Origin of the sequence: Amycolatopsis sp. 195334CR (assembly GCF_017309385.1) — a bacterium.
Lineage (GTDB): Bacteria > Actinomycetota > Actinomycetes > Mycobacteriales > Pseudonocardiaceae > Amycolatopsis.
The window spans coordinates 4,296,805-4,354,475 of sequence record NZ_JAFJMJ010000001.1; the positions used below are offsets into that span (position 1 = coordinate 4,296,805).

The following is a 57,671-nucleotide window of genomic DNA, read 5'->3' on the forward strand; positions in this document are numbered from 1 at the left end:
TCACCGACCACCGCGTCAACGGTCAGGTCCTGTTGCCGGGCACCGCGTTCGTCGAACTGGCCCTGCGTGCCGCGGACGAGGCGGGTTGCGATCGCCTCGACGAGCTGACCCTCGCCGCGCCACTGGTCCTGCCCGAGCAGGGTGCCGTGCAGTTGCAGGTCCGCGTCACCGGCCAGACCGTGACGATCCGCAGCCGCGCCGAGGACGGCTCGCCGTGGCTCGAACACGCCACCGGCGTGCTGGCCACGACCGCGGAACGGTCCACCTTCGACGCCTCCGTCTGGCCGCCCGCCGGCGCCGAACTGTTCGATGTGGACGGTTGTTACGAGCGCTTCGCCGAACTCGGCATCGACTACGGCCCGGTGTTCCAGGGCCTGCGGGCCGCGTGGCGCAGCGGAGACGACCTGTTCGCCGAAGTGTCCTTGCCCGCGGGTGTCGAGGTCGGCGAGTTCGGCCTGCACCCGGCGCTGCTGGACGCCTGCCTGCACGTGGCGGCGTTCGCCGACGGTGACACCCGGGTGCCGTTCTCCTGGCAGGGCGTTTCCCTGCACGCGACCGGCGCGACCTCGGTGCGGGTGCGCCTGACCGGCGCGGGTGAGGTGGCCGTGGCCGATCCGTCCGGCCAGCTGGTCGCCACCATCGGCGCGCTCGCCACCCGGCCGCTGGAGCGCACCACCGCGATCCGGTCCGGCGCGTTGTTCACCCTCGACTGGCAGCCGGTCACGGCCCCGGCCGAGGCCGACTTCGACGCCGTGGTGTTCCCGGTGGATACGAGCGGTGACGTGGTGACGGCCACCCACACGGCCACCGCTCGCGTGCTGGAAGAGCTGCGGACGTGGCTGGCGGACGAGCGGCCCGAACGCCTGGTCGTGGTCACCGGCGACGACCCGGCCGGTGCCGCGGTCGGCGGGCTGGTGCGTTCTGCGCAGGCCGAGCACCCCGGCCGCTTCGTCCTGGTCGAAGCGGACGACACCGAACTCCTGCCGCAAGCGCTTGCGGTCGACGAACCCCACGTCGCCATCCGCGACGGTGAGGTCCTGGTGCCGCGGCTCGTCCGCACGACCGCCGCGGAGCCGATCACCTGGACCGGCCAGGTGCTGATCACCGGTGGCACCGGCGGTCTGGGCCTGGAGATCGCGCGGCACCTGGTTGCCGAGCACGGCGTGCGCGACCTGCTGCTGGTCAGCCGCAGTGGTGTGGCCGACGTGTCGGACATCGACGCGAACGTCCAGGTCGCCGCCTGCGATGTCGCCGACCGCGACCAACTCGCCGCGCTTCTGATGCAGCACGACGTTCGGGCGGTCATCCACACCGCCGGCGTGCTCGACGACGGTCTGCTCGACTCGCTCACCCCGGACAGCCTCGACAAGGTGCTCCGCCCCAAGGTCGACGGCGCGTGGAACCTGCACGAGCTGACCGGCGACGTGGACGCGTTCGTGCTGTTCTCGTCGGTCGCCGGGGTGTTCGGCACGGCCGGGCAGGGCAACTACGCCACCGCGAACTCCTTCCTCGACGGTCTCGCCGCCCACCGCCGGGCTTCCGGACTGCCCGCGGTTTCGCTGGCCTGGGGCGCGTGGGCCGACACCGGCATGATGGCCGGTTCGGACGCGGAGCGGATGGCCCGCGCGGGCATGCGCGCGGTGACGCCGGAGGAGGGCGTCGAACTTTTCGACGCCGCGCTGGCCGGGGAACCGCTCGTGCTCCCGGTCCAGCTGGACCTCGCCGCGCTGCGGGCGGGCGGGGACGTGCGGCCATTGCTGAGGGGCTTGATCCGGACGCGTTCGCGGCGGTCGGCCGCCGGTTCGCAGACAGCCGCTTCGCTGGTCGAGCGCCTCTCGACAATGAATACGACCGGTCGTACGGAAACCTTGCTGGAGCTGGTACGCGGTGAGGTCGCGGCGGTGCTGGGCCACGCCGAAGGCGCCAAGATCGAGGCGACGCGCCAGTTCAAGGACCTCGGCTTCGACTCGCTGACCGCGATCGAGCTGCGCAACCGCCTCGGCGCGGCGAGCGGCCTCCGGCTGCCCGCGACGCTGATCTTCGACTACCCGACCGCCGCCGCGCTGGCCGACCACCTGCGTGACGAGCTGCTCGGCACCGACGCCGAGATGAGTGTGCCGCTGCGGACGCTGCCGCCGGTCACCGACGACCCGATCGTCATCGTCGGCATGGCCTGCCGTTTCCCGGGTGGCGTCGGCTCGCCGGAGGACCTGTGGCGCCTCGCGGTGGACGGAACCGACGCGGTGTCGGGCTTCCCGGCCGACCGCGGGTGGGACCTCGATTCGCTGTACCACCCGGACCCCGACCACCCCGGCACCTCCTACACCCGGCGCGGCGGTTTCCTGCACAACGCGGCCGAGTTCGACCCGGCGTTCTTCGGGATGAGCCCGCGCGAGGCCCTGGCCACGGATTCGCAGCAGCGCCTCCTGCTGGAGACGTCGTGGGAAGCGATCGAGCGTGCCGGGATCGACCCGGTTTCCTTGCGCGGCAGCCAAACCGGTGTGTTCGCCGGGGTCATGTACAACGACTACGGCTCACTCGTCGAAGGTGACGAGGGCTACGAAGGCACCAGCACCTCGCCGAGCGTGGCGTCCGGCCGGGTCGCCTACACGCTCGGGCTCGAAGGCCCGGCGGTCACCGTCGACACGGCGTGTTCGTCGTCGCTGGTGGCGATGCACTGGGCGATGCAGGCGTTGCGGGCGGGTGAGTGCTCGCTGGCGCTGGCCGGTGGTGTGACGGTGATGTCCACGCCGAGCACGTTCGTCTCGTTCTCGCGGCAGCGCGGCCTTTCCGAAGACGGCCGGTGCAAGGCGTACTCCGATGACGCGGACGGTGTCGGCTGGTCGGAGGGCGTCGGTCTGGTTGTGCTGGAACGTCTTTCGGATGCTCAGCGCAACGGTCACCAGGTGCTGGCGGTCGTGCGTGGTTCGGCGGTGAACCAGGACGGTGCTTCCAACGGCCTGACCGCCCCGAACGGACCTTCGCAACAGCGGGTAATCCGGCAGGCGCTGGCATCGGCCGGTCTGTCCACACAGGACGTCGATGCCGTGGAAGGTCACGGTACGGGGACCACGCTGGGTGACCCGATCGAGGCGCAGGCGTTGCTCGCCACGTATGGCCAGGATCGGGAACGCCCGTTGTTGCTGGGCTCGATCAAGTCGAACCTGGGGCACACGCAGGCGGCCGCCGGTGTCGCGGGCGTGATGAAGATGGTGATGGCGCTGCGGCACGGTGTGCTGCCGCGCACCCTGCACGCCGAGACGCCTTCGTCCCATGTGGACTGGGAATCGGGCTCGGTCGAGTTGCTGACTTCGCAGGTGGATTGGCCCGAGGTCGGCCGGATGCGCCGGGCGGGGGTCTCGTCCTTCGGCGTCAGCGGCACGAACGCGCACGTAATTCTGGAGCAGGCGACCACGACGCCGGTGGAGTCGACGCCCGTCGAGCACCCCGTGCCGCTGGTCCTGTCGGCCCGAACCGAGGCCGCTTTGGATGAGCAGGCCGAGCGCATCAACGCCCTGCCCGACTCCCCGGCGGACATCGGCTACTCACTGGCCTTACGCTCGACTTTCGAGCACCGGGCAGTGCTGCTGGATGGTGTCGAGATCGCTCGCGGTACCGCCACCGAACGTCCCTTGGCGGTGCTGTTCTCGGGCCAGGGCAGCCAGCGGATCGGCATGGGCCGTGAGCTGTACGCGCGTTTCCCGGTCTTCGCCGCTGCCTTGGACGAGATCCTGGCTCACCTCGATGTTCGCGAGGTCATGTGGGGCGACGATCAAGAGGCGTTGAACCAGACCGGTAATGCGCAGCCTGCTCTGTTCGCGCTTGAGGTTGCCCTCTATCGCCTGGCTGAGTCCTGGGGGCTGAAGCCGGATCACCTGGCGGGTCATTCCATTGGTGAGGTGGCTGCTGCTCACGTGGCCGGTGTCCTCAGTCTCGAAGACGCTTGCACCTTGATCTCCGCGCGGGCTCGCTTGATGCAGGCCTTGCCGACCGGTGGCGCCATGGTGGCGATCCAGGCCACCGAAGACGAGATCGCTCTCACCGATGGTGTCTCCATCGCAGCGGTGAACGGTCCCTCAAGTGTGGTCATCGCAGGCGAAGAAGCCGCCGTCCACCAGATCGCCGCTGGCTTCGAGAAAACCAGTCGCCTCAAGGTGAGCCACGCCTTCCACTCACCGCTCATGGAGCCGATGCTGGAGGACTTCCGCGCGGCCATCGAGCACCTGACCTTCCATGAACCCCACATCCCGATATCCACGACCGGTGATGTGACCACAGTGGACTACTGGGTCAACCACGTCCGCGACACCGTCCGCTTCCACGACAACGTCACCGCCATCGGGGACGCGCACTTCCTGGAGCTGGGCCCGGGTGGCGTGCTCGCGGCGATGGTCGCCGAGCAAGCCCTGGCCGTGCCGATCCTGCGCAAGGACCAGCCGGAGGAAACCTCCGCGCTGACCGCCCTCGCCCGCCTCCACGTGAACGGCGTAACGGTCGACTGGAAGCCCTTCTACCCCGGAGCGCACCGCGTCGACCTGCCGACTTACGCCTTCCAGCGGCGGAGGTTCTGGCCGACGACCGTTCGCACCGGCGACGCCTCCGGCCTGGGGCTGACCGCGGTGGAGCACCCGTTGCTCGGCGCCGCGGTCGACCTGGCCGAACACGACGGTGCGCTGTTCACCAGCCGCCTTTCCACCAGCACGCACCCCTGGCTCGCCGACCACGTGGTCAACGGCCGGACCATCCTGCCCGGCGCCGCGTTCGCCGAACTGGCGTTGCGTGCCGGGGACGAGCTCGGCCACGACCGCGTCGAGGAACTGACCCTCGCCGAACCGCTCGTCCTGGAGCAGGGCGCGGTCCAGGTGCAGGTCTCGGTCGACGACGCGGGCGCGTTCGCGATCTACTCGCGCCCGTCCGCCGACCTCCCGTGGACCCGGCACGCGAGCGGCACGCTGTCGACCGGCGAAACCCGCGCCGACTTCGACGCCACCACCTGGCCGCCCGCCGACGCGCAGCCGGTCGACGTGGACTACGACCGGTTCGCCGAGCAGGGCTTCGCCTACGGTCCCGCCTTCCAAGGCCTGCAAGCCGCCTGGCGGACCGACGACGCCATCTACGCTGAGGTCTCACTACCCGAGGACATTGCACCGGACGGCTTCGGCATCCACCCGGCGCTTTTGGACGCGAGCCTGCACGCCGTGCTGGCCGCCGGGGACGGCACGCCCGGCATGCCGTTCTCGTGGACCGGCCTGTCCTTGCACGCCACCGGCGCGAAAACCGTGCGCGTCCGGCTGGTGCAGGACGGCGACACGGTCTCGATCGCGCTCGCCGACCCCGCCGGCGACCCGGTGGCCTCGATCGAATCGCTGGTCACCCGGCCGATCTCGGCCAACCGGAGCGCCGAGGTGGCCGACCTGTTCGGGCTGGAGTGGCGTGCGGTCACCGCACCCGCACCGACGCCGGTGGTCACGCTGGAGGGCTCGCTGGAGTCCATTGTGGAGGTACCGGCGTCGCTGGTCGTCCCGGTCGAGGGTGGCACCGACGTGGTGGCCTCGGTGCACGAGCTGACCAAGCGGGTGCTCGCCCTGGTCCAGGAATGGCTCGGTGATGAGCGGTTCACCGGATCGCGCCTGGTGTTCCTGACCAAGCCCGGTGATCTCGCCGGAGCCGCGATCGGCGGGCTGGTGCGTTCGGCGCAGGCCGAGCACCCGGGCCGGTTCGGGCTGATCGAAGCCGACGACACCGAACTCCTGCCGCAAGCGCTTGCGGTCGACGAACCGCGAGTTGCCATCCGCGACGGCGAGATCCTCGTGCCGCGCTTGGCGCGCACCCAGCCAGGAACCGGGTTCACCTGGTCCGGTCAGGTGTTGATCACCGGTGGTACCGGCGGCCTGGGCCTGGAGATCGCACGGCACCTGGTTGCCGAGCACGGCGTGCGCGACCTGCTGCTGGTCAGCCGCAGTGGCCGCGCGGACGTGTCGGACATCGACGCGAACGTGCAGGTCGAAGCCTGCGATGTGGCCGACCGGGAGACGCTGGCCGCGTTGCTGTCGCGGCATGACGTCAAGGCCGTGATCCACGCCGCCGGGGTGCTCGACGACGGGGTGATCGGCTCGCTGACCCCGGAGCGCGTCGACGCGGTCCTGCGGCCCAAGGTGGACGCGCTCTGGAACCTGCACGAACTGGCCGATGTGGATGCCTTTGTGGTGTTCTCCTCCATCGCCGGGGTGTTCGGCGGTGCGGGGCAGGGCAACTACGCCGCGGCCAACGCGTTCGCCGACGCGCTGATGGCCCACCGGCACGGCCAAGGCCTACCCGGCATCTCGATGGCCTGGGGTGCTTGGGAAACCGGGATGGCGGGCGCACTGTCCGAAGCGGACACCCGGCGACTGGAGCGGTCCGGTATGCCGCCGTTGCCCGCCGAGCAGGGGCTGCGCCTCTTCGACGCCGCGCTGGCGGGCGGGTCATCGGACGCCGCGCTGGCCGGCGGATCGTCGGAGGTTGCGCTGGCCGGTGGGGCGTCGCTGGTTCTTCCAGTGCGCCTCGACCTGCCGGTGCTGCGGACGCGCGACGAGATCCCGCCGCTGCTGCGCGGCCTGATCCGGACGCGGACCCGTCGCTCGGTGGCGGGTTCGCCGACGGTGGCTTCGCTGGTCGAGCGCCTGTCGGGAATGAATACGACCGGTCGTACGGAAAGTTTGAGCGAGCTCGTACGGGCCGAAGTCGCGGCCGTGCTGGGTCATGTGGACAGCACCGAGATCGACCCCGGCAAGCAGTTCACCGAGCTGGGCTTCGACTCGCTGACCGCCGTCGAACTGCGCAACCGCCTCGGCGCCACGACCGGCCTGCGCCTCCCGGCCACCCTGGTCTTCGACTACCCGACCCCCACCGCCCTGGCCACCCACCTGGCCGACGAGCTGTTCGGCGGCAGTGAAAGCCACATTCACCGCACCAACGAGCGCAGTGAAAGCCACATTCACAGCACTGACCCGATCGTGATCGTCGGCATGAGTTGCCGCTTCCCCGGTGGGGTCGGGTCCCCGGAGGATCTCTGGCGCCTGGTGTCCGACGGCGCCGACGCGATCACCGAGTTCCCCAGCGATCGCGGCTGGGACCTCGACTCCCTCTACGACCCGGACCCCGAGCGGCCCGGCACCTCCTACACGCGCGAAGGCGGCTTCCTCCACGACGCGGCCCAGTTCGACCCGGCCTTCTTCGGCATGAGCCCGCGCGAGGCCATGGCGACCGACTCCCAGCAGCGCCTGTTGCTGGAAGGTTCCTGGGAAGCGCTGGAACGCGCGGGCATCGACCCGGTCTCGCTCAAGGGCAGCTCGACCGGCGTCTTCACCGGCGTCATGTACAGCGACTACGCGTCCCTGCTCAACGGGGACGACTTCGAGAACTACCAGGCGACCAGCACTTCGCCGAGCGTGGCGTCCGGCAGGGTCGCCTACACGCTCGGGCTCGAAGGCCCGGCGGTCACCGTCGACACGGCGTGCTCGTCGTCGCTGGTGGCGATGCACTGGGCCATGCAGGCGCTGCGCAACGGCGAATGTTCCCTGGCGCTCGCCGGTGGCGTCACGGTGATGTCCACTCCGAACACCTTCATCGCCTTCTCCCGGCAGCGTGGTCTCGCCGAAGACGGCCGGTGCAAGGCATATTCGGACGACGCGGACGGTGTCGGCTGGTCCGAGGGCGTCGGCCTGGTGGTGCTGGAACGCCTGTCGGACGCCCAGCGCAACGGCCACAACATCCTCGCCGTCGTCAAGGGCTCCGCGGTCAACCAGGACGGCGCTTCGAACGGCCTGACCGCGCCGAACGGACCTTCGCAGCAGCGGGTGATCCGGCAGGCGCTGGCCTCCGCCGGTCTGTCCACTCAGGACGTCGACGCGGTCGAAGGGCACGGCACCGGCACCACGCTGGGTGACCCGATCGAGGCGCAGGCGCTGCTCGCCACGTATGGGCAGGACCGCGAGCGGCCGCTGCTGCTCGGCTCGGTGAAGTCGAACCTCGGGCACACCCAGGCCGCGGCCGGGGTCGCCGGGGTGATCAAGATGGTGCTGGCGCTGCGTCACGGCACGTTGCCGCGGACCCTGCACGCCGGCACCCCGTCGTCGCATGTGGACTGGGAGGCCGGTTCCGTCGAACTGCTCACCGAGCAGACGGACTGGCCCGAGGTCGACCGGCTGCGCCGCGCCGCGGTGTCGTCGTTCGGCGTCAGCGGCACGAACGCCCACGTGATCCTGGAACAGGCACCCGAGCCGCAGCCGGGCGAACCGGCCGAGCCGGTGGCCGGTGTGGTGCCGTGGGTGCTCTCGGCCAAGTCGGCGGCCGCCCTGCGTGACCAGGCCGCTCGACTGTCCACAACGGACGCCGACCCGGTCGACGTCGGCTACTCGCTGGCGACCACCCGCACGGCCTTCGAGCACCGCACGGTGATCCTCGGTGACGACCACCGCGCACTGCTGCGGTCGCTCGACGAGCCCGCCGGTGGCGTCGTCACCGGTGTGGCCGGTGCCGTCGGCAAGACCGTGTTCGTCTTCCCCGGCCAGGGCTCGCAGTGGCTCGGCATGGGACAAGACCTGCTGGCGACGTCTCCGGTGTTCGCCGAGCGCATCGCCGAATGCGCGGTGGCGCTGGAGCCCTTCGTCGACTGGAACCTGCTCGACGTGCTTCGCGGCGGCGGGAACCTCGATCGCGTCGACGTGGTGCAGCCGGTGCTGTGGGCCGTGATGGTCTCGCTGGCCGAGCTGTGGCGTTCCGCGGGCGTCACCGCCGACGCGGTGGTCGGGCACTCGCAGGGCGAGATCGCGGCGGCCGTGGTCGCCGGGGCGCTCAGCCTGGACGACGCCGCCCGCGTGGTCGCGTTGCGCAGCCAGGCGGTGGCGGAATCCCTCGCCGGGCACGGCGGCATGATGTCGGTGGCCCAGCCGGTGGACGAACTGCGGCCGCGCCTGAAGCTGTGGGGCCAGCGCATCTCGGTCGCCGCGGTCAACGGTCCCGGCGCCACCGTGGTCGCCGGGGAAGGGGCCGCGCTCGTCGAGCTGAAGGCCGCCTGCGAAGCCGACGGCATCCGCGCCCGCCGCATCTCGGTGGACTACGCCTCGCACACCCCGCAGGTCGAGACCATTCGCGAGCGCGTGCTGGCCGACCTGGCGCCGATCACCCCGCGCACCGGCGAGATCCCGTTCTACTCCACGGTTTCCGGCGAGCCGATCGACACCGCCCGCCTCGACGCGGGCTACTGGGTGACCAACCTCCGCCAGACCGTCGAGTTCGAACGCGCCACCCGCAAGCTGCTCGACGACGGCTACCGCGTGTTCGTCGAGCCGAGCGCGCACCCGGTGCTCACCGTGGGCGTGGAGCAGACGCTGGAAGCCGCCGGTGTCGCCGGGATCGTGCTCGGCACGCTCCGGCGCGACGACGGCGACTGGCTGCGGTTCACCACCTCGGTCGCCGAAGCCCACGTGCAGGGCGTCCCGGTGGACTGGACCGCGTTCTTCCCCGAGGGCGCGCGGCAGGTCGACCTGCCCACCTACGCCTTCCAGCACGAGCGCTTCTGGCCCAGCGCCTCCGGCCGGGCGGGCGACGTCCGCGCCGCCGGACTGGGCTCGGTCGAGCACCCGCTGCTCGGCGCCGCCGTCGAACTGGCCGAGGGCGAGGACGTGCTCACCAGCCGCCTCTCGCTGCGGTCACACCCGTGGCTGGCCGACCACGCGGTCAACGGCCAGGCGTTGCTGCCGGGCACGGCGTTCGTCGAACTCGCCGTGCGCGCGGGTGACGAGGTCGGCTGCGACCGGATCGAGGAACTGACGCTGGCCGCCCCGCTGGTGCTGACCGAGCAGGCCGTGCGCCTCCAGGTCCGCGTCGGCGCGGCGGACGACGCCGGGAACCGGCCGGTCACCATCCACAGCCGTCCCGAGGACGCTGTGGACGAACCGTGGACCGAGCACGCCACCGGTGTGCTCGCGACCGGCGCGGTGACCGTCGAATTCGACACCGCCTGGCCGCCCGCCGGCGCCGAACCGATCGACGTGGACGGCTGTTACCAGCGCTTCGCCGAACTGGGCTTCGAGTACGGCCCGGTGTTCCAGGGCCTGCGCGCGGCCTGGCGCGTCGGTGACGAGATCTTCGCGGAAGTCGCGCTGCCCGAAGGCGTTTCGCCGGACGGGTTCGGCCTGCACCCGGCCTTGCTGGACGCGAGCCTGCACGCACCGCTGCTGGTCGGCGTGACCGACGGCGGTGGTGGCGGACTGCCGTTCTCGTGGGAGGGCGTTTCGCTGCACGCGACCGCCGCTTCCGCGGTGCGCGTCCGGTTCACGCCGACCGGTGAGGGTTTCGCGATCGCGGTGGCCGATCCGGCCGGGGCGCCGGTCGCGTCGGTGCGGTCGCTGGTCACGCGCGTGGTCGCCGAGCCGGTCGCGCAGCGCGAGCCGCTGTTCCGCGTCGACTGGGTGCCCGCCACGGTGTCGTCCACTGTGGACGAGTACGAGGTGTACGAGGTCGAGACCACCGGTGATGTGGTCGAGGCCACCCACGCGGCGACCGCCGAAGTCCTCGGTGTGCTCCAGGGCTGGCAGCGTGACGCCCGGCTGGTGATCGTGACGCGCGGTGGTCTCGCCGCGGCGGCGGTCGGCGGCCTGGTGCGGGTCGCGCAGGCGGAGAACCCCGGCCGCTTCGGCTTGATCGAGGCCGACGGGGACGTGCCGCCGGAAGCGTTCGCCGTGGACGAGCCGCACGTGCGGATCAGCGACGGCGAGATACTGGTGCCGCGCCTGGCGCGCACGCGGCCGGAAGCGGAGTTCAGCTGGTCCGGCCGGGTGCTGATCACCGGTGGCACGGGTGGTCTCGGCCTGGCTGTCGCCCGCCACCTGGTCGACGAGCACGGGGTGCGGGAGCTGCTGCTGGTCAGCCGTCGCGGTGAGGCGGACGTGTCGGATATCGACGCGGACGTGCGGGTCGTAGCCTGTGACGTGGCCGACCGGGAGGCGCTGGCCGCGTTGCTGGCCGAGCACGACATCAAGGCCGTGATCCACACGGCGGGTGTGCTCGACGACGGGGTGATCGGGTCCCTGGACGCGGAGCGGCTGGACACGGTGTTGCGGCCGAAGGTCGACGCGGCGTGGAACCTGCACGAGCTGACCGGCGACCTGGACGCGTTCGTGCTGTTCTCCTCGGCCGCCGGGGTGTTCGGCACCGCCGGGCAGGGCAACTACGCCGCGGCGAACGCCTTCCTGAACGCCCTCGCCGAGCACCGCCGGGCTCAGGGCCTGCCCGCCGTCTCGCTGGCGTGGGGCGCCTGGGACCAGACCGGGATGCTGGCCGACAAGGACGCCGGCGAACGCCTCGGCCGGGCGGGGATGCCGCCGATGACCGTCGAACAGGGCCTCGCGCTGTTCGACGACGCGATGGCCGCCACCGAACCGGCCCTGGTGCCGATCCGGCTCGACCTGCCCGCGCTGCGGGCGCAGGGTGAGGTCCGGCCACTGCTGCGCGGCCTGATCCGCAGCCGCTCGCGGCGCACGGTCGCCGGGGCGGAGACCGCGATGACCCTGGTCCAGCGGCTCGCCTCGCTGGGCGACGACGAGCGGACCACGGCGCTCGCGGACCTGGTCCGCGGTCAGGTCGCGGTGGTGCTGGGTTACTCGGGCGTCGAGGCGGTCGACCCGCAGCTCGCCTTCCAGAGCATGGGCTTCGACTCGCTGACCGCGGTGCAGCTGCGCAACCGGCTCACGTCGGCCACCGGGCTGAAGCTGCCCGCGACCCTCGTCTTCGACTACCCGACGCCCGCGGTACTGGCCGCCTACCTGCGCGACGAGCTGTTCGAGAGCAGTGAAAGCCACCTTCACGGCACCAAGACGCGCCGTGAAAGCCACCTTCACAGCGACGACCCGATCGTCATCGTCGGGATGTCCTGCCGGTTCCCCGGCGAGGTCGGGTCGCCGGAGGAACTGTGGCGGTTGGTGGCCGAGGGCGCGGACGCGATCACCGGGTTCCCGAGCAACCGCGGCTGGGACCTTGACGCGCTGTACAACCCGGATCCCGAGGTTTCCGGGACCTCGTACACGCGCCTCGGCGGCTTCCTGCACGACGCGGGCGAATTCGACCCGGTGTTCTTCGGCATGAGCCCGCGCGAGGCGCTGGCCACCGACGCCCAGCAGCGCCTGCTGCTGGAAGGTTCGTGGGAAGCGCTGGAGCGCGCGGGAATCGACCCGGCGTCCCTGCGCGGCAGCCAGACCGGTGTGTTCGCCGGTGTGATGTACAGCGACTACGCGACGATCCTGGACGCCGAGACCTCCGAAGGTTTCCAGGCCACGGGCGGTTCGCTGAGCGTCGCCTCCGGCCGCGTCTCCTACACCTTCGGCTTCGAGGGCCCGGCGGTCACCGTCGACACCGCGTGCTCGTCGTCGCTGGTCACCATGCACCTGGCCGCCCAGTCGCTGCGCCAGGGTGAATGCGATCTCGCACTGGCCGGTGGGGTCACGGTGATGTCGACGCCGAGCACCTTCGTGGAGCTGTCGCGTCAGCGCGGCCTCGCGGTGGACGGCCGGTGCAAGGCGTTCTCCGACTCCGCGGACGGCGCCGGTTTCTCCGAGGGCGTCGGGCTTCTGGTGCTGGAGCGGTTGTCCGACGCGAAGCGCAACGGGCACACGATCCTCGCCGTGATGCGGGGTTCCGCGATCAACCAGGACGGTGCTTCGAACGGCCTGACCGCACCGAACGGACCTTCGCAGCAGCGGGTGATCCGGGCCGCGCTGGCTTCCGCTGGACTGTCCACTCAGGACGTCGATGTGGTCGAGGCACACGGCACCGGCACCACGCTGGGTGACCCGATCGAGGCGCAAGCCCTGCTGGCGACCTACGGGCAGGACCGCGACCGGCCGCTGTACGTCGGTTCGGTGAAGTCGAACCTCGGGCACACCCAGGCCGCGGCCGGCGTCGCCGGGGTGATCAAGATGGTGATGGCGCTGCGGCACGGGCTGTTGCCGAAGACGCTGCACGTCGACACACCCTCGTCCCACGTGGACTGGGAAGCCGGTTCGGTCGAGGTGCTGCGGCACGCCACCGACTGGCCGGAGGTCGACCGGGTGCGCCGGGCGGGCGTGTCCTCGTTCGGCATCAGCGGGACGAACGCGCACGTGATCCTGGAGCAGGCGCCCAAGTCGGACGCGCCGCTGCTCGACCTGCCCGCCGGTCCGGCGCCGATCGACGGCCAGGTGCCGTGGGTGCTGTCGGCGAAGTCGGCCAACGCCCTGGACACGCAGCTGGAGCGGGTCCGCGCGGTGGACGCCGATCCGGTCGATGTCGGCGCCTCCCTGCTGACCACCCGGGCGAGCTTCGACGCGCGTGCGGTGTTGCTGGGTGACGACGTGGTTCGCGGTGTGGTTGCCGAGGGTGCGTCGGCGCCGGTGTTCGTGTTCCCGGGTCAGGGGGCGCAGTGGGCCGGGATGGCGTTGGAGTTGCTCGACTCGTCTCCGGTGTTCGCGGAGTGGATGGCGGAATGTGACCGGGTGGTCGGCTCGTTGGTCGACTGGTCGGTGATCGAGAAGCTTCGTGAGGGCGCTGCGCCGCTGGAGCGGATCGAGGTGTTGCAGCCTCTGTTGTTCGCGGTGATGGTGTCGTTGGCGCAGTTGTGGCGCGCCTCGGGCGTGGAGCCTGCGGCAGTCGTCGGGTCTTCGCAGGGCGAGATCCCCGCCGCCTACATCGCCGGTGCCTTGAGCCTTGAGGACGCGGCGAAGATCGTGGTGCTGCGCAGCCAGTTGTTCGCCGATGAACTGGTGGGCAATGGCGCGGTGGCCTCGGTCGCGCTGACCGAGGAGCAGACGCGGGCGCGCCTGACCGGCGAACTGACCATTGCCGGGGTGAACGGGCCGAACGCGGTCACCGTGGCCGGGCCGGTCGAGCCGTTGAACGAGTTCGTGGCGGCCTGCGTGGCCGAGGACATCCGGGCGCGGGTGGTTCCGTCCACTGTGGCCTCGCACTGCGCGCAGGTCGATCCGCTCCGGGACGCGATTCTCGACATGTTCGCCGAGATCACTCCGCTGGAGGCCCGCATCCCGATCTACTCGACGGTGACCGGCGGGCTGATCGAGAGCGGTGAACTCGGGCCGGAGTACTGGTTCCACAACGCGCGCCAGCCGGTGAACTTCGCCGGTGCGGTCAAGAACCTGCTCGACGACGGCTTCAGGGTGTTCATCGAGCCGAGCGCGCATCCCGTGCTGACCATGGCGGCGCAGCAGACGGCGGAGTCGCTGGACGTGCCGACCGTCGCGGTGGGCTCGCTGCGTCGCGACGAGGGGGGTCCCGCGCGGTTCATGACCTCGCTCGCCGAGGCCTACGTCGCCGGGGTGCGGGTGGACTGGCGGCAGTTCTTCGCCGGAACACGGGCACGGCGAGTCGACTTGCCGACCTACGCCTTCCAGCACAAGCAGTTCTGGCCGGAGCCGAGCACGCCGGTGACCACGGTGGACCCGGTGGACGCCGAGTTCTGGGAACTGGTCGACGAAGGCGACTTCGCCACCGAACTGGACCTGGACACCGACACCGCGGCACGGGTCGTGCCCGCACTGGCCGGGTGGCGCAGCCGCCGCCGGGCGAAGTCCACAGTGGATTCCTGGCGGTACGACGAGTCGTGGGCGCCGATCAAGGCGTCCGGTGAGCTGTCCGGGACCTGGCTGGTCGTCGTTCCGGAGGGTGGCGAGGCGCCCGAGCTGGGCGTGGAGACCATCACGCTGGAAGTCGGCGCGGTCGATCGGGCGGAGCTGGCCGACCGGCTGCGTGGTCTCGAAGTCGCCGGGGTGCTCTCCCTGCTCGGGACCACCGAAGCGCCGCGCATCGGTGCCGTGCCCGCCGGGCTGGCTCGTTCGCTGACCCTCGTGCAGGCCTTGGGCGACGCCGGTATCGAAGCTCCACTGTGGAATGTCACCCGCGGAGCCGTCGCGGTCGCTGAACCCGCCGAAGTCACCGAACCCGACCAGTCCGCGCTCTGGGGCCTCGGCCGGGCGGTCGCACTCGAACAGCCTCGCCGCTGGGGCGGTCTGGTCGACGTCATCGGCGAGATCGACGGTCGCCTGGCTGCCGTGCTGTCCGGGGATGAGGACCAGGTGGCGATTCGCGCCGAAGGTGTCTACGGACGTCGGCTGGTGCACGCGGCCCCGGCCGAGCAGGTGCGCCGCTGGCAGCCGAACGGCACGGTCCTGATCACCGGCGGAACCGGTGGGCTCGGCGGGTATGTCGCGCGCTGGGCCGTCGAAACCGGTGCCGAGCACGTGCTGCTCACCAGCCGTCGCGGCCTCGACGCACCGGGCGCGCCGGAACTGCGGGACGAGCTCGAAGGCAGGGGCGCCCGCGTCACCGTGGCCGCCTGCGACGCGGCCGATCGGGACGCACTGGCCGCGCTGCTCGCGGAACACCCGGTGACCGCCGTGGTGCACACGGCCGGTGTCGGCGTCGGGGATGCCCCGGCCGAATCGCTGACCGTGGACCAGCTGGACGCGTTGATGCGGTCGAAGCTGGCCGCCGCGTGGAACCTGCACGAGCTGACCGGCGACCTGGACGCGTTCGTGCTGTTCTCCTCGGGGGCGGCGATGTGGGGCAGTGGTGGCCAGCCGGGTTACGCGGCGGGCAACACCTTCCTCAACGCGCTGGCCCAGTACCGCCGCGCGCACGGGCTCACCGCGACCTCGATCGCCTGGGGCGCGTGGGCCGAGGCGGGCATGGCCACGCACGAGGACATGGCCGAGCACCTGGTGCGGCGCGGGTTGCTGTCGATGGAGCCGGAGCTGGCGATCAGCGCCCTGCAGCGGGCCATCGAGGAGGACCGCACGCTGATCACCGTCACCAACACCGACTGGGAGCGGTTCGCGCCGAGCTTCACCAGCCAGCGCCCGAGCCGGTTGCTCTCGGAGATCCCGGCGGCCCGGCAGGCGCTCGCCGAGGACGCGCCGGAGGAGGAGTCGGCGCTCAAGCAGCGGCTCGCCGGGCTGGCCGAGTCGGAACGCACCCGCGTACTGCTCGACCTGGTCCGCACCGAGGCCGCCGCGACACTCGGCTTCGACGCGGCCGAGGACCTGCCCGCCGGCAAGGCCTTCCGCGAGGTCGGCTTCGACTCGGTGACCGCGGTCCAGCTGCGCAACCAGCTCAAGGCGGCCACCGGCCTGGCGCTGCCGGCGGCGCTGGTCTTCGACTACCCGACGCCTCGCGCGCTGACCGAGCACCTGCTGACGGAGCTGTTCGGAAGCCGGGAAAGCCACATTGACGGCACCGGCGAGCGCCGTGAAAGCCACATTCACGGCACCGACCCGATCGTGATCGTGGGCATGGCGTGCCGCTACCCCGGTGGAGTCACCACGCCGGAGGAGCTGTGGCAGCTGGTCGACAGCGGCACCGACGCGATCGCCGGGTTCCCGGCCGACCGCGGCTGGGCGCTCGACGCGATCAACAGCGCCACCCGTGAAGGCGGTTTCCTCACCGACGTCGCCGGGTTCGACGCGGGCTTCTTCGGCATCTCACCGCGTGAGGCCGTGGCGATGGACCCGCAGCAGCGCCTGGTCCTCGAAACCACCTGGGAGGCCATCGAGCGGGCGGGCATCGACCCGATGTCCCTGCGCGGCAGCCAGACCGGCGTGTTCATGGGCACCACCGGCCAGGACTACCCGAACCTGCCGGGCAACAACGGCGACAAGGACGTCTACGCCACCACCTCCTCGGTGGCCAGCGTGATTTCCGGCCGCGTCTCCTACACCGCCGGGCTGGAAGGTCCCGCGGTCACCGTCGACACGGCCTGCTCCTCGTCGCTGGTCTCCATCCACCTGGCGTCCCAGGCGCTGCGGCAGGGCGAATGCGACCTGGCGCTGGCCGGTGGAGTCGCGGTCATGTCGACACCGAGCGCGTTCAACGCGTTCAGCTCGCAGGGCGGTCTCGCCGCCGACGGCCGGTGCAAGTCGTTCGCCGAGGCCGCCAACGGAACCGGCTGGTCCGAGGGCGTCGGCGTGGTCGCGTTGGAACGGCTGTCCGACGCGCAGCGCAACGGGCACACCGTGCTCGCCGTGGTGCGCGGCAGTGCGGTCAACCAGGACGGCGCGTCGAACGGGCTGACCGCGCCGAACGGGCCGTCGCAGCAGCGGGTGATCCGCGCCGCGCTGGCTGCCGCCGGTCTGTCCACTTCGGACGTGGACGCGGTGGAGGCGCACGGCACCGGCACGGTGCTCGGCGACCCGATCGAAGCGCAGGCGGTGCTCGCCACCTACGGCCAGGACCGCGACCGGCCGCTGCTGCTCGGCTCGATCAAGTCGAACCTGGGGCACCCGCAGTCCGCCGGTGGGGTCGCCGGGGTGATCAAGATGGTGATGGCCCTGCGGCACGGCGTGCTGCCGAAGACACTGCACATCGACGCCCCTTCGTCCAATGTGGAATGGGGCGCCGGCTCGGTGGAACTGCTCACCGAGCGCACCGAGTGGCCCGAGACCGGCCGCCCGCGCCGCGCCGGGGTGTCGTCGTTCGGCGTGAGCGGGACGAACGCCCACCTGGTCCTGGAGCAGGCGCCCGAGGTCGAGCCGGTGATCCAGCAGGCGGATGTGGAGTCGTCGGTGGTGCCGTGGCTGGTGTCCGGCCGGTCCGCCGAGGCGCTGGGCGCTCAGTTCGCGCGCCTCGAAGCCTTCGTGACCCCGGAGACGTCACCGCTGGACATCGGCTATTCGACCGTCGTCGCGCGGTCGGACTTCGAGCACCGCGCGGTGCTCGTCGACGGGACCACCGAGATCGCGCGCGGAGTCGCGGGCGAGCGGTCGCTGGCGGTGCTGTTCTCCGGCCAGGGCAGCCAGCGGATCGGCATGGGCCGCGAGCTGTACCTGCGGTTCCCGGTGTTCGCCGCGGCACTGGACGAGGTGCTCGAACACCTCGACGTCCGCGAGGTCATGTGGGGCGAGGACCAGGAGGCGCTGAACCAGACCGGCAACGCGCAGCCCGCGTTGTTCGCCATCGAGGTCGCGCTGTTCCGGCTGATCGAGTCGTGGGGCGTCAAGCCCGACTACCTGGCGGGGCATTCGATCGGTGAAATCGCCGCCGCCCACGTGGCCGGGGTGCTCGACCTCGAGAACGCGTGCCGGCTCGTCGAGGCGCGGGCCCGCCTGATGCAGGCGCTCCCCGCGGACGGCGCGATGGTGGCAATCCAGGCCACCGAGGAGGAGGTCGCACCACTGCTGACCGAGGACGTGGCGATCGCCGCGATCAACGGCCCCGGCTCACTGGTGATCTCCGGAAAGGCGCAGGTCACTGCCGAGATCACGGCGAGTTTCGCCGAGCGCGGGCGGAAGTCTAGGCGTTTGCCGGTCAGCCATGCGTTCCACTCACCCTTGATGGACTCGATGCTCGCCGACTTCAGGACCGTGGTGACGGGCCTGCGGTTCGACGTGCCCCGAATCCCCGTGGTGTCCAACCTGAGCGGCGAGATCGCCACGCCTGCCCAGCTCGCCGACCCCGAGTACTGGGTGCGGCACGTCCGCGAGACCGTGCGGTTCGCCGACGGCGTGCGCACGCTGACCGGTGAGCGCGTCGACACCTTCCTGGAACTGGGCCCCGACGGCGTGCTGTCCGCGATGGCGGCCGAGACCACGCCGGAATCGGTGACCGTGCCGGTGTTGCGCAAGGACCGCGGCGAGGAGCTGGCCGCGGTGACCGCACTGGCGAAACTGCACGTCAGCGGGGTCGAGCTGAACTGGCGGGCGCTGTTCACCGGCACCGGCGCGCGCCGGGTGGACCTGCCGACCTACGCCTTCCAGCACGAGCGCTACTGGCCGGAACCGGTCGAGACCGAGGTCGAAGCCGGGGACACGGTGGACGCCGAGTTCTGGGCCGCGGTCGAACGCGAGGACCTGGAGAGCCTGGCCACCGAACTGGGCGTCGGCGAAGAACCGCTGGACGCCCTGCTGCCCGCGTTGTCCTCGTGGCGGAACCGCAGGCGCGTGAAGTCCACTGTGGACTCCTGGCGGTATCGGGAAACCTGGCGCGCCCTGCCCGGCGCGGCCTCCGGCGCGCTTTCCGGGACCTGGCTCGTCGTGGTGCCCACCGGGTACGGCGACGGTGAGTGGCTGACCGCGGTGCTGGGTTCGAACATGCTGCGCGTCGAGGTCGCCGGGATCGGCCGCGAGGAGATTGCCGCGCGCCTGCCCGGTGACTTCGAAGGCGGTTTCGCGGGCGTGATCTCCCTGCTCGCGCTGGATGCCGACCTCGGTGGTGTCACCGCGACGGCCTCGTTGGTGCAGGCACTGGGCGACGCCGGGATCCTGGCGCCGGTCTGGGCCGTCACCCGTGGCGCGGTCGCGGTCGACGACAGCGAGCAGGTCACCGAGCCGTGGCAGGCCGGGGTCTGGGGCCTCGGCCGGGTGGCCGCGCTGGAACTGCCCCGCCAGTGGGGCGGGCTGGTCGACCTGCCCGAGGTGATCGACGAGCAGGTCGCGCGGCGGTTCGCCGATGTGCTCTCCGGCCAGGCGGGCGAGGACCAGGTCGCGGTGCGTTCGCGCGGGCTCTACGGCCGTCGTGTGGTCGCGGCGCCGGGTGGGGCCGGCGAGTGGGAGCCGACCGGGACCGTGCTGATCACCGGCGGCACCGGGGCGCTCGGCGCACGGGTGGCACGGGACCTGGCCGCGCGTGGTGCGCAGCGGCTGGTGCTGGTCAGCCGTCGTGGTCCGGACGCGCCGGGGGCGGTGGAACTGTGGGACGAGCTGACCGGCCTCGGGGCCGACGTCACCATCACCGCCTGCGACGTCACCGATCGCGAGAGCGTGGCGCAGGTGCTCGCCGGGATTCCCGCCGAGCAGCCGCTGACCGGCGTGGTGCACACCGCGGGCGTGCTCGACGACGGCGTGCTCGAAGGGCTCACGCCGGAGCGGTTCGCCACGGTCTACGGCGCGAAGGTCGACGCCGCGATCGTGCTCGACGAACTGACCCGCGAGCTGGACCTGACCGCGTTCGTGTTGTTCTCCTCGGTCGCCGGCACCGTCGGCAACCCGGGGCAGGGCAACTACGCCGCGGCGAACGCGGTGCTCGACGCACTGGCGCAGCGGCGCCGGTCGCTCGGGCTCGCGGCCTCCTCGATCGCCTGGGGTGCCTGGGCCGGGGCGGGCATGGCGGTCGACTCGGAGTGGGCGCACCGCGAGGACTCGCCGGTGATGGACCCGGAACTGGCGATCACCGCGCTGCGGCAGGTCGTGGCCGAGGGAGCCGCCGCGATGGTGGTGGCCGACCTGCGCCCGGCGCTCGGCTGGCTGCTCGGCATGCGGGCGACGCCTTCGCTCGGGGACCTTCCCGGCGCGCGGCGTCTGCTGGACGAGGCCGAGGCTGTCCGTCGCACCACCGAGACCGTCGCGAACGAGCTGCACCGGAAGCTGCTGGACCTGCCCGAGGCCGAGCAGGTCGACGCGGTGCTGGACGTGGTCCGCGCGCGGGTCGCCTCGGTGCTGGCCTACGCGAGCGCGAACGCGGTGGGCGTGGACAACGCCTTCCGCGACCTCGGGTTCGACTCGCTGACCGCGGTCGAGCTGCGCAACCAGCTGAACGAGGCGACGGGGCTGGCGCTGCCCGCGAGCCTGGTCTTCGACTACCCGACCCCGCGCGTGCTGGCGGAGCACCTGGTGGGTGAGCTGGTAGGCCGTGAAAGCCACGTTCACGGCACCGGGACACGCAGTGAAAGCCACCTTCACGGCACTCGGGACCACGCCGAGCCGATCGCGATCGTGGGGATGTCCTGCTGGTTCCCCGGGGACGTGCGGTCGCCGGAGGAGCTGTGGGAGCTGCTGGTCGACGGCCGCGACGGGGTGACCACCTTCCCGGCCGACCGCGGCTGGGACCTGGAGGAGGTGTTCGGCGGCGACAACCCGAGCATCACCCGCCACGGCGGCTTCCTGCCGAACCCGGCCGAGTTCGACCCGGCCTTCTTCGGCATCTCGCCGCGGGAGGCGCTGGCCATGGACCCGCAGCAGCGCCTGCTGCTCGAAGGTTCGTGGGAGGCGCTCGAACGCGCCGGCCTCGACCCGGCGGAGCTGCGCGGCAGCCAGACCGGCGTTTTTGTCGGCACGAACGGCCAGGACTACGCCACGTTGATCGCCAACACCGGGCAGGAGACCGGTGGGCACGGCGCGACCGGCCTCGCGGCCAGCGTGATCTCTGGCCGCCTGTCCTACACCTTCGGCTTCGAGGGCCCGGCGGTCACCGTCGACACCGCGTGCTCGGCTTCGCTGGTGGCGCTGCACCTCGCGGTCCAGTCGCTGCGGCAGGGCGAATGCGATCTGGCGCTGGCCGGTGGCGCGACGGTGATGTCCACGCCGCTGGTCTTCTCCGAGCTGTCCAAGCAAGGGGCGCTCGCCGCCGACGGCCGCTGCAAGGCGTTCTCCGACGACGCCGACGGCACCGGCTGGTCCGAGGGCGTCGGCCTGATCGTGGTCGAGCGGTTGTCCGACGCGAAGCGCAAGGGGCACAACATCCTGGCCGTGGTTCGCGGTTCCGCGGTGAACCAGGACGGCGCTTCGAACGGGCTGACTGCGCCGAACGGGCCGTCGCAGCAGCGGGTGATCCGGCAGGCGCTGGCTTCCGCCGGACTGTCCACAACGGACGTCGACGCGGTGGAGGCGCACGGCACCGGGACCGCACTGGGTGACCCGATCGAAGCGCAGGCACTGCTGGCCACCTACGGCCAGGAGCGCGAGCACCCGCTGTGGCTGGGTTCGGTGAAGTCGAACCTGGGCCACACGCAGGCCGCCGCCGGGGTCGCGGGCATCATCAAGATGGTCATGGCGCTGCGGCACGGCGTGCTCCCGAAGACGCTGCACGCCGACGAGCCTTCGTCGCATGTGGACTGGACGTCCGGTGCGGTGAGCGTGCTGACCGACACGAAGCCGTGGCCCGAGGTGGGCCGCGAACGTCGGGCCGGGGTGTCGTCCTTCGGCATCAGCGGGACGAACGCGCACATCATCCTGGAGCAGGCACCGGCGGAGGAACCGGCCGTGCTGCCGATCAAGGGCACGCGCTCGCCGATCGACGGGGTGGTGCCGTGGGTCCTCTCGGGCAAGACCGAGGCCGCCGCCGAAGCCCAGCTCGACCGGATCAGGGCGCTCGAAGCGGACCCCATCGACGTCGGCGCCTCGCTGCTCACCTCGCGCACGACTTTCGACGCTCGGGCGGTCTTGCTCGGCGAGGATGTCGTTCGCGGTGGTGTGATCGAAGGTGCGTCCGCGCCGGTGTTCGTGTTCCCGGGGCAGGGTGCGCAGTGGGCCGGGATGGCACTGGAACTGCTCGACTCGTCTCCGGTGTTCGCCGAGTGGATGGCCGAGTGCGATCGGGTGATCGGCACGCTGGTCGACTGGTCGGTGATCGAGAAGCTTCGTGAGGGCGCTGCGCCGCTGGAGCGTATCGAGGTGCTGCAGCCGTTGCTGTTCGCGGTGATGGTGTCGCTGGCGCAGTTGTGGCGCGCCTCGGGCGTGGAGCCCGCGGCAGTGGTCGGGTCGTCACAGGGGGAGATCCCGGCGGCCTACATCGCGGGGGCGCTCAGCTTGGAGGACGCGGCGAAGATCGTGGTGCTGCGCAGCCAGTTGTTCGCCGACGAACTGGTGGGCAACGGGGCGGTGGCCTCGGTGGCGCTCACCGAGGACCAGCTCCGCGAGCGCCTGCCGGAAGGCCTGACGATCGCCGGGATCAACGGTCCCAAGGCACTCACCGTCGCCGGGCCGCTGGACCTGCTCGACGAGTTCGTGGCGGCTTGTGTGGCCGAGGACATCCGGGCGCGGGTGGTTCCGTCCACTGTGGCCTCGCACTGCGCGCAGGTCGACCCGCTCCGTGACGCGATCCTGGACCTGTTCGCCGAGATCACCCCGCGCGAGGCGAACGTGCCGTTCTACTCGACGGTGACCGGTGGTCTGGTCGAAAGCAGCGAACTGGGGCCGGAGTACTGGTTCCACAACGCCCGCCAGCCGGTGAACTTCGCCGGAGCGGTCAAGGCGATGCTCGACGACGGGTTCCGCGCGTTCGTCGAGACCAGCGCGCACCCGGTGCTCACCATGGCGGTGCAGGCCACCGCCGAGGACCTGGAGATCCCGGTCGCCGCGGTCGGCTCCCTGCGTCGCGACGAAGGCGGGGCGAAGCGGTTCGCCACTTCGCTCGCCGAGGCGTACGTCGCCGGTGTCCCGGTGGACTGGACGGTGTTCTTCGCCGGGACGGGCGCACGCCGGGTCGATCTGCCGACCTACGCCTTCCAGCGCCAGCGGTACTGGCCGGAAGCGGCGAAGCCGAAGGCGGTCGCCACCGCCGACCCGGTGGACGCGGCGTTCTGGGACCTGGTCGAGGACGGCGACTTCGCCGAAGCGCTCGCGCTGGACACCGACACCGCCGCACTGGTGGTGCCCGCGCTGGCCGGATGGCGTAGCCGCCAGCGCACGCAGTCCACTGTGGATTCGTGGCGCTACCGCGAGTCGTGGACCCCGATCACCGCGACCACCGGGCTCACCGGCACCTGGCTCGCCCTCGTGCCCGCCGGGTACGCGGACGACCCGTGGGTGACCGAGGTGCTGGCCGTGCTCGGTGACGACGCGGTGCTGATGGAGGTCGGTGACACCCACCGGACCGCGCTGGCCAAGGAACTCGCCGAGGTCGCGCACAACGAGTTCGCCGGGGTGGTGTCGCTGGCGGGCATCGCGGAGGCACCGGCGGTCGGCAACGTGCCGGTCGGCCTCGCGATGACGCTGCTGATCACCCAGGCGCTCGGCGACACCGGCATCGAGGCCCCGCTGTGGTGCGTGACCAGGGGAGCGGTCTCGGTCGGCCAGGCCGACCAGGTGCGCAACCCGGAACAGGCCGCGCTCTGGGGCATGGGCCGGGTGGCCGCGCTCGAACTGCCCCGCCGCTGGGGCGGGCTGGTCGATCTGCCGGTCGAGTTCGACGACAGGACCGTGGAACGCCTCGCCGGGGTGCTCGCCGGAACCGGGGAGGACCAGGTCGCGGTGCGTTCGGCCGGGGCGTTCGGCCGCCGGCTGGTGCACGCGGCGCCGGTCGCCGAGCGGCCGGCCGAGCCGTGGCGGGTGCGCGGCACGGTGCTGATCACCGGCGGTACCGGCGGTCTCGGCGGGTACGTCGCCCGCTGGGCGGCCGAGAGCGGTGCCGAACACCTGGTGCTCACCAGCCGTCGCGGGTTGGACGCGCCGGGAGCCGTGGAACTGCGCGAAGAGCTCGAAGCCGCGGGTACGCGGGTCACCATCGCGGCCTGCGATGTGTCCGATCGTGACAGTGTGGCGGCGTTGCTCGCGGAGATCCCGGACCTGACCGCGGTGGTGCACGCGGCCGGGGTCGGCGTCGGTGACGCGGCGATCGAAGCGCTCACCATGGACCAGCTCGACGCGCTGCTGCAGGCCAAGATGACCGCGGCGTGGCACCTGCACGAGCTGACCGAAGGCCTCGACCTCGACGCGTTCGTGCTGTTCTCCTCCGGTGCCGCCAACTGGGGCAGCGGCGGCCAACCGGGGTACGCGGCGGGCAACGCCTTCCTGGACGCGCTGGCGTTGTACCGGCGTGGCCGGGGCCAGGTGGCGACCGCGCTCGCCTGGGGTGCCTGGGCCGAAGCGGGCATGGTGCACGACAACCCGTCGATGTGGGAGCACCTGACCCGCCGCGGCCTGCTCACCATGGCGCCGGAGCTGGCGATCACCGCCATGCGCCAGGCGCTCGAAGACGGCCAGACCGCGCTCACCGTGACCAACACGGACTGGACCCGGTTCGCGCCGAGCTTCACCGCGAACCGCCCGAGCCCGCTGCTCTCGGAACTCCCCGAGGTGGTCGAGGCGCTGGCCGAGCCGGAAACCGCGACGGCCGAGTCCGGCGAGTCGGAGTTCAAGCAGCGCCTGACCGCGATGCCGGACGCCGAACGCGGCCGGGCCCTGCTCGAGCTGGTCCGCACCGAGGCGGCGGGCACGCTCGGCTACGACAACACCGACGCCCTGCCCGCCAACCAGGCCTTCCGCGAGGTCGGCTTCGACTCGGTGACCGGGGTGGAACTGCGCAACCGGCTCAAGGCGGCCACCGGGCTGCCGCTGGCCGCGGCGCTGGTGTTCGACCACCCGACCCCGGCGGCGATCGCGAAGTTCCTCAAGGCCGAGCTGTTCGGCGACGACGAGCCCGCGGCCGACGACCCGGACACCCGGATCCGCGAAACCCTGGCCTCGATCCCGATCAGCAGGCTGCGCAAGGCCGGGCTGCTCGACCTGGTCCTGCAACTGGCGGGTGAGGACGGCGAACCGGAACCGGCCACCGACGGCGACGCGGCCGGTGGCGACGTCTCGCTCGACGACATGGACGCCGAAAGCCTGCTGAGGCTGGCGACCGACGGCACTGCTCAGAATTAGCGACAAAGGACGGGTTGATGACCGACTCCAACCAGTACGTCGAGGCGCTGCGGTCGTCCTTGAAGGAGATCGAGCGTCTCCGCAAGCAGAACCAGCAGCTGGTGACGTCCGCCGTGGAGCCGATCGCCATCGTCGGCATCGGGTGCCGGTACCCGGGCGGCGTGACCAGCCCGGAGGAGCTGTGGGACCTGGTCGCCGAGGGTCGTGACGCCATCGGCGGCTTCCCGCTCGACCGCGGCTGGGACGTCGAAGCGTTGCGCAGCGCGACGTTCGAAGGCGGCTTCCTGTCCGATGTGGCCGATTTCGACGCCGGCTTCTTCGGCATCTCCCCGCGCGAAGCGGTGGCGATGGACCCGCAGCAGCGGCTGGTGCTGGAAACCGCGTGGGAGTCGCTGGAACGCGCCGGCATCGACCCGCTTTCGTTGCGCGGCAGCCAGACCGGCGTGTTCCTCGGGACCACCGGCCAGGACTACGGCAGCCTGACCGCGAAGTCCGGCGAGGGCGACGCGTTCACCACCACCGCTTCGGTGGCCAGCGTGATCTCCGGCCGGGTGTCCTACACCTCGGGGCTCGAAGGCCCGGCGGTCACCGTGGACACCGCGTGCTCGTCGTCGCTGGTCTCGCTGCACCTGGCCGTGCAGGCCCTGCGGCAGGGCGAGTGCGATCTGGCGCTGGCCGGTGGCGTGATGGTGATGTCCACGCCGACCGGTTTCGCCGCTTTCACCCAGCAGGGCGGGCTCGCCGGTGACGGCCGGTGCAAGTCGTTCGCCGAAGCCGCCGACGGCACGGGCTGGTCCGAAGGTGTCGGCGTGCTCGCGCTGGAACGTGTGTCGGACGCTCAGCGCAAGGGCCACAAGATCCTGGCCGTGGTGCGGGGTTCCGCGGTCAACCAGGACGGTGCGTCGAACGGGTTGACCGCGCCGAACGGGCCGTCGCAGCAGCGGGTGATCCGCGCGGCGCTGGCGAACGCCGGGCTGAAGACGTCCGATGTGGACGTTGTCGAAGCACACGGCACGGGCACCGTGCTGGGCGACCCGATCGAGGCGCAAGCCGTACTGGCCACCTACGGCCAGGATCGCGAGACGCCGCTGCTGCTCGGCTCGATCAAGTCGAACCTCGGTCACCCGCAGGCGGCGGGCGGCGTCGCGGGCATCATCAAGATGGTCATGGCGCTCCAGCACGCGGTGCTGCCGAAGAGCCTGCACATCGACGCGCCTTCGTCCAATGTGGAGTGGGACGCCGGTTCGGTCGAGCTGCTGACCGAGCGCCGGGACTGGCCGGAGACCGGCCACCCGCGCCGGGCCGGCGTGTCCTCGTTCGGGGTGAGCGGGACGAACGCGCACGTCATCCTCGAACAGGCACCGGCCGCCGAAGTGGTGGCTGAGCCCGCCGAGATCGAACCGTCGGTGGTGCCGTGGCTGGTTGCCGGGCGCACTGCCGAAGCGCTGGAGGCGCAGCTCGACCGGCTCCGGACCGTCTCCGGGTCGCCGCTGGACATCGGGCTTTCGCTGGCCACCACCCGCTCGGCGTTCGAGCACCGCGCGGTGCTGGTGGACGGGTTCACCGAGATCGACCGGGGCGTCGCGACCGACCGGCTGACCGCGTTCCTCTTCTCCGGCCAGGGCAGCCAGCGGATCGGCATGGGCCGGGAGCTCTACGCGCGGTTCCCGGTGTTCGCCAGTGCTTTGGACGAGGTCTTCGCACACCTCGATGTCCGCGACGTGATGTGGGGCGACGACCAGGAGGCGCTGAACCAGACGGGGAACGCGCAGCCGGCGCTGTTCGCCATCGAGGTGGCGCTGTTCCGGCTGGTCGAGTCGTGGGGCATCAAGCCCGACTACCTGGCCGGGCATTCGATCGGGGAGATCGCCGCCGCGCACGTGGCCGGGGTTTTCAGCCTGGAAGACGCGTGCACGCTGGTGTCCGCGCGGGCGCGCCTGATGCAGGCATTGCCGACCGGCGGGGCCATGGTCGCGATCAAGGCGGCCGAGGACGAGATCACCCTGACCGAGGGTGTTTCGATCGCCGCGGTGAACGGGCCTTCCAGTGTGGTGATCGCGGGTGAGGAAGCCGCGGTGCTGGAGATCGCGTCGGGCTTCGAGAAGACCTCGCGGCTCAAGGTGTCGCACGCGTTCCACTCGCCGCTGATGGACCCGATGCTGGACGACTTCCGTGCCGCCATCGCGGGCCTGACCTTCGCCGAGCCGCGCCTCCAGCTGGTCACCTCCGGCGATGTGACCACAGTGGACTACTGGGTGAACCACGTGCGCGACACCGTGCGGTTCGCCGACACCGTGCGACGCCTCGCCGACCAGGACGTGACCGCGTTCCTGGAGCTGGGCCCGGACGGCGTGCTGTCCGCGATGACGCAGGAAAGCGTCGAAGCGGTGGCCGTGCCGTTGCTGCGCAAGGACCGCCCGGAGGAGTCGGCCGCGGTGGCCGCGCTGGCGAAACTGCACGTCAACGGGGTCACCGTCGACTGGGCGCCGTGGTTCGCCGGTACCGGTGCCCGCAAGATCGACCTGCCGACGTACGCCTTCCAGCGGCAGCGGTACTGGGCGTCGGCCGCCCGCACTTCGGGTGACGTGCGGGCCGCCGGGCTGGGCGCGGTCGAGCACCCGGTGCTCGGCGCGACCGTCGACCTGGCCGCCGGGGAAGGCCTGCTGTTCACCAGCCGGTTGTCGCTGCGCACGCACCCGTGGCTGGCCGACCACAACGTGCAGGGCCGGGTGTTGCTGCCCGGCACGGCCTTCGTCGAACTGGCGCTGCGAGCCGGTGAAGACCTCGGCCTGGACCGGATCGACGAGCTGACCCTGGCCGCGCCGCTGGTCATTCCCGAGGAAGGCGCGCTTCAGCTCCAGTTGCACCTCGGCGCGCCCGACGAGGGCGGCCGCCGGTCGATCGCGGTGTACTCGCGTGCCGACGAGCTGCCGTGGACCACGCACGCCACCGGTTTCCTGGCCGAAGGCGCGCAGCTGCCCGCCTTCGACTTCACCGCCTGGCCGCCCGCCGACGCGGAACCGCTCGACCTCACCGGGCACTACGAGCGATTCGCCGAACTGGGCTTCCACCACGGCCCCACGTTCCAGGGCCTCAAGGCCGCGTGGAAGCAGGGCGAGGACGTGCTCTTCGCCGAGGTCGCGCTGCCGGAGTCGGCCGAGCAGGACGCCGGCCGGTTCGTGCTGCACCCGGCACTGCTCGACGCGAGCCTGCACGCCGCCGGGTTCGCCGACCTCGGTGAGGTGAGCCGGGGCGGCCTGCCGTTCTCGTGGGAAGGCGTGTCGCTGCACGCCACCGGGGCGACCGCGTTGCGGGTCCGTCTTTCGCGTGGCGCGGGGGAGTCCGTGGCGATCGAGGTCGCGGACACCGCCGGTGGCCCGGTCGCCTCGGTCGAAGGGCTGCTGGCCCGGTCGGCCACCGCGATCGAGGCGCCGGTCACCAGTTCGCTGTTCCGGCTCGACTGGGTGCCGGTGCGGGCCGGTGCCGAGCCGGAGTTCGCCGAGCACACCGACCTGGCGTCCATTGTGGATGTACCGCCGGTGGTCGTGTACCCGGTCGAGGCCGCGCGGGACGACGTGGTGGCCTCCGTGCACGAGGTGACCGCGCGGGTGCTGGGCGTGCTGCAGGAGTGGCTGCGCGACGAGCGGTTCGCCGAGTCCCGGCTGGTTTTTGCCACCGGCGCCGACCTGGTGGCGTCGGCGGTGTGGGGCCTGGTGCGGTCGGCGCAGTCGGAGAACCCCGGCCGGTTCGGGCTGGTGGAACTCGAACCCGGCGCCTCGGTGGCGCAAGCGCTTGCCACCGAAGAAGCGCAGGTCGCCGTGCGTGACGGCAAGGTGCTCGCGCCGCGTGTGGCGCGGGCGGAGGCCGGTGAGCGGGCGACCTGGGACCCGGACGGCCTGGTGTTGATCACCGGCGGTACCGGCGGGCTCGGCGGCGTGATCGCCCGGCACCTGGTGAACGAGCACGGGGTGCGGAACCTGTTGCTGGTCAGCCGCCGTGGTGAGGCGGACGTGTCGGATATCGACGCGGACGTGCGGGTCGTGGCGTGTGATGTGGCTGATCGGGATGCGCTGGCCGCGTTGCTGGCCGAGCACGATGTCAAGGCCGTGGTCCACACGGCGGGCGTGCTCGATGACGGCGTGATCGGGTCTCTGGACGCGGAGCGGCTGGACTCGGTGTTGCGGCCGAAGGTCGACGCGGCGTGGAACCTGCACGAGCTGACCGGCGACCTGGACGCGTTTGTGCTCTACTCCTCGGCTGCGGGCACCTTCGGCACGCCCGGCCAGGGCAATTACGCGGCCGCAAACGCTTTCCTCGACGCACTCGCGGCTCATCGGCGGGCTTCGGGACTGCCCGCGGTGTCGCTGGCGTGGGGTGCCTGGGACCCGTCGATCGGGCTCACCGGCGGACTGTCCGACGCGGAACTGAAGAAGATCACCGGCTCCGGCATGCCGCCGCTGTCGATCGAGCAGGGCGTCGAACTGTTCGACCGCGCGCTCGCCGGACCGGACGCGGCCGTGTTGCCGGTACGCCTCGACCTGCCGGTGCTGCGGGCGCAGGCGGAGATCCCGCCGCTGCTGCGCGGGCTGATCCGCGCGCGTGCGCGACGGGCGACCGCCGGCTCGGAGACCGCGGTTTCCCTGGTGCAGCGGCTTTCCGGGTTGGACGAGGCCGCGCGCTCGGAAGCGCTGGTCGATCTGGTCCGCGGTCAGGTGGCCGCCGTGCTGGGACACCTCGGCGCGGAGTCGGTGGACCCGGCGCAGGCCTTTCAGAACCTGGGCTTCGACTCGCTGACCGCCGTCGAACTGCGCAACCGCCTGGGCACGGCGACCGGCCTGCGCCTGCCGTCCACGCTCATCTTCGACTACCCGAACACCGCGGCACTGGCCACCTACCTGGCCGACGAGCTGTTCGAAGGCCGTGAAAGCCACCTTCACAGCACTGTGGCGCGCCGTGAAAGCCACATTCACGGCGATGACCCGATCGTGATCGTCGGGATGGGGTGTCACTACCCCGGCGGGGTGGACTCGCCGGAGGACCTGTGGGAACTGGTGCTCGGCGGCACCGACGCGATCTCCGAGTTCCCCGCCGATCGCGGCTGGGACCTCGACACGCTGTACAACTCGGACCCCGACCACTTCGGCACCTCCTACACGCGCAACGGCGGTTTCCTGCGCGGCGCGGGCGAGTTCGACCCCGAGTTCTTCGAGATGAGCCCCCGCGAGGCGATGGCGACCGACGCCCAGCAGCGGCTCCTGCTCACCACCGCGTGGGAGGCGATCGAGCGCGCCGGGATCGACCCGGCCACGCTCAAGGGCAGCCAGACCGGTGTGTTCGCCGGGGTGATGTCCAGCGACTACAGCACGCTCATCGACGATGAAGCCTTCGAGGGCTACCAGGGCACCGGAACCGCGGGCAGCGTGCTGTCCGGCCGCGTCGCCTATTCGCTCGGGCTGGAGGGCCCGGCGGTCACCGTCGACACGGCGTGTTCGTCCTCTTTGGTCGCCCTGCACCTGGCCGCGCAGGCGTTGCGCGCCGGTGAATGCACGCTCGCGCTGGCCGGTGGTGTGACCGTGATGGCGACGCCGGGCTCGTTCATCGCCTTCTCCCGTCAGCGCGGGCTCGCGCAGGACGGCCGGTGCAAGTCGTTCGCCGACGCCGCCGACGGCGTGGGCTGGTCGGAGGGCGTCGGCCTGCTGGTGCTGGAGCGCCTGTCCGACGCTCGCCGCAACGGGCACACCGTGCTGGCGACCGTGCGCGGCTCGGCGATCAACCAGGACGGGGCGTCCAACGGCCTCACGGCGCCGAACGGCCCTTCGCAGCAGCGCGTCATCCGGCAGGCGCTGGCTTCCGCTGGTCTGTCCACTTCGGACGTTGATGCGGTGGAGGCACACGGCACGGGCACGACCCTCGGCGATCCGATCGAGGCGCAGGCCCTGCTGGCGACCTACGGCCGTGACCGGGAAACCCCGCTCATGCTGGGCTCGATCAAGTCGAACATCGGGCACACGCAGGCCGCCGCCGGGGTCGCGGGCGTGATCAAGATGGTCATGGCCATGCGGCACGGCAAGCTGCCGCAGACACTGCACGTCGACGCGCCTTCGTCCCATGTGGACTGGGAGACGGGTTCGGTCGACCTGCTCACCTCACCCGCCGAATGGCCCGAGTCGGGGCGTCCGCGCCGGGCCGCGGTGTCCTCGTTCGGGGTCAGCGGCACCAACGCGCACGTGGTGCTGGAGCAGGTGAACGCCGTGGCGCCGCGGGTGATCGAGCCGGTGGTGGAGCCGCGGGTGGTGCCGCTGCTGGTGTCGGCGAAGACGGCCGCCGCGCTGGACGGCCAGATCGAGCGCGTCCGCGCGGTCGACGCACCGGCGCTGGACGTCGGCTTCTCGCTGACCGGCCGGACCACCTTCGACCACCGCGCGGTGCTGGTCGATGGGGCCGAGGTGGCGCGGGGTTCGGCGGTCGAGCGTCCACTGAGGATCGTTTTCGCGGGCCAGGGCTCGCAGCGGATCGGGATGGGCCGGGAGTTGTACGACCGGTTCCCGGTGTTCGCCCGGGCCCTGGATGAGGTGTTCGAGCACCTCGATGTTCGTGAGGTGATGTGGGGCGAGGATCAGGAGGCGCTGAACCAGACCGGGAACGCGCAGCCCGCCCTGTTCGCCTTCGAAGTGGCGTTGTTCCGGCTGGTCGAGTCGCTGGGGATTCGGCCGCAGTCGCTGGCCGGGCATTCGATCGGTGAGATCGCGGCGGCGCACGTGGCCGGGGTGCTGTCTCTGGAAGACGCGTGCACGTTGATCAGTGCGCGGGCGCGGTTGATGCAGGCGTTGCCGACCGGTGGGGCGATGGTGGCGATCAAGGCCGCCGAGTCCGAGATTCCGCTGGTCGAGGGCGTGTCGATCGCGGCGGTGAACGGGCCTTCTTCGGTGGTCATCGCGGGCGATGAGACCGCGGTGCTGGAGATCGCGTCGGGCTTCGAGAAGACCTCGCGCCTGAAGGTCTCGCACGCGTTCCACTCGCCGCTGATGGACCCGATGCTGGACGAGTTCGCGGCGGCGATCGAGGGCCTGACCTTCCACGAGCCGAGCATTCCGATGTCCGGCGACGTGACCTCACCCGACTACTGGGTGCGGCACGTGCGCGAGACCGTCCGATTCGTGGACCACCTCGACGCCGACCACGCATACCTGGAACTGGGGCCGGACAGCACGTTGTCGGCGATGGCCGCCGAGGTGGCTGAAGTCGCGGTTCCGGCGCTGCGCAAGGACCGCGGCGAGGAAGCCGCCTTTGTCACCGCGCTGGCCCACCTGCACGTCAACGGCACGCGCGTGGACTGGGCGAAGTTCTTCGACGGCACCGGCGCCCAGCGCATCGACCTGCCCACCTACGCCTTCCAGAACCAGTGGTACTGGCCGCCGGTGGTGGTCCGGCCCGGTGACGCCACCGGGCTCGGCCTGGTCTCGGTGGAGCACCCGCTGCTCGGCGCGGCCGTCGAACTCGCGGACGGCGAAAGCGTGTTCACCAGCCGCCTTTCGCTGCGGACGCACCCGTGGCTGGCCGACCACACCGTGCTCGGCCGGGTGCTGCTGCCCGGCACCGCCTACGTCGAACTCGCCCTGCGTGCCGGGGACGAGGTCGGCTGCGACCGCATCGACGAGCTGACCCTGGCCGCACCACTGGTGCTACCCGAACTGGGGTCCGTGCAGTTGCAGGTCCGGGTGGGCGAGGCTGACGGGACCGGCCGCCGGACCGTCGCCGTCCACTCGCGCACCGACGTGGACGCGCCGTGGGCCCAGCACGCGACCGGTGTGCTCGGCAGCGGCGAGCGCCGGGCCGACTTCGACGCCACCGCCTGGCCGCCCGCCGGCGCCGAGGCCGTCGACGTCACCGGCGCCTACGACCGGTTCGCCGCCGACGGATTCGACTACGGCCCGACGTTCCAGGGCCTGCGCGGAGTCTGGCGCGCGGGGGATGAACTGTTCGCCGAAGTGTCCCTTCCGGACGGTGCCGAGAACGCCAACTTCGGGTTGCACCCGGCCTTGCTGGACGCCGGACTGCACGCGGTCGGGTTCGCCGATTTCGGGGTGATCAGCCGTGGCGGTCTGCCGTTCGCCTGGGAAGGTGTGTCGCTGCACGCCACCGGCGCCACCACCATCCGCGTGCGCATCACCGCGACCGGTGAGGACGCCGTCTCCATCGCGGTGGCCGATACCGCCGGTGCGCCGGTCGCCTCGATAGAATCCCTGGTGGTGCGAACGGTTTCCGTCGAGGAACCGGACGCCGACCGCGACTCGCTGTTCCGCGTCGACTGGGTGCCGGTGACCTCGTCCACTGTGGACGACTACCAGCTGTACCACGTCGAGTCGACCGGTGAGGTGGTGGCGGCCGCGCACGCGGCGACCGCCGAGGTGCTTACCGCGATGCAGCAGTGGCTTGCCGAGGAGCGGACCGGGCGGCTCGTTTTTGTCACCCGGAGCACCGATCTGGCCGCCTCCGCCGTGCACGGTCTGGTGCGCTCGGCCCAGTCCGAGCACCCGGGCCGGTTCGGCCTGGTGGACACCGACGGCGACCCGGCACCCGGGCTCGGGGTCGACGAACCGCAGGTCATCGTCCGCGACGGCGTGGCGAAGGCAGCGCGGCTCACGCGCGTGACCACCCGCGAGCGGGCGACCTGGAACCCGGACGGCCTGGTGCTGATCACCGGCGGCACGGGTGGCCTGGGCCTGGCCGTCGCCCGGCACCTGGTCGACGAGCACGGGGTGCGGAACCTGTTGCTGGTCAGCCGCCGTGGCGAGGCCGACGTGTCCGACATCGACGCGAACGTGCAGGTCGCCGCCTGTGACGTGGCCGATCGGGACGCGCTGGCGGCGTTGCTGGCCGAGCACGACGTGTCCGCGGTGATCCACACGGCGGGCGTGCTCGACGACGGCGTGCTCGAGTCGCTCGACGCCGACCGGCTCGACACCGTGCTCCGGCCCAAGATCGACGCGGCCTGGAACCTGCACGAACTCACCGGCGACCTGGACGCGTTCGTGCTCTTCTCGTCCGGTGCCGGAGTGTTCGGCACGCCAGGCCAGGGCAACTATGCCGCCGCCAACGCCTTCCTGGACGCGCTCGCCGAGCACCGCCGTGCCGAAGGACTGCCCGCGGTTTCCCTCGCCTGGGGTGCCTGGGCGGAGAGCGGCATGCTCGCGGGAACGGACGTGGAACGGCTCGGCCGCGGGGGAATGCCGCCGCTGTCGGACGAAGAAGGTTTGCGGCTGTTCGACCTCGCGCTCGGTTCGGGTGAGGCCGCGGTGCTGCCGATGCGCCTGGACCTGCCGGTGCTGCGGGCGCAGGGCGAGATCCGGCCGTTGCTGCGCGGGCTGATCCGGACGCGTTCGCGCCGGTCGGTGGCCGGTTCACAGACGGCGGCCTCGCTGGTCGAGCGCCTCTCGGCAATGAATACGACCGGTCGTACGGAAACCTTGCTCGACCTCGTCCGCGGTCAGGTCGCGATGGTGCTCGGGCACGCCGGGCCGGAGTCGGTCGACGCCGAGCAGGCGTTCCAGGGCATGGGCTTCGATTCGCTGACCGCGGTCGAACTGCGCAACCGGCTGACCTCGGCGACCGGCCTGCGCCTGCCGTCGACGCTGATCTTCGACTACCCGACCACCGCCGCGCTCGCCGGCTACCTGCACGACGAGTTGTTCGACGCGGCCGCCGCGATCCCGCGGCAGGTCACCAGGGCGGTCACCGACGACCCGATCGTCATCGTGGGCATGGGTTGCCGCTTCCCCGGCGGAGTGGCCACCCCGGACGAGCTGTGGAACCTGGTGCTCGACGGCACCGACGCGATCACCGGGTTCCCGGCCGACCGCGGCTGGGACCTCGACCGGCTCTTCAACCCCGACCCGGACCACCCCGGCACCTCGTACACGCGTGAAGGCGGCTTCCTGCACGACGCGGCCCAGTTCGACCCGGCGTTCTTCGGGATGAGCCCGCGCGAAGCGCTGGCCACCGACGCGCAGCAGCGCCTGCTCCTGGAGACGTCCTGGGAGGCGATCGAGCGCGCGGGCATCGACCCCGCCACGCTCAAGGGCAGCGAGACCGGCGTGTTCGCCGGCGTGATGTACAACGACTACTCGTCGATCATCGACGGCGACGGTTTCGAGGGCTACCAAGGCACCGGCGCCTCTCCGAGCGTGGTTTCCGGGCGCCTGTCCTACACCTTCGGCTTCGAGGGCCCGGCGGTCACCGTCGACACGGCGTGCTCGTCTTCGCTGGTGGCCATGCACCTGGCCGCGCAGGCGCTGCGTGGCGGTGAGTGCTCGCTGGCGCTGGCCGGTGGGGTCACCGTGATGGCCACCCCGGGCACCCTGGTCGAACTTTCGCGCCAGCGCGGGCTTTCCGCGGACGGCCGGTGCAAGGCGTTCTCCGATTCGGCCGATGGGGCCGGGTTCTCCGAGGGCGTCGGCGTCCTGGTGCTGGAACGGCTGTCCGACGCTCGCCGCAACGGGCATCCGATCCTCGCCGTGGTCCGCGGTTCCGCGGTGAACCAGGACGGCGCTTCGAACGGGCTCACCGCGCCGAACGGGCCGTCGCAGCAGCGGGTGATCCGGCAGGCTCTGGCCACGGCCGGTCTGTCCACAACGGACATCGACGCGGTGGAAGCCCACGGCACGGGCACGACCCTCGGCGACCCGATCGAGGCGCAAGCCCTGCTGGCCACGTACGGGCAGGACCGCGAGCGGCCGTTGCTGCTGGGGTCGATCAAGTCGAACTTCGGGCACACGCAGGCCGCGGCGGGTGTCGCGGGCGTGATCAAGATGGTCATGGCCATGCGGCACGGGGTGTTGCCGCCGACCCTGCACGTCGACGCGCCTTCGTCCCATGTGGACTGGGAGGCCGGATCGGTCGAGCTGCTGACCTCGCCGGTGGAGTGGCCGGAAGCGGGCCGCGTGCGCCGGGCCGGGGTTTCGTCGTTCGGCATCAGCGGGACCAACGCGCACGTGATCCTGGAGCAGCCGCCGCAGTTGGTGCGGGAGCTGGCGGAGCCGACGGTCGAGCCCGCGGTGGTGCCGCTGCCGGTCTCGGCGAAGACGGCTGCCGCGCTGGACGCCCAGGTCGAGCGGGTTCGCGCGCTTGAGGCGTCGGTGGATGTGGGCTTCTCGCTGGTGTCCACACGGTCGACGTTCGAGCACCGGGCGGTGCTGGTCGACGGGGCCGAGGTGGCGCGCGGCTCGGCGGTCGAACGTCCACTGAGGATCGTTTTCGCCGGTCAGGGCTCGCAGCGGATCGGAATGGGCCGGGAGCTGTATGACCGGTATCCCGTGTTCGCTCAGGCCTTGGACGAGGTCTTCGCGCACCTTGATGTTCGTGAGGTGATGTGGGGCGAGGATCAGGAGGCGTTGAACCAGACGGGGAATGCGCAGCCTGCGTTGTTCGCCCTTGAGGTGGCGTTGTTCCGGTTGGTGGAGTCGTGGGGTGTTCGGCCGGAGTCGTTGGCGGGGCATTCGATTGGTGAGGTCGCGGCGGCGCATGTGGCCGGGGTGCTCAGCCTTGAGGATGCGTGCACGTTGATTTCCGCGCGGGCGCGGTTGATGCAGGCTCTCCCGACGGGTGGGGCGATGGTGGCGGTCAAGGCCACTGAAGCCGAGATTCCGCTGGTCGAGGGTGTGTCGATCGCGGCGGTGAACGGCCCCTCCAGTGTGGTGATCGCTGGCGATGAGGCTGCCGTGCTGGAAATCGCTGCGGGCTTTGAGAAAACCAGCAGGCTGAAGGTCTCGCATGCGTTCCATTCGCCGTTGATGGATCCGATGCTGGATGAATTCCGTGCGGCGATTGAGGGGTTGACCTTCCATGAGCCGGGCATTCCGATGCCGGGTGAGGTGACCTCGCCGGAGTATTGGGTGCGGCATGTGCGGGAGACCGTGCGGTTTGTGGACAACCTGGATGCCGGCCACACGTACCTGGAACTGGGGCCGGACGGCACGTTGTCGGCGATGGCGGCGGAGGTGGCCGAGACGGCCATTCCGGTGCTGCGCAAGGACCGGGGCGAGGAAGCCGCCATCGTGACCGCGCTGGCGCAGCTGCACGTCAACGGCACGCGCGTCGACTGGACCAGGTTCTTTGACGGGACCGGCGCGCGGCGGGTGGAGCTGCCGACCTACGCCTTCGAGCACCAGCGCTTCTGGCCGTCGCGGGCGCTTGGTGGGCCGGGTGACGTGCGCGGCGCCGGGCTCGGTTCGGTGGACCACCCGCTGCTCGGCGCCGCCGTCGAGCTCGCCGAGGGCGACGTGGTGTTCACCAGCAGGCTTTCCCTGTGGTCGCACCCGTGGCTCGAGGACCACACGATCTTGGGCCGCGTCCTGCTGCCCGGCACGGCGTTCGTCGAGCTGGCGCTGCGGGCCGGAGACGAGTTCGGCTGTGACCGGGTCGACGAGCTGACGTTGGCCGCTCCGCTGGTACTTCCCGAACAGGGTGCGCTCCAACTGCGGCTGCGCGTCGGGGCCGCCGACGAGCACGGCCGTCGCACGCTGGCCGTGCACAGCAGGCCGGAGGACGCCGTCGACCTGCCGTGGACCCCGCACGCCACCGGTGTGTTGACCACCGGCGAACAGCGCGCCGCATTCGACGCCACGACCTGGCCGCCGCCCGGCGCCGAGCCGGTCGACATCGACGGCTGCTACCAGCAGTTCGCCGAGAACGGCTTCGACTACGGCCCGGTGTTCCAGGGCCTCCAGGCGGTCTGGCGGCACGGCGAGCACACCTACGCCGAGGTCGCGCTCCCCGAGGAAGCCGACCGCGACGGGTTCGGGCTGCACCCGGCCCTGCTCGACGCCACCCTGCACGCGGCCGGGTTCGGCCCGCTGAGCCAGGGCGGGTTGCCGTTCTCCTGGGAGGGCGTGTCGCTGCACGCCACCGGCGCCACCGCGATCCGTGTGCGCCTGACCCCGGCCGGGAGCGACGCGGTGGCCATCGCGGTGGCCGACACCGAGGGCGAACCGGTCGCCTCCATCGAATCCCTGCTGGTCAGGGCCATCGAAACGGATCAGCTCGACCAGCACCGCGCCGAGCGCGACGCGTTGTTCGCGGTGGAGTGGACCCCGGTCACCGCCACCGCGAGCGACCGGACCTCGATCACCGTCGACGGTTCGCTGTCGTCCATTGTGGACGTCCCGGAGCTGGTGCTGGTGCCGGTGGAGTCGCGCGGTGACGCGGTCGGCGGAACCCACACCGCGACGGCCGAGGCGCTCGCCCTGGTACAGGAATGGCTGGCCGACGAGCGGTTCGCCGACTCGCGCTTGATCTTCGTGCTCCGCGACCCCGCCGACCTGGCGACGGCCGCCGTTGCCGGGCTGGTGCGTTCGGCGCAGTCCGAGCACCCCGGCCGGTTCGGTATCGTCGAAGGTGAGGCGTCGCCGGAAGCGCTCGGCGTGGACGAGCCGCGAGTCGCGGTCCGCGGCGGACAGGTGTTCGTGCCGCGGATCGGCCGGATCTCGCCACAGGAGTCGGTCACGTGGGACCCGGACGAGCTGGTGTTGATCACCGGCGGTACCGGGGGTCTCGGCCGGGCGATCGCCCGTCACCTGGTCGACGCGCACGGCGTGCGGAACCTGCTGCTGGTCAGCCGTCGCGGTGAGGCGGACGTGTCCGATCTGGACGCCAACGTGCAGGTCGCGGCCTGTGACGTGGCGGATCGGGCGGCGTTGGCCGAACTGTTGGCACAGCACGACGTGAAGGCTGTCGTCCACGCCGCCGGGGTGCTCGACGACGGCACGGTCGGCTCGCTCGACGCGGACCGGCTCGACACCGTGCTCCGGCCCAAGGTCGACGCGGCCTGGAACCTGCACGAACTGACCGGCGACCTTTCCGCGTTCGTGGTGTTCTCCTCGGCCGCCGGGGTGTTCGGCGCGGCCGGGCAGGCGAACTACGCGGCGGCCAACGCCTTCCTGGACGCGCTCGCCGAACGCCGTCGGGCCGAAGGCCTGCCCGGGGTGTCGCTCGCCTGGGGCGCCTGGGCGGAGACGGGCATGCTGGCCGGCGCGGACGGCGACCGGCTCGCGCGGTCCGGCATGCCGCCGGTGGACCCGGAACTCGGCGTCGCCCTGTTCGACGCGGCACTGGCCTGCGAGTCCGCGGTGGTCCTGCCGGTGCGCCTCGACCTGCCGGTGCTGCGGGCGCAGGCGGAGGTTCCGCCGTTGCTGCGCGGCCTGATCCGGACGCGGTCCCGCCGGTCGGTGGCCGGTTCGCCGACGGCGGCTTCGCTGATCGAGCGCCTGTCCGGAATGAATACGACCGGTCGTACGGAAACCTTGCTGGAGCTGGTGCGGGGTGCGGTCGCGGCTGTGCTGGGCCACGCCGACAGCGCCGCGGTCGACCCGTCCCGGCCGTTCAAGGAGCTGGGCTTCGACTCGCTGACCGCGGTCGAACTGCGCAACCGCCTCGGGTCGGTGACCGGGCTCCGCCTGCCCGCCACGCTGATCTTCGACTACCCGACCGCTGCCGTGCTCGCCGCCCACCTGGCCGACGAGTTGTTCGGCGGCAGTGAAAGCCACATTCACCGCACCAACGAGCGCAGTGAAAGCCACATTCACAGCACCGACCCGATCGTGATCGTCGGCATGAGCTGCCGCTTCCCCGGTGGGGTCGGGTCCCCGGAGGAACTGTGGCGCCTGGTGTCCGAGGGCACCGACGCGATCACCGAGTTCCCCACGGACCGCGGCTGGGACCTGGATAACCTCTTCAACCCGGACCCGGACAACCCCGGCACCTCGTACACGCGTGAAGGCGGCTTCCTGCACGACGCGGCCGAGTTCGACCCGGCGTTCTTCGGGATGAGCCCGCGCGAGGCGCTGGCGACCGACTCGCAGCAGCGGTTGCTGCTCGAAAGCTCCTGGGAGGCACTGGAGCGCGCGGGCATCGACCCGAACACGCTGCGCGGCAGCCAAACCGGTGTGTTCACCGGCGTGATGTACAACGACTACGTCTCCATTTTGGACAGTGGCGGCGACAACGAGGGCTACCAGGGCACCGGGGCTTCTTCGAGTGTGGTCTCCGGCCGCGTCTCCTACACCTTCGGCTTCGAGGGCCCGGCGGTCACCATCGACACGGCGTGTTCGTCGTCGCTGGTGGCGATGCACTGGGCGATGCAGGCGCTGCGCAACGGTGAGTGCTCGCTGGCGCTGGCCGGTGGTGTCACGGTGATGTCCACGCCGAGCGCGTTCATCGGGTTCTCGCGGCAGCGCGGTCTCGCGGTCGACGGCCGGTGCAAGGCGTTCTCGGATGACGCCGATGGTGTCGGCTGGTCGGAGGGTGTCGGTCTGGTGGTGCTGGAGCGGCTTTCGGACGCTCGGCGCAATGGGCACCAGGTGCTGGCGGTGGTTCGTGGCAGTGCGGTGAACCAGGATGGTGCATCGAATGGGCTGACGGCGCCGAACGGGCCGTCGCAGCAGCGGGTGATCCGGCAGGCGCTGGCCAGCGCGGGTCTGGGAACATCCGATGTGGACGCGGTCGAGGCACACGGGACCGGGACGACGCTGGGTGACCCGATCGAGGCGCAGGCGCTGCTCGCCACGTACGGGCAGGACCGCGAGCGGCCGCTGCTGGTCGGCTCGATCAAGTCGAACATGGGGCACACGCAGGCCGCCGCCGGTGTCGCGGGTGTGATCAAGATGGTGCTGGCGATGCAGCACGGCGTGTTGCCGCCGACCCTGCACGCGGGCACGCCTTCGTCCCATGTGGACTGGGAAGCCGGTTCGGTCGAGCTGCTGACCGGGGCCACCGACTGGCCGCGGAGCGAGCGCGCCCGTCGGGCGGCGGTGTCGTCGTTCGGTTTCAGCGGGACCAACGCGCACGTGATCCTGGAGCAGGCGCCGCCGGTGGTGGTGCCGGAGCGCCAGAACGGGCCCGCGCTGGTGCCGTGGCTGCTGTCCGCGCGCACGGAAGCTGCGTTGGACGCGCAGATCGAGCGCGTCCGGGCGGTCGACGAGTCGCCGTTGGACGTCGGGTACTCGCTGCTGGGACGAGCCGTCTTCGAGCAGCGTGCGGTGCTGCTCGATGGGGCCGAGGTGGCACGGGGATCGGCGGTCGAGCGTCCACTGAGGATCGTTTTCGCGGGCCAGGGTTCGCAGCGGGTCGGGATGGGCCGTGAGTTGTATGAGCGGTTCCCGGTGTTCGCCCGCGCGCTGGATGAAGTCTTCGCGCACCTTGATGTTCGTGAGGTGATGTGGGGTGAAGATCAGGAGGCGCTGAACCAGACGGGGCACGCGCAGCCTGCGTTGTTCGCGCTGGAAGTGGCGTTGTATCGGCTGGTGGAGTCGTGGGGTGTGCGGCCGGAGTCGTTGGCTGGGCATTCGATTGGTGAGGTCGCGGCGGCGCACGTGGCTGGGGTGCTCAGCCTGGAAGACGCGTGCACGTTGATCGGTGCGCGGGCGCGGTTGATGCAGGCATTGCCGACCGGCGGAGCCATGGTGGCGATCAAGGCCACGGAGGCCGAGGTCCCGCTCACCGAAGGGGTCTCGATCGCCGCGGTGAACGGGCCTAACTCCGTGGTCATCGCGGGTGAGGAAGCGGCGGTGCTGGAGATCGCCGCGGGCTTTGAGAAAACCAGCAGGCTGAAGGTCTCGCACGCATTCCATTCGCCGTTGATGGATCCGATGCTGGACGAGTTCCGTGCGGCGATTGAGGGATTGACCTTCAACGAGCCGAGCATTCCGATGCCGGGTGAAGTGACCTCGCCCGAGTACTGGGTGCGGCATGTGCGCGAGACCGTCCGGTTCGTGGACCACCTGGATGCCGACCACGCGTATCTGGAGTTGGGACCGGACGGCACGTTGTCGGCGATGGCCGCCGAGGTGGCCGAGACGGCCATTCCGGTGCTGCGCAAGGACCGTGGCGAGGAAGCCGCCTTCCTCATCGCGCTGGCCCGGCTGCACGTCAACGGCACGCGCGTCGACTGGGACCGGTTCTTCGCGGGGACCGGAGCGCGCAACGTCGACCTGCCGACCTACGCGTTCCAGCGCGAACGGTTCTGGCCGAAGGTGGTCATCAAGCCGGGTGACGCGACCGGGCTCGGCCTGGTCTCCGTGGCGCACCCGCTGCTCGGCGCCTCGGTCCAACTCGCCGACGACGACGGCGCGTTGTTCACCAGCCGCCTGTCGCTGAAGTCGCACCCGTGGCTGGCCGATCACGTGGTGATGGGCCGGACCCTGTTGCCGGGCACGGCGTTCGTCGAACTCGCCGTGCGGGCCGGGGACGAGCTGGGCTGCGACCGCGTCGAAGAACTGACCCTGGCCGCGCCCCTGGTCCTGCCCGACGACGGGGCCGTGCAGGTGCAGCTCCGCGTCGGCGTGCCGGACGAGCACGACCGCTGCACCCTCAGCATCCACAGCCGCCCCGAGGACGCCGTCGACCTGCCGTGGACGCAGCACGCGAGCGGCGTGCTGGCGGTGGGCGAGTACACCGCCCGGTTCGACGCGACCGCCTGGCCGCCCGCCGACGCGGAAGCGCTCGACGTGGCCGGTTGCTACGACAGGTTCGCCGAGGCCGGATTCGAATACGGCCCGGTGTTCCAGGGCCTCGAAGCGGTGTGGCAGCGCGGTGACGAGCTGTTCGCCGAGGTGGCACTGCCCGAGGACGTGGAGCCCGCCGCCTTCGGCCTGCACCCCGCGCTGCTGGACTCGACGCTGCACGCCTCCCTGCTCGCGGCCTCCGGCGACGGCGGCGCCGGGTTGCCCTTCTCCTGGGAGGGCGTCTCGCTGCACGCGAGCGGCGCGTCGAAACTGCGCGTGTGGCTCAGGCGGGACGGCGAGGCCGTCTCGATCGCGGCGGCCGACACCGCCGGGCAGCCGGTCGCGTCGATCGAATCGCTGATCGTGCGCGCCGTGTCCACCGACCAGCTCGCCGAGCGGAGCCTCGAACGCGACTCGCTGTTCAAGCTGACCTGGACCCCCGTGTCCGCGTCCGGCGAGACTCCGTCCACAGTGGAATTGACCGGCGAACTCGCCGACCTGGCCGAGGTGCCCGAGGTCGTGCTGGTGCCGGTCACCGGCGACGACGCGCGTGCGGTCACCGGCCGGGTGCTCGGGCTGCTCCAGGAGTGGCTCGCTGGCGAACGGTTCGCCGACGCACGGCTGATCTTCATCACCCGTGGTGCGGTCGCCGCCGTCGACGGGGACGTGCCGGACGTGGCCACGGCCGCGGTGTGGGGCCTGGTCCGCGTGGCCCAGTCGGAGAACCCCGGTCGCTTCGGCCTGATCGACCTGGACGTCAACGACACCGTTTCGGCGGCCACCCAGGCGCTCGGTTCCGACGAACCGCAGGTCGCGGTACGTGCCGGTGCGGTGCTGGCCCCGCGGGTGGCCCGCGTTCCCGCGCCCGAGGAGCGCTTCGCGTGGAACCCCGACGGCCTGGTGATGATCACCGGTGGCACCGGCGGCCTGGGCGGCGTGCTCGCCCGGCACCTGGTGTCCGAGCACGGCGTGCGGAACCTGCTGCTGGTCAGCCGCCGCGGGCACGACGCCGAGGGCGCCGACGACCTGGTCGAGGACCTCGCCGAACGCGGCGCCGAAGTCCGGCTGGTCGCCTGCGACGTGGCCGACCGGGACGCGCTCGCCGCGGTCTTCGACGAGCACCCGGTCGACTCGGTCATCCACACCGCCGGGGTGCTGGACGACGGGGTGATCGGCTCGCTGTCCGCCGAGCGCATGGACTTCGTGTTCCGGCCCAAGGTGGACGCGGCGCTCAATCTGCACGAGCTGACCCGTGACCGCGAGCTGAGCGCGTTCGTGCTGTTCTCCTCGGTCGCCGGGATCTTCGGCAACGCCGGGCAGGGCAACTACGCGGCGGCCAACACCTTCCTGGACGCGCTGGCCGAGCGGCGGCGGGCCGAGGGCCTGCCCGCGGTCTCGCTGCCGTGGGGTGCCTGGGCGGGCACCGGCATGCTGGTCGCGTCGGACGCGGAACGCATGGCGCGTACGGGAATGCCACCGCTGACCGTCGAGGACGGGGTGGCGCTCTTCGACGCCGCACTGTCCACAGGGGACCCGGTGGTCGTGCCGCTGCGGCTGGACCTGGCCACGCTGCGGTCGCTCGGCCGGATCCCGTCGGTGCTGCGCGGGCTCATCCGCACGCGTTCGCGCCGGTCGGCCTCCGGTTCGCAGACGGCCGACTCGCTGATCCAGCGCCTGTCCGGAATGAATACGACCGGTCGTACGGAAACCCTGGTGGAGCTCGTCCGGGCCGAGGTCGCGGCGGTGCTCGGGCACGCCGGGGCCGAGGCGGTCGACCGCGAGCAGACCTTCCAGTCCCTCGGGTTCGACTCGCTGACCGCGGTCGAACTGCGCAACCGCCTCGGTGGCGCGACCGGCCTGCGCCTCCCGTCGACCATGGTCTACGACTACCCGACCCCGGTGGTGCTGGCCGAGTACCTCCGCGACGAGCTGTTCGACGCCGAGGTCGTCGTCCCGGAGCAGGTCACCCGGGCGGTCACCGACGACCCGATCGTCATCGTCGGCATGGCCTGCCGCTTCCCCGGCGGGGTCACCACGCCGGAGGAGCTGTGGCAGCTGGTGCTCGACGGCACCGACGCGATCACCGAATTCCCCTCGAACCGCGGCTGGGACCTGGACGCGCTGTACCACCCGGACCCCGACCACCCCGGCACCGCGTACACGCGTTCCGGCGGGTTCCTGCACAACGCGGGTGAGTTCGACCCCGAGTTCTTCGGGATGAGCCCGCGCGAGGCGATGGCGACCGACTCGCAGCAGCGCCTGCTGCTGGAGACGTCGTGGGAGGCGATCGAGCGGGCGGGCATCGACCCGGTTTCGCTCAAGGGCAGCCAGACCGGTGTGTTCGCCGGGGTGATGTACAACGACTACTCGTCGATCCTGCACGGCGGTGACTTCGAAGGGCACCAGGGCACCGGCACCTCGCCGAGCGTGGTTTCCGGGCGCCTGTCCTACACCTTCGGCTTCGAGGGCCCCGCGGTCACCGTCGACACGGCGTGCTCGTCTTCGCTGGTCGCGCTGCACCTGGCCGCCCAGGCCCTGCGGGCCGGGGAGTGCTCGCTGGCGCTAGCCGGTGGGGTCACGGTCATGTCGACGCCGTCGGCGCTTGTGGAGTTTTCTCGGCAGCGCGGGCTTTCCGAGGACGGCCGGTGCAAGGCGTTCTCCGATGACGCCGACGGGGTGGGCTGGTCGGAAGGCGCCGGTCTGCTGGTGGTCGAGCGGCTGTCCGACGCCAAGCGCAACGGGCACCCGATCCTCGCCGTGGTCCGCGGTTCGGCGGTCAACCAGGATGGTGCGTCGAACGGGCTGACCGCGCCGAACGGGCCGTCGCAGCAACGCGTGATCCGGCAGGCGCTGGCTTCGGCCGGACTGTCCACACACGACATCGACGCGGTGGAAGCCCACGGCACCGGCACCACCCTCGGCGACCCGATCGAGGCGCAGGCCCTTCTGGCCACCTACGGCCAGGATCGCGAGCGGCCGCTGCTGCTCGGTTCGATCAAGTCGAACTTCGGGCACACGCAGGCCGCCGCCGGCGCGGCCGGGGTGATCAAGATGGTGATGGCCCTGCGCCAGGGCCTGCTCCCGAAGACGCTGCACGCGGGCACGCCGTCGTCGCACGTGGACTGGGAGGCCGGTTCGGTCGAGCTGCTCACCGAGGCCACCGAATGGCCGCAGGACGAGAAGCCGCGCCGGGTGGGCATTTCCTCGTTCGGCGTGAGCGGGACCAACGCCCACGTGATCCTGGAGCAGCCGCCGCAGCCCGCACGCACCATCGAGGCGCCGCTGGTGGACCCCGAGGTGGTGCCGCTGCCGGTGTCGGCGAAGTCGGCCGAGGCGCTGGACGCCCAGGTCGAGCGGATCGCGGAGTTCGCCGACGGCCGCACGCCGGTGGACATCGGCTACTCGCTGGCGACCACGCGGTCCACCTTCGAGCACCGCGCGATCCTTCTGTCCACTGAGGACGGTATCGACGAGGTGGCGTGCGGCACGGCGGTGAACCGGCCGACGGTGCTGTTGTTCAGCGGTCAGGGCAGCCAGCGGATCGGCATGGGCCGTGGGCTGTACAAGCGGTTCCCGGTGTTCGCTCAGGCTCTGGACGAGGTGCTCCGGCAGCTCGACGTCCGCGAGGTGATGTGGGGTGACGACCAGGAGGCCCTGAACCAGACCGGGAACGCGCAGCCCGCGTTGTTCGCGCTGGAAGTGGCGTTGTTCCGCCTGCTGGAGTCGTGGGGCGTCCGGGCGGACCAGCTGGTCGGCCACTCCATCGGTGAGATCGCCGCCGCGCACGTCGCCGGGGTGATGTCGCTGGAAGACGCGTGCACGCTGGTGTCGGCGCGGGCGCGGTTGATGCAGGCGCTGCCGACCGGTGGCGCGATGGTGGCGATCAAGGCCACGGAGGCGGAGATCCCGCTCACCGAAGGGGTCTCGATCGCGGCGGTGAACGGGCCGTCCAGCGTGGTGATCGCGGGTGAGGAAGCCGCGGTGCTGGAGATCGCCTCAAGCTTCGAAAAGACCAGCAGGCTGAAGGTGTCCCACGCGTTCCACTCGCCGCTGATGGACCCGATGCTCGACGAGTTCCGCGCCGCCATCGACGGCATCACGCTCAACGAGCCGCGTCTCCCGATGCGCACCACCGGCGACGTGACCACAGTGGACTACTGGGTGAACCACGTGCGTGACACCGTGCGGTTCGCCGACAACCTCGCGGCCGCCGGTGACGCGCACTTCGTCGAAGTCGGCCCGGACGGGGTGCTTTCGGCGATGGCCGCCGAGGTCGCGCCCGACTCGATCGCCGTGCCGGTCCTGCGCAAGGACCGCGACGAGGAGCTGAACGCGGTCACCGCGCTGGCCCGCCTGCACGTCAACGGCGTCCGGGTGGACTGGAAGGCGCTCTTCACCGGGACCGGCGCGCAGCGGGTGGACCTGCCGACCTACGCCTTCCGCCGCCAGTCGTACTGGCCGCCGGTGGTCGCCCGGCCCGGCGACGCCTCCGGCCTGGGCCTGGAGTCGGTCAAGCATCCGCTGCTCGGTGCGGCGGTCACCCTGGCCGAGGGCGAGGGCCTGCTGTTCACCAGCCGTCTCGCCCTCGGCTCGCACCCGTGGCTCGCCGACCACGCGGTGATGGGCCAGATCCTGTTGCCCGGCACGGCGTTCGTCGAGCTGGCGCTGCGGGCCGGGGACGAGGTGGGCTGCGACCGGATCGACGAGCTGACCCTGGCCGCGCCGCTGGTGCTGCCGGACCGCGGTGCCGTGCAGACGCAGGTCGCGGTGGGCGCGCCCGACGAGTCGGGACGCCGGTCGGTGGCCGTGTACTCGCGGCCGGAAGGCGCGGTCGACCAGCCGTGGGTGCAGCACGCCACCGGTGTGCTGGCCGAGGGTGAGCGGCAGGTCGCCTTCGACACCACCGAATGGCCGCCCGCCGACGCCGAACCCGTCGAGGTCGAGGGCTGCTACGACGCGTTCGCCGAGACCGGCTTCACCTACGGCCCGGTGTTCCAGGGCCTGCGGGCGGTCTGGCAGCGCGGCGACGACACGTTCGCCGAGGTGGAACTGCCCGTCGAGGCCGGCGGGTTCGGTCTGCACCCGGCACTGCTGGACGCCACCCTGCACGCGTTGCTGCTGGCCGGTTCCGGCGAAGGCGGCCTGCCCTTCTCCTGGGAAGGGGTGTCGCTGCACGCCACCGGCGCGTCGGCGCTGCGGGTCCGGCTGACCCGCAAGGCCGACGGCCTCTCGATCGCGGCCGTCGACCCGTCCGGTGGTGCGGTGGTGTCGGTGGAGGCACTGGCGCTGAAGGCTGCTGAAGCGGTGAGCACGGACAACACGGCCGACTCGTTGTTCACCGTCGACTGGACCTCGGTCGCGGTGCCCGAGGAGGGGCCGCTGACCGCCGAGCTGACCGGGTCGCTCGCCTCCATTGTGGACGTTCCCGAGGTGGTGGTCGCCCGCGTCGGCGCCGTTGCCGGGGAAGCGCCGGAAGCGGTGCGCGAGGTGACCGGGCGGGTGCTCGGCCTGCTCCAGGACTGGCTCGCGGACGACCGGTTCGCCGACGCCAAGCTGGCGATCGTCACCGAAGGCGCGGTCGCCGCGGCCGAGGGTGAGATGCCCGACGCGGCCACCGCCGCGGTCTGGGGCCTGGTGCGGGTGGCCCAGGCGGAGAACCCGGACCGGTTCTCGCTGGTGGACAGCGATGGCGAACTGCCGGCCCGGGTGCCGGCGGACGGCGGTGGTGACCTGCTGACCCGCGCGCTGGCCGCCGAGGAACCGCAGCTCGCGATCCGCGGGGACCGGTTGTTCGCGCCGCGGGTCGCCAGGGTGGTGGCGCCTGAACAGCGCCTCGACTGGGCCGACGGCAGCCGCGTGATGATCACCGGTGGTACCGGCGGGCTCGGCGGAGTGCTCGCGCGGCACCTGGTGTCCGAGCACGGGGTCGCGGACCTGGTGCTGGTCAGCCGTCGCGGACGCGACGCCGAGGGCGCGGCCGAGCTGGTCGCCGATCTCGAAGCGCGGGGCGCGAACGTCGACCTGGTGGCCTGCGACGTCGCCGACCGGGACGCCGTCGCCGCGCTGCTCGACGCGCATCCGGTGACCGCGGTGGTGCACACGGCCGGCCTGCTCGACGACGGTGTGCTCGGCTCGATGACGCCCGAGCGGCTGGACCTGGTGTTCCGCCCGAAGGTGGACGCCGCCTGGCACCTGCACGAGCTGACCAGGGACCGCGAACTGTCGGCGTTCGTGGTGTTCTCCTCGGCCGCCGGGGTGTTCGGCACGCCGGGGCAGAGCAACTACGCCGCCGCCAACGCGTTCCTGGACGCACTGGCCGAGCAGCGGCGGGCCGCCGGGCTGCCGGGGTTGTCGCTGGCGTGGGGTGCCTGGGCGGGCACCGGCATGCTGGTCGCCTCCGACGCCGAGCGGATGGCCCGCACCGGCATGCCCGCCATCGACGCCGAAACCGGGGTCGCGCTGTTCGACGCGGCGCTGTCCGGTGAGGCCGCGATGGTCATGCCGGTCCGCCTCGACCTGCCGGTGCTGCGGGCGCAGCCGGAGATCCCGCCGCTGCTGCGCGGGCTGATCCGGACGCGGTCGCGGCGGTCGGCCGCCGGTGCGCAGACGGCCGCTTCGCTGGTCCAGCGCCTGTCGGAAATGAATACGACCGGTCGTATGGAAACCTTGATGGAGCTGGTCCGGGGTGAGGTCGCGGCGGTGCTCGGGCACGCCGAGGGCACCAAGATCGAGGCGACCCGCCAGTTCAAGGAGCTGGGCTTCGACTCGCTGACCGCGGTCGAACTGCGCAACCGCCTCGGTGCGGTGACCGGGCTCCGGCTGCCCGCGACGCTGGTCTTCGACTACCCGAACACCGGCGCGCTCGCCGGTTACCTGCGTGACGAGCTTCTCGGCGCGGAGGTGGTGGTCCCGGAGCAGGCCACCAAGGTGGTCACCGACGACCCGATCGTCATCGTCGGCATGGCCTGCCGCTACCCCGGCGGGGTCTCCTCGCCGGAGGACCTGTGGCAGCTCGCGCTCGACGGCACCGACGCGATCAGCGGGTTCCCGACCGACCGCGGCTGGGACCTCGACCGGCTGTACAACCCGGACCCGGACCACCCGGGCACCTCGTACTCGCGCTCCGGCGGGTTCCTGCACAACGCGGGTGAGTTCGACCCGGCGTTCTTCGGGATGAGCCCGCGCGAGGCGCTGGCCACCGACGCGCAGCAGCGCCTCCTGCTGGAAACCGCGTGGGAGGCGGTCGAGCAGGCCGGGATCGACCCGACCTCGCTCCACGGCAGCGCGACCGGCGTGTTCGCCGGCGTGATGTACAACGACTACGGCGCCGGAATGGGCGGCGGCGACATGGAAGGCCACCAGGGCACCGGTTCCTCGCCGAGCGTGGCGTCCGGCCGGGTCGCCTACACGTTCGGCTTCGAGGGCCCGGCGGTCACCATCGACACCGCGTGCTCGTCTTCGCTGGTCGCGATGCACTGGGCGATGCAGGCGTTGCGGGCCGGGGAATGCTCGCTGGCGCTGGCCGGTGGTGTCACGGTGATGTCGACGCCGTCGGCGCTGGTGGAGTTCTCGCGGCAGCGCGGCCTTTCGCCGGACGGCCGGTGCAAGGCGTTCTCCGACGACGCGGACGGTGTCGGCTGGTCGGAAGGTGTCGGCCTGGTTGTGCTGGAACGGCTTTCGGATGCTCGCCGCAATGGGCACCAGGTGCTGGCGGTGGTCCGTGGTTCCGCGGTGAACCAGGATGGTGCGTCGAATGGCCTGACTGCGCCGAACGGGCCGTCGCAGCAGCGGGTGATCCGGCAGGCGCTGGCCAGCGCGGGTCTTGGAACGTCCGATGTGGACGCGGTGGAGGCACACGGCACGGGCACCTCCCTGGGCGACCCGATCGAGGCGCAGGCGCTGCTCGCCACGTACGGGCAGGACCGCGAGCACCCGCTGCTGCTCGGGTCCGTCAAGTCGAACCTGGGCCACACGCAGGCGGCGGCCGGGGTCGCCGGGGTGATCAAGATGGTCATGGCGATGCGGCAGGGCACGCTGCCGAAGACGCTGCACGTCGGCACGCCTTCGTCCCACGTGGACTGGGAGGCCGGTTCGGTCGAGCTGCTCACCGACGTCACCGAATGGCCCGAGGTGGGCCGGGCGCGCCGGTCGGCGGTGTCGTCGTTCGGCATCAGCGGGACCAACGCGCACGTGATCCTGGAGCAACCGCCGCGGACCACCGAGGCGCTGGAGGTCCCGGAGATCGAGCCGGAGGTCGTCCCGCTGCCGGTGTCGGCCAGGACGGCGGGCGCGCTGGACGGGCAGGTCGAGCGGATCAGCGAGTTCGCCGACGGCCGGATGGCCGTCGACGTCGGCCTTTCGCTGATCACCCAGCGGTCCACCTTCGAGCACCGCGCGGTCCTGCTGTCCACTGAGGACGGTGTGGTCGAAGCGGCCCGCGGGGTGGCCGACGACCGCACGCTGGCCGTGGTGTTCTCCGGTCAGGGATCGCAGCGCATCGGGATGGGCCGGGAGCTGTACGACCGGTACCCGGTGTTCGCTTCCGCGCTGGACGAGGTGCTGGCGAACCTGGACGTTCGCGAGGTCATGTGGGGCGACGACCAGGAAGCGCTGAACCAGACGGGGAACGCGCAACCGGCGTTGTTCGCCCTCGAAGTGGCCTTGTTTCGGCTGGCGGAGTCGTTGGGCGTCAAGCCTGACTACGTGGCCGGGCATTCGATCGGTGAGGTCGCGGCGGCCCACGTGGCCGGGGTGCTTTCGCTCGCGGACGCGGCCAAGCTGATCTCCGCCCGGGCCCGGCTGATGCAGGCGCTGCCCACCGGCGGCGCGATGGTGGCGGTCCAGGCGACCGAGGACGAGGTCACGCCGCTGCTCACCGACCAGGTGTCGATCGCGGCGATCAACGGCCCGACCTCGCTGGTGATCGCCGGCGCCGAGGAGCCGGTCGCCGAGATCGCGGCGAAGTTCCAGGCCGACGGCCGCAAGACCAGCCGGCTGCCGGTGTCGCACGCGTTCCACTCGCCGCTGATGGACCCGATGCTGGACGAGTTCCGCGCGGTGGTCGCCGAGCTGTCCTTCGCCCAGCCGGAGATCCCGGTGGTGACCAGCGGGGACGTGACCTCGCCGGAGTACTGGGTGCGGCACGTGCGGGACGCGGTCCGGTTCGCCGAGAACGTGGAAACGCTGGTGGCCGACGGCGTCACGGCGTTCCTGGAGCTGGGACCGGACGGGGTGCTCTCGGCGATGGCCGCCGAGTCCGCGCCCGAGGACGCCGTGCTCGTTCCGTTGCTGCGCAAGGGCCGCGACGAGGAACAGGCCGCGCTGACCGCGCTGGCCCGGTTGCACGTGAGCGGGGTGGACGTCGACTGGCGGGGAGTTTTCGCCGGAACGGGAGCACGACAGGTGGAGTTGCCGACCTACGCCTTCCAGCACCAGCGGTTCTGGCCGTCGGGTTCGGTCAGCCGGGGCGGGGACGCCTCCGGGCTCGGGCTGGTCTCGATGGAGCACCCGCTGCTGGGCGCGGCCGTCGAACTGGCCGCCGGGCAGGGCGTGTTGTTCACCAGCAGGCTTTCGCTGGGTTCGCACCCGTGGCTGGCCGACCACGCGGTGATGGGGCGGCCGATGCTGCCGGGCACCGCGTTCGTCGAGCTGGCGCTGCGAGCCGGTGACGAGCTGGGCTGCGACCGCATCGAGGAGCTGACCCTGGCCGCGCCGCTGGTGCTGCCGGAGTCCGGAGCCGTGCAGGTCCAGGTGGCGGTGGGGGCGCCGGACGAGTCGGGCAGCCGCCCGGTCTCGGTGTACTCGCGGCCCGAGGACGCGGTCGACCTGCCGTGGACCGAGCACGCAACGGGCTCGCTGGCCGAGGGCGTGGAGCGCGCCGAGTTCGACGCCACCGCGTGGCCGCCTGCCGGTGCGGAAGCGGTCTCGGTGTCGGGGTGCTATGAGAAGTTCGCCGAGATCGGGTTCGGCTACGGGCCGGTGTTCCAGGGCCTGCGCGCGGTCTGGAAGGACGGCGAGGATCTGTTCGCCGAGGTCGAGCTGGACGAGGACGTGCCGGTCGACGGCTTCGGCCTGCACCCGGCGCTGCTGGACTCGACGCTGCACGCGTCGCTGCTGGCGGGTTCCGGCGAGGGCGGCCTGCCGTTCTCCTGGGCGGGCGTCTCCCTGCACGCGACCGGCGCGCGCACGCTGCGGGTCCGCATCCGGACCGCGGGCGACACGATGGCGATCGCCGCGGCGGACACCTCCGGTCAGCCGGTCGCTTCGATCGCGTCGCTGGTGGTGCGCGGGGTGTCCACCGACCAGCTCGACGACGTGGCCCGCGACTCGCTGTTCAAGCTGGACTGGGTGCCCGCCGCGATGGAGCCGGGCATGGTGGCCACCGCGGTGGTCGGGCCGGACGAACTCGGCCTCGCGGAAAGCCTGGCCGCCGGGGAGCCCTACGCCGATCTCGCGTCTATTGTGGATGGTGAGGTGCCGGGTACGGTGGTCGCGCCGATCACCGGGACCGAGGACGTGGTGGCCTCGGCGCACGAGGTGGGCGCGCGGGTGCTGGGGCTGCTGCGGGAGTGGATCGCCGAGGAGCGGTTCGCCGATTCGCGGCTGGTCTTCGTCACGCGGGGTGCGGTGGCCGCCGAGGAGGGCGACTCGCCGGACCTGGCCACCGCCGCGATCTGGGGCCTGGTGCGCTCGGCGCAGTCGGAGAACCCCGGCCGGTTCGGGTTGATCGACCTCGACGCCGGTGGGCTCGCGGTGGCGGTGCTGCCGCAGGCGCTGACCGTGGAGGAACCGCAGCTGGCCATCCGCGACGGGCTCGCGCTGGCACCGCGGATCGCGCGGGTGGCGAAGCCCGCGGCCGAGCCGTTCGAGTGGGACGGTCAGGTGCTGATCACCGGTGGCACCGGCGGGCTGGGCGCGGAACTGGCCCGGCACTTGGTCACCGATCGGGGAGTCACGGACCTGTTGCTGGTCAGCCGTCGTGGCCCGGCCGCGGAAGGGGCGGCCGAGTTGGCGGCCGAGCTTTCCGCGCTGGGGGCCTCGGTCGCGGTCGAGGCCTGTGACGTGACGGACCGGGAAGCCGTTTCCTCGTTGTTCGCACGGCATTCGGTGCGGGCGGTCGTGCACACCGCGGGTGTGCTCGACGACGGCACGATCGGGTCGCTGACGCCGGAGCGGTTGAGCGCGGTGCTGCGGCCGAAGGTCGACGCGGTGTGGAACCTGCACTCGCTCGGCGGCGAGCTGTCGGCGTTCGTGGTGTTCTCGTCCGCCGCCGGGGTGTTCGGCAACGCGGGCCAGGGCAACTACGCGGCGGCGAACGCCTGGCTGGACGCACTGGCCGCGCACCGGCGCGACCTCGGGCTCCCGGCGTTGTCGCTGGGCTGGGGCGCGTGGTCCGGGGCGGGCATGCTGTCCGGTGTGGACGCCGACCGGATCGCGCGGTCGGGGATGCCCGCGGTGACCGTGGAGCAGGGGCTGGCGCTGTTCGACGCCTCGCTGACCGCGGCCGAGCCGGTGTTGCTGCCGGTGCGGCTGGACCTTTCGGTGCTGCGGACGCAGCCGGAGGTGCCGCCGCTGCTGCGGGGGCTGATCCGGACGCGGACGCAGCGGTCGGCGGCCGGGGTCGAGACGGCCGACACGCTGCTGCGGCGGCTCGCTGGCCTGAGCGACGTGGAGCGCGAGGAGGCGCTGATGACGCTGGTGCGGGAGCAGGTGGCCGCGGTGCTCGGGTACGCCGACGGTGGCGAGGTGGAGCCGGACCGGCAGTTCAAGGAGCTGGGCTTCGACTCGCTGACCGCGGTCGAACTGCGGAACCGGCTGACCGGGGCGACCGGCTTGAAACTGCCCGCGACGCTGGTGTTCGACTACCCGACGCCGAACGAGCTGGTGGCGCTGCTGCGGGGCCAGCTGGTGCCGGAGTCCACTGTGGATGCCGGTGCGTCGCTGCTGTCGGAACTGGCGAAGCTGGAGCAGGCGATCGGGCGCGCGGAGGTCGACGACCAGACGTTCAAGCAGGTGGCCGGCCGCCTCGAGGTGCTGCGGACGCGGTGGGCCTCACTGCGCTCCGGGGCGAAGGCGGAGGAGACCGAACTGGACTTCGACTCCGCTTCGGACGACGAGGTGTTCGCCCTGCTGGACGAGGAACTGGGCCGGTCCTGACCGGCGCCCGCCATGCAGTGAATGTGGCTTTCACAGCGTCAGGCGCAGTGAAAGCCACATTCACTGCACTCAGGCGGGGATCTGGTGCAGCAGGGCCTGTGCGGCGAGGCGGTAACCGTCCGCGCCGAGGCCGACGATGACGCCGCTGGCCAGCGGGGCCAGCACGGATTCGTGCCGGAACTGCTCGCGGGCCCACACGTTCGACAGGTGCACCTCGATCCACGGGCGCGGGTAGTTCGCCAGCGCGTCCCGCAGGGACCAGCCCGCGATCATCAGCGCACCCGGGTTGATGATCGCGCCGACCGTGTCGTAGCTGTCCTGGAGCGTCCGGATCAGCTCGCCCTCGCAGTCGTTCTGGACCGAGGTGACGCGCCACCCGCGCCCGGCGACCTCGGCGGCGACCAGTGCCTCGATGTCGGCGAGCGTGCTGGAGCCGTAGACCTCGACCTCACGTTTTCCGAGAATGCCCAGATTTGGGCCGTTCATCAGCAACAGTTCGTCCATACTCGCAGTCCTAACACGCGATGGGCCCGAAATCGCTCAGTCCGGCGAGGAGGACAAGATCACTCAGCTCGGCATCGACATCGGCGGGACCAAGGTCGCTTTCCGGATCGGCGGGAGAAGCGGCGAAATGCGCTGGGGACCATTCCGCGATATTCGCGACGACCTGGCGAGAGTGGCCGCCGCGGTGGAAGAACTCGGCGAACCCGAAGCCGTCGGCGTGGCCATGCCCGCCACCCTGGACCACACCGGGACGGTGCTCGCCTGGTCCAACCGGCCCGGCTGGACCGGCGCGAACCTCTACACCCTCTTCGGTGAGGTTTTCCCTAGTGTTCCAGTGAGTTTCGCCGACGACGGTGACCTCGCCGCGGTCGCCGAAGCCGACGCGGCGGGATGTGCCGACCTCGTCTACTTCGGAGTGGGCACGGGGATCGGCGGCGGCATCGTCTCCGGTGGACGGCCGTGGCCCGGCCTCGCGCGCGGGTCGTGCGAACTGGGGCACCTCATCGTCGACCGCAACGGCCCGCCCTGCACCTGCGGCCGGTCCGGCTGCCTTCAGGCGCTCGCGTCCGGCCCGGCCACGCTTCGCCGGGCCGCCGGAATCCTCGGCCACGAACCGGAATTCGACGAGTTCACCCAGGCCTACCAGGACGCGAAGGGCTGGGCGCTGGCCGCAGTGCAGGAGACCTGCGCCGCGCTGGCGACCGCGGCGGTCGGTGTCGCGGAACTGGCGCACCCGAGCCGAGTGCTGATCGGTGGCGGGTTCGCCGCCGCGTTGCCCGGGTTCGCCGCCGAGGTGGCCGCACAGGCGAAAACCCTGGCCCGGCCGGGACAACCGGTGGTGCCCATCCAGCCCGCCGCGCTGGGTGGCTTGTCCTCTTTGCACGGTGCCGTCCTGCTCGCGGCGAACCAGCACTGGGGAAAACACTAGGAATTCGCGGTCCTGGTGAATATCCCGGCGGAATTGCGGGTGGAACGGGCTAGGGGGGTCGTCGGGGTTGGGGGTGGCAAAACCCCGCCTTACGCTCGGATCAACCGCGGAATTCGACTCCACCCGAAAGCCGACCGAACCGGAGTAGCCCGATGAATTCTCGTCCGACCCCCGCTCCTGACTACCCGGCCTGGCCGCAGTTCGACGACGGCGAGCGCGACGGCCTCCTCCGCGCGCTCCAGCAGGACGGCTGGTGGCGCATGGGCGGCAAGGAGGTCGACTCCTTCGAGCAGGAGTTCGCCGACTACCACGGCGCCCCGCACGCGCTCGCGGTCACCAACGGCACGCACGCCCTCGAACTGGCGCTCGAAGTGCTCGGCGTCGGCCCGGACACCGAGGTGCTGGTGCCCGCGTTCACTTTCATCTCCTCCTCGCAGGCGGTGCAGCGCCTCGGCGGCACGGCGATCCCGGTGGACGTCGACCCGTACACCTACTGCATCGACGCCGGCGCCGCCGCCGACCTGATCACCACCCGCACCAAGGCGATCATGCCGGTGCACATGGCCGGCCACATGTCCGACATGGACGGTCTGGCCAAGATCGCGAACGACGCCGGGGTGGCGATCATCCAGGACGCCGCGCACGCGCACGGCGCCCGCTGGCAGGGCCAGCGCGTCGGCGAACTCGGTTCGATCGCCGCGTTCAGCTTCCAGAACGGCAAGCTGATGACCGCCGGTGAGGGCGGCGCGGTGACCTTCCCCGACTCGGAGTCCTTCGAGCACGCGTTCCTCCGGCACAGCTGCGGCCGCCCGCGCACCGACCGCCGCTACCTGCACCAGACCTCCGGCTCGAACTTCCGGATGAACGAGTTCAGCGCCGCCGTGCTGCGTTCGCAGCTGGCCCGCCTGGACAGCCAGATCGACACCCGCGAGGAGCGCTGGCGCCTGCTGGGCGGCCTGCTCGACGAGATCCCCGGTGTGGTCGCGCAGTCCCGCGACGAGCGCTGCGACCGCAATCCGCACTACATGGCGATGATCCGGCTCCCGGGCATCACCGAGGAACAGCGCAACGAGCTCGTCGACGCGCTGATCGAGCGCGGGGTGCCCGCGTTCGCCGCCTTCCGCGCGATCTACCGCGTCGACGGCTTCTGGGAGAAGGGCGCGCCCGCGGAGACGGTCGACGAGATCGCCGCGCGCTGCCCGGTCA

The 57,671-nt window shown here is 71.5% G+C and carries 5 protein-coding genes (2 of these 5 only partly in view); 4 read left to right on the forward strand and 1 reads right to left on the reverse strand.

All coding sequences use genetic code 11. The features are described from left to right. Both JYK18_RS48020 and JYK18_RS20460 read left to right on the forward strand, forming a co-directional pair. On the forward strand, nucleotides 1-25,382 hold the 3' portion of the coding sequence (locus JYK18_RS48020) for a type I polyketide synthase (protein ID WP_307795963.1). Its footprint begins 7,549 nt before the window's first position; 25,382 of the gene's 32,931 nt are visible here — the last part of the coding sequence; its start codon lies beyond the left edge, outside the window; its stop codon occupies nucleotides 25,380-25,382. Nucleotides 25,383-25,399: 17 nt separating this feature from the next. Next, nucleotides 25,400-55,033: a type I polyketide synthase gene (locus JYK18_RS20460; RefSeq protein ID WP_242579288.1), complete on the forward strand. Its 29,634-nt coding sequence runs from the start codon at nucleotides 25,400-25,402 to the stop codon at nucleotides 55,031-55,033. Between the two features lie 69 nt (nucleotides 55,034-55,102). On the opposite strand, the gene JYK18_RS20465 is transcribed toward JYK18_RS20460, so the two are convergent. Beyond that, nucleotides 55,103-55,537, reverse strand: coding sequence for a type II 3-dehydroquinate dehydratase (locus JYK18_RS20465; RefSeq protein WP_206803539.1), 435 nt, complete (start codon nucleotides 55,535-55,537; stop codon nucleotides 55,103-55,105). A 79-nt stretch (nucleotides 55,538-55,616) separates the two neighbouring features. Between JYK18_RS20465 and JYK18_RS20470 the strand changes: the two genes are divergently transcribed. Both JYK18_RS20470 and JYK18_RS20475 read left to right on the forward strand, forming a co-directional pair. Then, nucleotides 55,617-56,465, forward strand: coding sequence for an ROK family protein (locus tag JYK18_RS20470; RefSeq protein WP_374195054.1), 849 nt, complete (start codon nucleotides 55,617-55,619; stop codon nucleotides 56,463-56,465). Nucleotides 56,466-56,617: 152 nt separating this feature from the next. Then, nucleotides 56,618-57,671 carry the 5' portion of a DegT/DnrJ/EryC1/StrS family aminotransferase gene (locus JYK18_RS20475; RefSeq protein ID WP_206803541.1) on the forward strand. 113 nt of this gene lie beyond the right edge of the window, so 1,054 of the gene's 1,167 nt are visible here — the first part of the coding sequence; it begins with the start codon at nucleotides 56,618-56,620; the stop codon falls past the right edge of the window.

Coding starts and splice junctions, on each gene's coding strand:
- JYK18_RS20460 (WP_242579288.1), top strand. CDS start 25,400: ATGACCGACTCCAACCAGTACGTCGAGGCGCTGCGGTCGTCCTTGAAG.
- JYK18_RS20465 (WP_206803539.1), bottom strand. CDS start 55,537: ATGGACGAACTGTTGCTGATGAACGGCCCAAATCTGGGCATTCTCGGA.